The organism is Haladaptatus sp. AB618 (assembly GCF_024136965.1).
Taxonomy (GTDB): Archaea; Halobacteriota; Halobacteria; order Halobacteriales; family Haladaptataceae; genus Haladaptatus.
This window is the reverse complement of the sequence record NZ_JAMYJX010000014.1, coordinates 1-57,671: the sequence shown is the minus strand read 5'-3', so window position 1 is coordinate 57,671 and position 57,671 is coordinate 1. Positions and strand designations below refer to the sequence as shown.

Sequence of the window (57,671 nt, the reverse complement as noted above, 5' to 3'; positions counted from 1 at the left end):
GGTCCCGTCGGGCGTCGATTGGAGCACCACGCTCCCGTGGGCCGCCACGCCGAGTGCGGCGGGCGTGACGCCCGTTTTCGCATCCGCTAGTTGTCCCGTCGAGGGTGAGCGCGTCACGTCGGCGTCGTCGAGCGAGACGCCGTCGATATCCAGATCAACGCCGACGGCGGGCCGTTCGATGACTTCGCCCAGCGCGTCGGGGAAATCATCGACGGTCGTCACCGTACACGGAACGTCGAGGTTCCGGAGCGACGATTCGAACGCCGTAGTCGATTCCGTTGGCATGCACGGACCTTGTGGAGATGTCCTAATAACCATTCTCCTGGCGGCGATATACTATCACCCGTCGATGAACGATGAAAAGGAAATCGAGGAGGCGTTTTATTCGTACACGTGCACGCTTCCGGTGGCGTTCGATTCGACGTAGTCCCAATCGTACTCCACGCCGAGTCCGGGGCCGTCCGGAACCGGAACCGTGCCGTCGTCATCGACGGCGTCTATCATGTCGGAGTACTCGCCCAGATACACCGGCGGTTGGGTGTTCTGGCATTTCGGATGGACGAGCGCCATCTCGTAGTAGTTCGAGTTCCGCGTCGCGGCGATGCAGTGTCGCTGTGCCGGACCGGGTGCGTGAAACTCCACGTCGAGTCCGAAGCTCTCGGCCATATGGGCGCGCTTCATCGCCCCCGTGATGCCGCCGTCGTACTCGGGGTCGGCGCGGACGAAGTCGGTCGCCTCGTTCGCGACGAAGTCGGCCGCTGGTTCGAGGCCGCGAACGTGTTCCGTCTGGAGTATCGGGGTATCGAGCGACTGTCGGAGCTTTCGGTGTGCGTGCTGTGAGATGCCACCGTCGCGGAAGGGGTCCTCGTACCAGAAGAACCCCTCCTCGTCGAGCGCGCGGCCGAGTTTGAGCGCGTCACCGAACGTTTCGAGTTCGCAGGCCGGGTCGTGCATCAGGTCCATCTCGTCGCCGACGCGCTCGCCAACCGCGTGAACCGCGTCGATTTCGCGGTCGAGGTCGCGGGAGATGTCGCCGCCGCCCCAACCGTGAATCTTGTAGCCAGGGAACCCGCGTTCCCGGCACTCCTCGGCGAAATCGGCGAACGCTTCGGGGGAGTCGAGGCCCCCGTTCTCGTCGCCGTGGTAGGTGGAAGCGTAGGCCGGAATGCGTTCGCGGTACGTCCCGAGGAGTTCGTGAATCGGGGCGTCGTAGTACTTGCCCGCGAAGTCCCACAGCGCGATGTCGATGGGTCCGATACCCATCCGATCGTACTTCCGCAGTGCACGCTTGACCTCGCTCCAATGTTTTTCCCGTTCGAGCGGGTTCTTGCCGACGAGATAGTCGGCGACGGTGTTGTACTGTGCGGCCCCCGGGGAGTTCCCGCCGATGTACTCACCCGAGATGCCGGTGTCCGTCTGAACCTCGATGGCGAACAGTTTCCGTTCCGTCGTCGCTCCCGGTTCGTAGACGAGGTTGAAGCCGTGTTCGTCGGTACCGACGTCCTCCAACGGGTACGCGAACTCCGTACTCACTATCTTCGTTATTTCTGGTCCCACAGTACCTGATTCCGGGAAGACCGTATAAAATCTTTTTCGTCGCTCTAGTAACGAATGGTGACGAACTCCCGTCCCGAAACAATCTGCGCGGGGACGGGACGGCTTGGCGACCGATTCCTCACCAACACGGCACGGCACGGTACGGAACGACATATTCGACGGTTACTGAACGGGTAGTCGGCAGTACGTACCCGATATCGTACGGACGAAATATCGTTCCGCGAGGGAAATATACTAATAGTTCCGAGAATATCGCTTCTATAGTTCCTACTCTATGCGAATATTTGGCAGATATCGTATGATTTCCGGGTGAGGGGTTGGTGTAAGATTCCCGTGGAGATCATCAGTTCCAGATCTACCGCTTAGTCGGGGGTTTATACCGCCTCCTACCGTCTCTCTCCTATGGCGTACGATTGTTCGTTTCTTACGGATCTCGCGTTGGAGGGAACCGTCTCGCAGAGCCGATCCGACCGGGGTAATCACGCTGGCGACTTCGGAACGCGTGAAGAGGACGAGATCGAACCGGACAGCGTCGTCTTTGCCGAATCGACCGCGGACGTCGCTTCGGTCGTCAAGGCGGCGAACCGGCACGGGGTTCCAGTCACGCCCTACGCTGCGGGAACCGGACTGGAACACAACGCCACGCCGGTTCATGGCGGTATCAGCCTCGATACCACGCGGATGGACGCCGTTCGGGAGATCCGTCCCGACGACCTCCAGATCGACGTCGAAGCGGGCGTCATCGGTGACGATATCAACGAAGCTCTCGAACGATACGGACTGTTCTTCCCACCGCTTCCCTCCTCGGGGGCCATTTCCACGATCGGCGGGATGATCGCCACCGATGCGTCCGGCCAACAGACGGTCAAATACGGGGAGATAGCCGATTGGGTACTCGAATTGGAAGTGGTGTTGTCGGACGGGTCCGTCATCGAGGCCGGAAGCAAGGCGGCCAAAACCTCCAGCGGGTACAACCTGAAGGAACTACTCATCGGAAGCGAGGGAACGTTGGGAATCATCACGCGAGCAACGCTCGAACTCGCCGGTCGGCCCGAGCAGGTGAAGGGTGGTCGTGCCATCTTCCCGACGTTGAACGACGCCACCGAGGCGATTTCCGATGCCGTGACTTCGGGAGTGGACGTGGCGAAGATCGAACTGATCGACGAGAAGACGGCGATGCTGGCGAACGATTACTCGGATACTGATCTGCCCGAGCGACCGATGGTGTTCGTCGAGTTCCATGCCAATCACGGCATCGAGGAGGAAATCGAGTTCTGTCGGAACGTCTTCGAAGCGCACGACCTCGAACGGATGGAAATCGCCTCGGGTGAGGAGATGGAGCGACTCTGGCAAGCCCGCAAGGACATCACCTATGCGGCAAAAGAGTACGATCCGGACCTCGACATCGGGCCGCCCGGCGACGTGACGGTCCCCATCAGCCGGTATCCGGAGATGATCTCCGAAGTCGTCTCCGTCGCCGAGGAGTACGACTTCCCGATTCCCTGCTTCGGTCACGCCGGGGACGGTAATCTCCACTACTTCGTACTGGCGAACTACGACGATCCGAAGGAATCCGCCCGTGCCGGTGAGGCGTACTCCGAACTCGTCGAACGTGCGATCATGCTCGATGGGACGGCGACCGGTGAACACGGCATCGGTGTTGGGAAACGGAAGTTCATGGAGTTGGAACACGGCGAAGCCTCGATCGGCGCGATGAGAGCTATCAAGGAGGCACTCGACCCGAACGGTATTCTGAATCCCGGAAAGATCATCCCGCCGTCCGACTCGTCCGAGTAGAGTGTGCGCTTCGCCCGTCCGTGTTCACTGGAGCTGCATTTGAGCGGCGTGGTCTACCGCGGCGTCCGCTATCTCGGCCGCGGTGGCATCGGAACGGTCCGCGAGCACTCGAAGTAACATCCCCAGTTGGACGGCGGTCATCTCCTGTAACGCTCCGTTTTCCTCGACATCGTTTCCGAAGTAGTACTCCTGTTCGCCACCGTGGTGAACGAGTCCGACGTAGACGGACCTGAGTTCCTCTCCAGTGACCGCTTCGGACGCGCGCTCCTGCAGTTCCTCGAATTCGGGGTTTTGCATCGTTCCATGGACGTAACGAAGCTCCGTTAAACCATGGGTACGTTCCATCCGTTCACAAGCGTTGAAATCGTCGAAGTCGCTTTTCACCGTTCACGAACCCGGTACGCCGAGGTTCGACCTCGGCCGAGTGCTCCAACTCGGACGGAGAGCATCATCGTCCGCCGGTACGGTTCGTCACACTTGTCGAACGGCCTCGAAGGGATGGCCGTTGCACCACGGATTGTATCGTGCAACCGGTGCAGATTACCTCGGACGGGGGCCGGTCACCGGTACCGTCGAACTCTCCATGGCGGCCATCCACTGTGGATACTCCTTCCGTTCCGTCCCGTCGAACGATGGATCGCCGGACATCGCCTTGATGGCACGGGCGTCGTCGAGATTCCAGACCGCGCCATCTTCGTGAAACAGGCCGTTCACCACTCCTTGACGCCGGAAATGGAGTTCCGATGCCGGTCGTAACATCAGCGACCAGAAGAAGTTCCCGACGTTCGCTTTATGGATGAGCGGGGCGAGCGACGCGTAGTCCGGATAGCGTGCCTCGCCGGTTACGTCCGCGAAAAATCCATCGCCCGGACGAACCCGTTGCCACTCGGAGAGCCACACTTGGCTTTCTTGCTGAACTTTCGTCAGTGCCGCCTGTTGGAGCACACGACGGAACAACGATGGCTTCTTGACGAAGTTGTAATGGAATTGAAGGATGTCCATCCCCCAGTCGAGATACTCGGCATTGTTCGCGAGGCTAGTGGAACCCATCGTGAGCGGAACCGAACCACGATAGAGCGTCAGCACCTTCGCCATCGCCTCGACGAACTTCCGGGACGACTTCCGCCAGCCCGGTTCGTTCGAGAGTTCGATGGCGAGCAACCGTTCGTCGCTCCCGTATCGGGTCATGAACCACCGGATGAACTCGCGAGGGGTATCCCAGAGTTGCTTGTCGAGCATCGTCCTCGTCGACGGAGAGAACGTTTGAACGCCGGTGAGAAGTCCCGTATCGTACAGGTTCTCGAAGGTGGGTTCCTCACCGATGCTATCGAACAATCCGAGAAGAACGCGGAGTCCGTACGCCTCCGCGGTTTCGAGGAAATGTTCCAACCGCTCTTCGTGTGCGTCACGGTCTTCCAACCAGAACTCGTAGCTCAACCACGTTCTGATGGCGTTGAGGTTCAGACTGGCGGCGTAACCGAGATCGCGTTCGATGACTGCGGGATCGTACTCTCGCCACATCTGGTACCGGTTGAACGCCCGTGACGGGATATAGATGGCTCCGCGAACGTCGACCGCATCCGGATTCGATGCCGATTCGTTCGAACTGGTTGTACTCCCTGATGCAGTTCGTTTCGTTCCATCGCCCTGCGAGGCAGCCCACGAATTACAGCCAGCAAGCCCGATGGAGGACGATGTTGCCCCTATTTGGAGGAAGCGGCGGCGGGAAATCTGGGGGTCCATTCGTAGGGGGCGATTGTCGAGTCGTATGATAAAGACTGTGCCCATGGGTTTTCGATGTGAAATGATACCACTACCCGTGGTTCGTAGAATAGACGATGAATTCGGACGATCATAACGCCCGGTATTCTCGTACGCGGTAATCCGTGTCGGGTGTCGGTCAAACGGCGTGTAGTCGCATGTGGACGGGCCGAGCCAATCGTTCCGATATGCCGCAGGAGAATTCCAGTCACCGCTACAAGGACTCCCCGTCACTCGGTCGGGGACACGGGTGAAGGGTGGTCGAATGCGGCGGGAAATGGGAATGGGGATGGGGGATAGTAACCGGAGCGGGGACGTGAATGTCGGGTTAGCGCTCCGAGTACCACGCCTGCTTTTTCTCGTCGTCCCCGGAACGTTCGTCTTTCGCGGCGCGCTCCTCCAACTCATTCACGCGCGTTTGGAGGTCGTCGATCTCCTCGCCGAGCGTATGAACCGTTTCGCTGAGAGCACCGATCACTTTCCGCGTATCGGGGTCGATACCGCGTGCCGCCTGCATCTCGTTCAACTGTTGTAGCAGTTCGTCGTGTGTGTCCGTCATACGCAGGGTATGGAATGGGACCACCACAAATCTTTGGCAAAATATTCGATACCTTCGATTATCAGGTGTGTTAGGGATGAAAACCGTCGGATAACTAGATGACCATCGAACGGCTTTCCGGATTTCCCTGATTTTCCGTCGCTTCCACAGGCGTTCGAGTCGGAGAGAAACGACAGGAATACACGGTCCGAACCACTCGGTACCGAAATATGCTTCGGGAATCTCTTCGCGATCTCCGACGCGGCCCGCTCTTCCCCCAGTTACGACGGTTCGTAGCCGTCGGAGCAGTCGCTGCGGGAGTGCAAATCGTTTTGCTTTGGATGTTCGTCGACAAGGCCGGTCTCAACTACTTGCTCGGCGCGGCGATCGCCATCGAGATCACGATCCTGTTTCAGTACTCGCTCAACAACGCCTGGACGTTCCGCGCGACTCGAAATTCGACCACGAGCGACTATCTCGCCGGGTTACTCAAAACGAACGTCGTCCGCGGATCGGCGATCCCCATTCAACTCGGGATCCTCTATTTGCTCGTCAACAGCGGCGAGATCCTCTATCTGCTGGCGAACGCCGTCGCGATCATGATCAGTGGCGTCTACCGCTACGTCCTCGATTCACGGTGGACGTGGGGGTGAACGATCCATCCAACATCGAAGGCCGGACCGCAATGGGTCGATCCGCGTCGGACAGGGCAACGGTCACCGACCGAGTTCGTTTAAGTAGTTGTCGCGATAACGGATATATACGAGGCGGATTTTCGATGACAACCGCTTTCCGGTGAGTCCGTACTATCCCAGTAGTAGATGGAGAGCGGACACTAGGAGTCGTTCGTTTTAGTATGCTCTCGGTCGCATAGCCATGTGAACGATGAGCGAGAACGATAGACGCCTCGTTGCTGGCTGGCACGGGCGATATTTCGATGATTTCACCGTGGGCGACGTGTACAAGCACCCGTTTGGACGAACGGTGACCGAAACGGATAACGTCTGGTTCACGAACGTCACGATGAACTGCAACCCGATGCATTTCAACGAAGCGTACGCCGCCGAGACGGAGTTCGGCGAACGACTCGTCGACGGGACGTTCGTCATCGCCCTCGCGGTCGGAATGAGCGTCATCGATATCTCCGTCAACGCGACGGCGAACCTCGGCTACGACGAAGTTCGCCATCACGCACCGGTCTTCCACGGCGACACCATCTTCGCGGAGAGCGAGATACTGGACAAACGCGAAAGCGAGTCGCGCGAACACGTCGGAATCGTCACGACGGAGCTCCGTGCGTTCAATCAGGACGGCGATTTAGTGCTCTCGCTCGAACGGACGCCGATGGTACTCAAGCGAGCGTTCGCGGAACCGAGCGCGGCGGTACCACCGGGATGGCCCGACGGCGTCGGGACACAACCGGACGATATCGATTCATCGTGATTCGCACTCGTTTCTATAGCCCTTACGATCTGTGAACGGAATAAACGATACACGATTTCTTCGAAGTACAATCACACCCGTTCTTTAACTTTATCCTGACCCTGTCTGTGATCGTTCCCACGCGATCATCGATAGCCCAACTTATTTCTCCTCGTGAGTTTCTGGGATAGCCCGCTCGCTACGGAGGGACTGGTTTCGTGATTCGATGAGGGCACCGTTCCGCTCGAAATCACTTCCGCTTATCAAATCAGGCAGAAGAGCAGCTTCATGATGAATAGAAATAGATACATTCATTACTTTTCTTAGTCCTTCGTAATTATACGTCGCGCTGAATCACGATGGTGTCTAGTTAGGATTCGATACTAAATCGATGGTTCCAGGTAGGATGTTCGCGAGACTTACCGCCCTCTGTAGTCCCAGAATCCAGGAGAGTCTCGGGGGTGGTCTACCCGCACCTGATTGATTAGGGTCTATTTGTCTCACTACCTCATGTTGCACTAAGCGGGTGTGGACACACCTGATCGCAAGTGGCGGACAGCAATTTTGAGAGCGGTTTGAAGTCGCCGTCCGCGTCTCGACTGCACCATATTTGTGGGTCACTTCCTCGGCAACAGCTGGGATCCTTCAGTATGAGCAACAGACCTCAAGTTGCTACGTACGCGACAATCGACACAGAGTTTGAATATCTGGGTTACAACAGCCTTATTTCCCTCCATCTGTGCGTATGACCCACGGAAACCACAACAAAGACTCAGCGTTTGTACCCCACTCAGCGAAGGGCCGCTTGAACCGGGGTCACCGGCCATGTAGGATTCTCTGGTTTTTCGCGTGGACCGTCACGCGGAACGCACAGAGTCACCAATCCCGCAACACAGGACAGAGACCAATGTCACACGCAACCACATCACCATCGCTCAACACCATGCTCGGCACACTGGGTAACTCATATCGCCGCCGTATTCTGATCGCAGTCCTGAATCAGAATCCGCGTGCTGAAGATGAGTTTACCTTAGACAAGAGTTCAACTGACGAGATGAATGATGCAGAGATAAAATCGATGAAAATACAACTCCACCACATACATCTCCCCAAATTAGCGGATGCAGGCTATATCGACTGGGACCCGGACACAGGAGCGATTCGTCGTGGGCCCAACATTGACGAGATTGCCCCACTGCTCACACTGATGCGCGATCATGCAGACGAGTTACCCGACGATTGGCCCTAATCTGCATGAATTCACGTCGAGTCTGGTAGAGATGACCTTGACACCTCTTTTCGTCTTCATGAGAACAACGACGGTCTAGCGAGACTGCTAGTGAACCGGGAGACGGTAGAATACTGACGCGTCGGTCGAAATATCGCCTAGTCCTCAGGTGAGTCCTCAGTGGCCTCTTCGCTGAAATGAAAATGGTTGAACGGTTGGGTGTGGCGCTTGCGCATCATTTCGGCCGATTCAACCGTGAGTCCCATCTCATGCAGCACGTCCGTGATGCGTGTGATATCTTTGGTACTCGTCCCAACTGCCTCAATGTGTATATTCTGGCGTCCAACCAGCATCTCACGAACGTCGATCACGCCCTGTATCTCGAGCACCTCCCTGACGTACTCGGCCCGCTCGGTTGGTGGGGCTGTGCAGACGAACTGGATTCGGAGGGGCAGGTTCGCCGCCTCGTAATCGATTTCGGGATGATACCCCTTAATGATCCCATCCTCTTCAAGCGCTTCGATGCGGTTGCGAACCGTACTCGCCGAGGTACCAACGGTTTCGGCGATCTCTTGGGTAGTTGTATTGCGTGCATCACGCTGGAGATGATACAGGATTCCGCGATCGACGTTGTCGAGTCCTCGACTCATACCTCAAGGTAGATCATGGAAGCCTAAAGAAGATGTGTGAGAATATGAGTGAATACTGGGACGCAATTGCTTCACCGTCGATTCACCTCCTCAAACGCCGGACAACCCGTACCAGGAGGTCTGTCTATGAGTAGTGCGGGCAAGAAACTGCCACGAATGTGGCAGCCTTGGTACGGAGCAGTGATTGGTTGGGACCCTAATCGATCTCCGTACCATTTCGAGGTACATGCTCGCCGCGTATAACCCTACTGTGATCATGTGAGTGAATGACACCTCAACAAATCAACACAACAGGTACAATACCGTCAGACTGAGACCCCATCAGATACTATTCAGAGAAGGTAGTTGTGTATTGAGTCACAAATCGATACGAACGAACCGCAAGAGTGTGATCCCCGGCGAGCCAGTATTAATTGCTATATTAGCAGATTTCATCCACTGTATTGCTCATTCAGGAAATCGATGCTGCGATTATGCGGGTGAATGGGTCCATATACTGTTTATTTATCAGTGTAGCAGTTTGGAGAGGGGTGTCTTTGATACGTCTGGAAGGAGAATGTATACTGATAATGCATTGCTCTGTCGAGGCCGTTCAGGGTGGCGAGACAAGAACTGACTTACGGCCAACGACAGAACGGTGTGAACAGCCCCAGAATAGCTGGGCAAATGGTTGGGACCATGAACGAACTATCTAATCAACAACGAGCGGTCGAATTGCTCCAACAACTCGGGCTCAAAGAGTACGAAGCACGCTGTCTTGTCGCGCTTTCTCGCGTGTCCAAAGCAACAGCCAAAGAGGTCAGCGAAATCTCGGACGTGCCGCGAACGCGCGTGTATGACGCGATCAAAGTGCTCGAAACCAAGGGCTTAGTTGAGGTACAAAACTCGAACCCACAACAATATCGTGCAGTACCTGTCGAAGAAGCGACCGAGACGCTACGGCACGAGTACGAGTCGCGAACGGCCACGCTTGCGGAGACACTGACTGCAATTGAGCCTGCCGAATCGAATGGGGGCGAAGAAGTCACCCACGACGTCTGGGCGTTATCGGGAACGCCTTCGATTGCAAATCGAACGAGACAGCTCATCGATGGCGCAACCGAAGAGATCGTCTTGATCATCGGGCGAGAGGAAATCCTCACTGATGGCCTGAGTCAGCAACTGCACGCAGCGAACGAGAGAGGAGTTGAGGTGGTGGTGGGGACACTCACCGAAGAACTCCGGGATCAGGTGATGACGGCAGTGCCCGACGCAACGGTGTTTCATTCTGGCTTGGAGTGGTTGGATAGTTCAGCACTCGATCTCGAGGACGAGACGATGATTACGCGATTACTGCTTGTGGATCGGGCTACGATCCTCGTCAGTACCGCGCACAAGAGTGCAATAGATGGGATCGAATCCGAGCAGGCCGTCTTTGGTCGAGGATTCAACAACGGGTTAGTGGTGATCAGCCGGCGATTGATGGCGACGGGATTGCGGCCGACAGAAGATCCTGGTATTGCAGACGAATAGTTCCAGTAGTGAGACTGTGAACTGGCTCTGCAAGAGAAGGCGGTTGCATGACGGACCCATTAGCAAGAGAGATGTGGTGTAAGGTTGGAGTGTGTGCTAGGCGGGGGCAACGCGAACGGAACCAGTACTGTCGACAGTGACGGTATAGTTAGTGTAGGCAAAGGAGATCGAGGTAGCCGAGTTGCGGTCTCGTGTCGAGTGTCCATCGAAGACCGCATCAAGAGCCTCGGGATCAATACACGTGTAGAGTGAATCGATTTCCCATGGTTCACAGTTCATTGCCTGGGCAATGGTCTTGGCAATGGCGGTGCTTGGTTCGGTCGCGGACCAGTCATAGTGATTGGAAATCCCATCGGATTCGGTCTCATCGTTAGAGTTTGGGGGATTCTCCTTACTCATCGTAGGGGACTATTGTCGTGATCAATAATAGACCCTTTGACAATCTGGGTGACAAGATACACGCACCTGCTTTTTGAAGCGAGACTGTGGCAGGCTCTACACCCGTCCTATGTGAGTAAACAGTCGATCAGGAGAATCTGGGTGGTGTCCACTGCCGCTTATACTGCCCACAGGAAGTCAATCACCGAAATCGAGTGAATTCGGAGAATCAACTTCGCTGCCGTCCCACGTTCTACTTTGGTTATAGAATCAATCAGTCGTTTAGAAATGTGCTCAAATATCATATCCCCGATAATTTATTGCGTTTTTCGGAATGTGACCATATCACTATTATCGAATAAGAGACTATCAAGGAAAATAGAGAGCATGTACTCAGCAATATTGGGAAAGCACTTACCGAAAGCGCGAAGTGGAACATACATGAGACGTCGACAAGTCCTTCTCGGAACACCAACTGTAGTAACTGGGTTGGCCGGTTGTTCAATGCTATCGTCCTCATCATCGATGCTCACAATCGCTGTATTCAGTCACGCTAATAGTCCCTACACGATTGAGATGAGCCTCTTCAGAAGTGGTGCCAATAAATCCCGGAGTGAAGCGAGGGTATACGACACAAGCATCAACATTAAACCACAGGGGCAAGCACGACGGAAGAACGTTGCTGAGGCTCAACCGTACCTCGTCGAGTATAGCGTGTACGAGAACAACAATAGACTAACCGATGAAGATCACGTCCACTACTTTCCTCCCGACAACGGAAACAATGATAGCTTAGCATTTGATATTGATTCGACGGGAACTCTCACTCGACGATGAGCAGTTTACACCACGGATTGCACACAGATCGATTCGAGGGTACCGGGGTGTGTTCACTTCCGCTTATGGTTCTAAGCGGAAGTTCGAATGTCGGAGAGAGGATTACAGATATCGGTCACCTCAGACCTACTACTGCTCAAAACCGACCATCTACGACATTGATAAAGTCTATTATGCTATATCAAATTTTGTCCGTCTCGACGTAGAGTTCGGGAAGGAGATTTCGACGGGATACACGTGATGGGATGTCGATCGACGCCTACGGGTTACGATATTCGATCATGGCCACACAGTTTCAATTGTCCATTACACCATTAGTACTGTAAAGCACCTACGAGACGGTTACCGCTGACAAGCATGAGCCACGTGATCTCACTTTTTGAATCCGCAACTCGAACCGAACACGACGTCCAACAGTGTTGGACAACGGCAGGAAAAGGGAACCATGGTTCGAAGTCTTTGTCATCGACGCCCCGGACGTTCGACAGTGAAAAGCGACCGCGCGAGTATTCAACAGAATCACTACGAGTAGGTGAGGTTGATTCCGATTATGTTGGCCGTATTCTGGACCAAGTTCGGTAGGTCCTCGCGGAACCGTTGACCGGTCATTCGACCGCGGGGACCCGAGACGCTGACGGCACCGATGACTTGGCCGTTGTCCAATATCGGTGCAGCAACACAACGGAGACCTTGTCTGAGTTCACCCTCGTTGGTCGCGTACTTGCGTTCACGAATCCGTTCCAGTTCGTTCCACAACACGGAGCGGTCGGTGATCGTTTTCTCGGTTCGTGCGGGCAGTCCATGCTTCTCGATAATCTCCTCGACGTGGCGACTCGAGAGATGGGCGAGTATCGCCTTTCCCGCGGAGCGACAGTGCAGATGGACCCTGCTTCCCGGGTAGTTGTGAACGGGAATCGAGTTCTCCCCCTTCGCTCGGTATAGGTACACTCCTTTCCCATTTTCGAGGACGGTGAGACTCACTAGCTCACCCGTCTCCCTCGCTAGGTCGTTGATTTCGGGATACCCGACCTCGTAGACCTGCCGTTGGTTGCGAACCGTCTCCCCCACGTCGAGAAATCGAAGTCCGACGTAGTACCGATGATCTCGATTCACCACGTATCCGATATCCTCCAAGGTACTGAGGTAGATGTGCGCCGTACTTTTCGGGAGACCGAGTTCGTTTGCGACCTCGGTTACGCCAGCACCATCCGTCTGTTTGAGGTGTTCGATTATCTCGAAAGCTTGTTGTAGCGATTTGAGTGATTTCGTCGTTCCCTGTGACATTGAAACACTGCTTTTCGTAGAATCATAATAAATCTTCCTCCAAAATTACCCTCGATTCCACTCACTTACGAGTTCGTTCTCTCACCCCGTCGACGGGGTGTCCAATATAGTTGGACACCGGTTCTCGGTGGTTGCGACGACGTTCGAAACGACCGTCTCGGTCACTCGTCACTCGCTCTACGACCGTCACCGCCGCTCGGTTGCTGGAGATCCTCCCAAAGCGCGGTGAGGATTCGATCGGTCGTTTCAGCGACGACAGTCTCCATGAACTCCGGATCCGAGTTTCGGGGGTCACCGCGTCCGCCCTGAACGGCCAAATCGGTGTACCACCGATACTGGCGTGCATTGTAGCTGGCCTTCCGCTCCTGTTTTTCCTTCCGTTCCGTCCTGACGAGATCCGGATGGAAGAGTTCGACGGCACTGGTCTCGTGCTCGCCTGCGTGGCTCCAATCCTCCCCGAATCGCTCGTTGAGTAGGTCTCGTGCGTACGACGTCCAATTGACGATGTACACCTCGATTCCGGTGTCGCGTTCGAGGCGGTCGGCCGCGAGTTTCAACGGGGACAGATTTCCGCCGTGGCAGTTGACGATGAGTAATCTGCTCGCCCCGTGTTCGGCGATCGACGAGCCGAGTTCCCGAATCACGGTCTGGTACGTGTCCGGCATCAGGGTCATCGTTCCTGCCCGTGTCATGTGGTGTTCGGAGTAGCCGTACGGAAGCGTCGGAAGCCGAAGCATGTTGAAATCGTGTTCCGGTGCACGTTCCACGAGAACTCGCGTGAGGTTTTCCGCCCGGAGGGTATCGACCGACACGGGAAGGTGTAACGAATGCTGTTCGATACTACCGGTGGGGAGGACCACGAAATCGGCCGCCAAAATCGATTCCTCGGCTTCCTCCCACGTGAGACCGCCCAAGTCGTAGTTCTCGTAATCCAATGAAACCGTCATTTGTTTCGATACCCTCGTGTTCCGCTCGTCGTCGTTTCCGAACGCACGTGAGTACTGAACGCTCTACTCTCCCGAATACGTGTTCTTGCCATTTCTGGATCGATCTTAGCATCTGGGCCCCCTCTATAAATAAATTTGCATACGAGGAACTTATTCTCGGGATTTCCGTGTTAGTCTTCTCCACAACCGATTCGTCGTTTTTAGCACGCATATTGACACGAATAATCGCTCAATAGCAAAAATATATATGTAGTTGATTCGATGTCCGAATGTCACGCGACACCAGACCACAGACTATGACAGGGAAGATCATCGAATACGACATCGATAGACGTGAGTTTCTCGGAATTGCCGGGGCCCTCACCGGAGTATCGCTCGCTGGGTGTACAGGAAACGGTTCTACAAACGGCGATACGAACGGGAACGGAAGCGGCGGAGGCGGCGGAACGGGTTCGAACGCGACGGTTCGGCTCAACGTTGGTATGCCCGCTGAACCGTGGAACTTCGACCCGGCACTCTGGTCGGATACGTCCTCGAGTATCATCGGCCGATTGATCTACGACGAAGTGATCGAGCTATCGACGAACACGAAGTTGCAACCCGGACTCGCGAAATCAGTCCCGAAATCCAAAAGCGGGGGAAAGGCGTTCGAGTACACGCTCCGGGACGGGCTTACGTTTCATAACGGCGACGAGGTCACCGTCGAGGACTTCAAATATTCCGTCGACTGGATTTTGAATCCCGACAACAACTCCCCCGTTCGACGGCGTATCCCGTTCGCGAGTGGGACGAAAATCGTCGACGACCGGACGCTTCGTCTCGAACTTTCCAAGCCGTTCACGACGATCAATTGGTGGCTCACCCGCGGTCTCGAAGGAATCGTTCCGAAGGGGTCGCGCGGGTCGACGTCGAAGGGGAAAGGTCCGTCCGGATTTTCGACGAACCTCACGCGGGACCCGTCCGGTGCCGGAACCGGCCCGTTCGAATTCGTGGAGTGGAAAAGCGGCTCTCACGTGCTCCTGAAGAAGAACGATGACTACTGGAAGGACGGCCTCCCGAAGGTCGACGAGATCAAATTCCTGTTCATTTCGGAGGATGCGACCCGTCTCTCGAAGCTTCGGTCGGGGAACCTCGACCTGACGAGCGCGATACCGGCCAAGGACTACAAATCGATGACGAATCGACCGAATCTCGACGGAAAGACGACCGCGGGTAACACGACCGAGGTCCTCTATCCGAACCTGATGGATACCGGGAACAATCCGATGGCGAACGTGCACAACCGGCGCGCGGTCCTCTTCGGAATCGATGCACAGGAGATACTGAAGGAAATCTTCTACGGCAACGGCGTGGTACAGAAAGGGCTGTGGTATCCGGACAGCGAATGGACGTCCCCCAATCTCAAGAAGAAGAAGCTGTACGACCCGGAGAAAGCCAGAGCCGAACTCAAAAAGGCGGGTAATCCCGACGGGTTTTCCCTCAAACTCATCACCACGAAGGGCGGTCACTTCAAGGACGAAGCCGTCATCATTCAGAATCAACTCGGCAATATCGGCATCGACGTCGAGATCAGCGTCCTCGAAAAGTCCGCGCTCTTCGATCAGGTGTACGACACGAAGGACTGGCAGATCGCGCTCGAAAACTGGACGAACGCGGTCCCCGTCGTCACGTATTGGCTCAGGTCCGGTTTCGCCGACAACAACCACAACCACGTCAACTGGCACCACGAAAGCCCGGACCTGGACGACAAGTACAAGCCGACTGGCCCGGCGGCACCGTCGGACGCGAAGGGGAACTTCTCGAACGGCCACGAGTGGTTCGTGAAGACGCTCGAAAAGGCGCAAGCGTTGGACGACCAGGGGAAACAGAAGAAGATCGTCTGGAAACTCGAGGAGTATCTCGTCGAGAACGCCATTCAGATCGACATCGCGTACAGCAACCGGTATGCGGTGTGGAACTCCGACGTTACGGGCTTCAAGATGGGCAAATTCACCTCGGATATGAGAGGAGCCAGCAAGAAATGATTCAGCCGTCGTGGTACCCACTCGTACGAGAGTAACAGATCAGGACGACCAGTATTCGCACAGAGATATATATGGAAATCAGCAACGATACGGCCGACACGCATCGACCAATGGAGAATCGATCATGACTATCGCCCGGTACGTCCTCAAGCGGGGACTGCTCGCCATTCCGGTATTATTCGGGGTGAGCATCGTGGTGTTCGGAATGGTTCACATCGCCCCCGGCGGTCCGGTTCGACTCCTGCTCGGCCCGTTGCAGGACGAGGCACTCGTCGCGAAGATACGACAGAACCTCGGCTTGGACCAGCCCATGTACGTCCAATACTGGTTGTGGATTACCAAGGTGGTGCAAGGGAATCTAGGCACGTCGTTGACGATACAGCCGGGAACGCCCGTAACGAAACTCATCGCCGACCGCCTCCCGCTCACGATCGAGCTTGCGGTCTTCGGACAGCTTCTGGCCGTCCTCATCGGCATCCCGGCAGGGATCATCGGCGCGCTCCGTCAGAACAAACCGACGGACCACGTCGCACGCATCGGCGCGCTCGCCGGTATCTCCATTCCCGACTTCTGGCTCGGCGTCGTCCTCATCATGGTGTTCGGCGTCTTCTTCCAGTTCAAATGGGCGACCGGCGGGTGGGTCCCGCTATGGCAGGACCCCGTCTCGAACCTGAAGCACATCTTGCTACCGACCATCGCCCTCGGAACCGCTCACGCGGCGATCATTCAACGGATGACGCGTTCGGAAATGCTTGAGACGATCAACCAGGACTACATCCGAACCGCGAGAGCGATGGGAATCAAGAAATACGAGATCATATTCAAAGACGCCACGAGGAACGCGCTCATCCCCGTCGTCACCGTCATCGGTACCGGATTCGGCGGATTGATGAACGGGGCCGTTTTGACCGAGTCCGTGTTCAGCTTACCGGGCGTTGGACGCCTCCTCATCCTCGCGATCAGCCGACGGGATTACCGGGTCATACAGGCGCTCGTCCTCTTCATAGCGATCGTCTTCGTGTTCATGAACCTCGCCGTCGACGTTCTGTATGCGTATCTCGACCCGCGAATCCGTCAGGAGGGGCAGAACTGACATGGCGACCGAAGACGCCACTCGGTCCGAGCGAATCGGACCACACCGAACGCAGTTGCAGCAGTTCTGGCACGACTTCCGGCGGAACCGACTCTCCTTGGTCGGTGGCGCGATCATCGGAATCGCCGTCTTCGCCGCGATTCTCGCACCGGTACTCGCGCCACATCCACCCGCCGCGCAGTACGACGCTCCGGGGATGTCACACAATCCACTCCCACCTGGCTCAACCGTCATGATAAAGAACGAGAACGGACAGGTCGTCGGATCGACTACCGTATTGCTCGGGACCGATAACCACGGGCGGGATATCCTGTCGCGAATACTGTTCGGGCTCCGAACGTTGCTCACGGTATCGCTCGGTGTCGTGATCTTCTCGATGATCGTCGGCGTGGCCGCGGGCGGAGTTGCCGGTTACTACCGCAACTCGTGGGTCGACGAGGGGATCATGCGATTCATGGATATCCTCTTTTCGTTCCCCAGTCTGATCCTCGCCATCGCTGTGGTGGGGGTGCTCGGCGTGGGAACGACGAAATTCGGTTCGTTCGTGATACCGAACATCCTGAAGATAGTGATCGTCATCGGCATCGGATACATCCCGAACTTCGCTCGGGTGATGCGCGGGGCGGTTCTCAGGGAGATGGAGGAGAACTACATCAACGCCGCGAAGTCCATCGGAGCGGGGGATATCCAAATCCTCACCCAAGAGGTCGCGATCAACACCATCCCGGTCATCATCGTTCAAGCGACGCTCTACATGGCGACCGCGATTCTCGCCAGCGCGGGACTCTCGTTCCTGGGGCTCGGGTTGCAGCCACCGACGTCCAGCCTCGGATTGATGCTTTCGAACGCCAGGAGCTACATTTACAGCGGTCAATGGTGGTTCCCGGTGTTCCCCGGAATCGGGATCATGCTGATCATCCTCGGGTTCAACCTGCTCGGCGACGGTCTACGTGATGCGCTCGATCCGCGGTACACCGAGGAGGGTCGAGAATGACGGCCGAAGCGGTTCTCCGGGTCGAGGACCTCGTGACGCGTTTCTACACGGAAGAAGGCGTGGTCAAAGCCGTCGATGGAAACTCGATCACGCTACACGAGGGAGAGATACTCGGAATCGTGGGCGAGTCCGGATCGGGGAAGAGCGTCAGCGCCCTGTCGATCATGGGCCTGATCGATTCCCCCGGACGAATCGAATCGGGGACGATTCGATACCGCGGTGAAGACCTGCTGGAGAAGACGGACGAGGAGATGAGACGACTCCGCGGTGACAAGATTTCGATGGTGTTCCAGGACCCGATGAGTTCGCTGAATCCCGTCTACACCGTTGGGAGTCAAATCGCACGGGTCGTCCGGGAGCACCGAGGTGTTTCGAAGCGGGATGCTCGGGAACGAACCATCGAACTGATGCGGGAAGTCGGTATTCCCGAACCCGAAGCGCGCGTGGACAACTATCCGCACGAGTTTTCGGGCGGGATGCTGCAGCGTGCGCTCCTGGCGATGGCGATTTCCTGTGACCCGGATGTGCTCATCGCCGACGAACCGACGACGGCGCTCGACGTGACCATCGAAGCGCAAATCTTCGAGGTACTCGACGACCTGCAAGAGAAGTACGGGATGAGCATCATCCTCATCACGCACGACCTCGGCGTCGTCGCCGGTACCTGTGACCGCGTCGCGGTCGCATACGCGGGCCGTATCGTCGAACGAGCCACCGTCGATGCGCTGTTCGAGAACCCACGCCATCCCTACACTCGCGGATTGATGCGCTCGATCCCGCGCGTTCGCGGGGGTCGAAGCCGACTGACGCCCATCGAGGGACAGGTTCCGAACCTCACCGCACTTCCGTCGGGGTGTTCGTTCTCCCCCCGCTGCGTCCACGCGACCGAGGAATGTCGGACGTACGACCCGGAGCTACGAACGGTGGAACCCGGACGGGAAGCGGCGTGCATCCATGCCCGAGGATACGGCGCACACGACGTAATCGCTTCGCGCGAGGAGGTGGCCGATGACTGACGACACCGAGGAATCGTTCCTCCGAGTGGCGGATCTTCGAAAGGAGTTCGTTCAGAACGACGGCGTCATCGACAGACTGCTCGGGTCGACCCGGGAGGTAAAAGCGGTACGTGACGTTTCGTTCGATATCCAGCAGGGAGAGACGCTCGGCCTGGTCGGGGAGTCCGGTTCGGGGAAATCGACGACGGCACGGAGTCTACTCAGACTGATCGAACCGACCGCAGGCACTGTCACGTTCGACGGAACGGACATCACTTCCCTTTCCGAACGGGAGTTGAAGCGATTCCGAAAGCGGATGCAGATCGTGTTCCAAGACCCCGCATCCAGTCTCAACCGTCGAAAGACGGTCGATCAGATCATCCGTCAGCCGATGAAGATCCACGGATTGTACGCCGGGGAACGAACGCAACGGGTTCGAGAACTGATGGAACAAGTGGGACTCCCATCGGGGTACTCCAACCGATACCCGCACGAGTTCTCCGGCGGGCAACGCCAACGGATCGGGATCGCACGAGCGCTGGCAGTCGAGCCGGATTTCCTCGTCTGTGACGAACCTGTCTCCGCACTAGACGTCTCGATTCAGGCGCAGATATTGAACCTTCTCACGGATCTTCAGGACGAGTACGACCTCACGATACTGTTCATCGCACACGATCTGTCCGTTATTCGTCATGTGTGTGACCGGGTCGCGGTGATGTATCTCGGTGAGATAGTGGAGGTCAGCGACACGGAGTCGTTGTTCAGGAGCCCACAACATCCCTACACGAAGTCGCTCATTCGTGCGATTCCCGAACCGGATCCGACGCTCGCCCGGAAGCGGGAAGCGCTGTCTGGAGAGGTTCCGTCCCCGATAGACCCCCCATCCGGGTGTTCGTTTCACCCGCGTTGTCCCATGGCAACGCCGGAATGTCAATCACGAGACCCATCCCTCGAACAAGTATCGGGAGCGAAGGCATCACATGAGGTGTCGTGCATTCACGTCGATAAGTTCGAAGAAGGGTCGGATATCCGAGTCGATGATCGGTCGGTGGATCGATACGCGCCGGAAGCGTTCGATCACGAGTCCGAAGCGACGCCGATATACGAGGAGGAACAGCGATGAATCTGCGGACGGACGACGTGCTGATGCCCGTGATCCACCTCGGGTTGACGTTCGTGATCGTGGCAGCGTATCACTGGTTGCTCCCCCTGTCCGGGATGGTCGGGTTCGTCGTTCTGATCGCCCTCTCGATCACGACGTGGGTGATCGTCCAGTTGCTGTTTCTTCGTCGGAACGGACCCCAGCATCGGAACGTGGAATTCCGGTAACACTCCGATCCGGATGGGAGTCGAACTGCAAACGTTCGATTCTGCGGGTGCGAATTCGACGGGTGCTACGCGCTGTCGTTTCGTAGACGTCTCGTAACCTCGTTGCATAACCGACGAACCGCCGAGGTAGAGTGCGGAACGTCTCGGCCACCGATCCTCGAAGGAGTTTGAAGATTTCATAAACTCGATGTCGCAATACAGATTCGAGGCGACTGGAAGGCACGCACCGAAGGATCGGGTCGGATCGAGATCCCCTAGCACCCTTCGGGAAAGAATCGACGTTTTACTGACGGTGCGCTCGATGCAAATGGCATCAGCTACTGGCTCGATTATTGGTTGATGCAAATGATCAGTTCATCGATGACGATGCGGTCGTAAACTCGAAAGGAGATGCGATCACTGCTGGATTCGTCCCCTAATCACGGACGAGCAGTATGTCGAAATCGGCACCACTACGCTTTTTGACGACCGGATAGTATGTCTCTGATGAGACCGCTTACGATACACCGACGACGAGCGGTCCACGGGGGGACATGGATGTACGCAACAAGCACGAACGACGGAAAGGGGGAGACGACGGTTCTCACGCAAACCGTCGATGGAGTATGAAACGAAGAACGTTCATCGCCGGTCTCGGTACCGGAGCGGCCGGGGCGACTGGAACCGTCGCCGCCCAGGATTCCGGCGATTCGGGGTCGGGAAACGGTGCCAATCCTCGGCGAGGAAGCGGAAGCAAATCCGACCCGTACGTCGTGGATATGGTGACGAGCGGATCGAGCTACTACTTCGACCCCGTCGGATTGTACGTCGAGAAGGGCAGTTACGTCCGCTGGGTGATCGAGTCGGGAGGCCACTCGACGACGTCGTACTCCAAGAACAATCCCAACTCGTCGTCGTCACTGATTCCCGACGGAGCGAAGTCGTGGGACAGCGGCGTCATCAACCAAGGACATTTCGACTACCAGTTCACCACCGAAGGGACGTACGACTACTACTGCATTCCGCACAAGACCCTCGGCATGGTTGGCCGCATCGTCTGCGGAAGCCCTGGCGGTCCGGCGGAGAAAACGCAGATTCCGGACGACGTCGGTTCCGGCATCATGCCGGACGGGAAGACCATCGTGAAGAAACAGTCGCTCTCGTACCCGTACGTTCCGACCACGGGCCACGGTGGGCCGCCAGCGTTGTTCTGGGCAGGGGCAGGCATATTCGGAGCCGTGAGTCTTTACCTGTTCCACATCTACGACGTGAAAACGGGGCGGTACGACGAGGACCACTCCGAATACCCGAAAACGAAGTAGGCGTTCAACCGTGACCGCGAAAGCCGAGTCGCATTTCCCACGCGGATCGGGTCACTTCGACCACCCGAGTCTTTATCGAAACGGATGAGCAATCACGGGGCATGTCTCCGACGGTCGAATACTGCCTGAGAAACGTCGAGGAGGACGTACGATGCCGGTTACGGGAAGTCGGCGCGGACGAACATCCTTGCCTGGAACACTGCGGTATCTGTTATGCGCGGCCGTTTCTGGTGGTCGATGGAACCCTCAGGGACGGCGACGACCACGAGGAACTGCTCGACGGTAGTAGACGTGAGACGGAGGACCGATGAACGTTCTCTTCGTCTCCATCGACAGTCTCCGCCGCGATTTCCTCGGTGCATACAGCAAGAAACCGGCCGTCGTCGGGTACGACGTCGAGACGGACAACCTCGACCGATTCGCGGAGAAAGCGGCCGTCTTCGACACGCACTACGCCGGGAGTCTCCCGTGCATGCCCACCCGGCGGGAGTGGCAGACGGGGACACAGGAGTTTCTCTGGCGGCCCTGGGGACCCATAGAGCCGTTCGACGCGACGCTTCCCCAACTGCTCCGGAAGAACGGCACCCTGACCGAACTGATAACCGACCATTACCACTATTTCCAACACGGGAGCCACGGCTACTACGAGGACTATAACGGTTTTTCGTTCGTTCGAGGGCAGGAGATAGACGCGTGGCGAACCGTTCCGAAGGAACCGGACGACCGGATGCGCGGACGACTCGCCGGAGCGGCCAGCACCCACCCCGACTCGCTCCGGTTTCGAAACCGAAACCAGTACGCTCGAAACGTCGATGAGTTCGAGTCGGTGGACGACTTCTTCGCGCCGCGGGTGTTCTCGTCGGTCACCGACTGGCTGGAACGGAATCAGGAGTGGGAATCGTGGTACTGTAACGTGGACAGCTTCGACGTGCACGAACCGTTCCACTGTCCGGAGCCGTACGCGTCGATGTACACGGACGAGGACCCCCGCGACGGCGACTTGCCCATTTGGCCCCACTACGGGAGAGTCGACAGCGGGCAGAGCGAACTGACCGAGCGACAACTCGACTTCCTTCGGTCGCAGTTCGCCGGGAAGGTGACGATGGTCGACCACCAGTTCGGGGACGTGCTCGACGCGCTCGATGAGCAGAACTTGTGGGACGAGACGATGGTCGTCGTCACGTCGGACCACGGATTCCTCCTCGGCGACCACGGCTGGATCGGGAAAAACGACGGGCCGGTGTACGACGTTCTCGCCAGAACCCCGCTGATGATTTGGCACCCGGACAGTCCGCGAATGGGCGAGCGGGTGTCGGAACTCACGTCGGCCGTCGACCTGTACGCGACGGTGCTCGACGCGCTCGATGTGGAGATACCGGGGCAGACTCACAGTCGGAGCCTGTACCCGCTCCTGATGGGCGAGACGGAGCGACACCGGGACTGGGCACTGTACGGCTACTGGGGGTCGTCGGTAAACGTCACGGACGGCGAACACACCTACCTCCATCCGTGCGACGGGGACGTTCCCACGGACTGTTACTCGACGACGATGATGAACCCCCGTTCGTGGTTCACCCCCGTCACACCGAAACACGATGCCGACGCCGGTGAGTTCCTCCCGTACAGCGAGTCTCCCGTATGGCGTTACGCCGGAAAGTCGTACGAACAGCACGATCGACCCATGCTGTTCGACGTTCGGACCGACCCCCGACAGCGAACGAACCTCGCCGGGGACGCGACCGACGTCGAAGGCGAACTGCGCGACGTCCTCCGCGATGCCATGGCGGAACTCGGCGCGCCGGAGACGCAGTTCGAGCGCCTCGGTCTCGCCGAATGAGCTTCCCGAGGGGAAATCGACGCCGCTTCCGGTCGGTACTCGGACGGGTCCGAGGGTTCTCACCCGCTCCGAGAACCAATTGGTAACACATATGCAATACATTGATGCGAGCGACGGCGACATCCTCCGTATGGACCATCACGAATACATCGAGGAGAATCGCGATCACTGGGACGAACTCGCGGAACACCATCCGGAAACCGACTTCTACGACGTCGAGGCGTTCCTCGACGGTGAGTCGTCGCTTCGGCGACTCGAACGGGAGGAGTTGGATATCGCCGACAGGAGGCTGTTACATCTCCAATGTCACTTCGGGATGGACACCCTCTCGTGGGTGCGGAACGAGGGTGTGGCCCACGCGACGGGCGTCGATTTTTCGCCGACCGCCATCGAGACCGCACGCGAGTTGCGGGACGAAATCGGCCTCACGCCGGAACGGGCGCGGTTCGTCGAGAGCGACGTCTACGAACTGCCGTCGAATCTGGACGGGACCTTCGAGGTGGTGTTCACCTCCTACGGCACCATTTACTGGCTTCCCGATTTGGGACGATGGGCGGACGTCGTCGCCACCCACCTCAAACCCGGCGGGACGTTCTACATCGCGGACGGACATCCGCTGACGAACCCTTTCGCGTACGAAAGCACCGCCGAGAGCTTGCAGGTCGCACATCCCTACTTCAACACCGAGGCGGTCACCGAGGAGTTCGACGGTAGCTACGCCGGGTGGGACTTCGGCCTGGAAAATCAGCGCTCGCACGGATTCTCGCACTCGATGGAGGACATCGTCACCGCGCTGATCGATGCGGGCCTCAGAATCGAGTTCCTCCACGAACACCCGTGGGCCACGTTCGGTCGGTTCGAAGCCATGGAACCGGACGACGACGACCGATGGCGACTTCCCGATATAGAATACGAGCTACCGTTCACGTTTTCGCTAAAGGCGACGAATCCCGCCTGACTATCGCTCCGGGTCGCGCCGTCGCTCGATGATGAGTTCGACGATCCGTTCCGGCTCCTCGGCCGCGAGCGAGAGGACGGCGTCGTGAATCTCACGCTTTTCCTCGTCGCGGATACCCTCCCGACGGAGTTCGGGGACGACGGAGATGCCGATCGCGTCCTCGAACTCGTCCCACGTCTCGCCGCGCGCATAGAGGGGGCGCTGGCGAACTTCGGAATAGTCGAACGACGGCCCCGAGACGGGGGCGGACGACTCCTCCGTTCGGTCCGACCCCTGGTCCGACGATGACTCCGGCGAGGTGGGGGCGTCCGTGGATTCGACGACGGGTTCGTTCGAACCCTCGACCGTGTCGTCCGAGTCGTCCTCGACCGCTCCCAAATCGTCGAACGGGTTCGCATCGGTCATCGTTCGACACCTCCGTTGGCGACGATGGTGGCCAACTCGTCGAAGTTTTCGAGTTGGCTGTTGTCGGGGTCGTAATCCATCAGTGGCTGCTGTGCTTTCAACGATTTCGAAAGCGCTGCGCTGTATCGGATTCCGGGTTTCGGGGGTTTCATCTCTCCATTATCGATGGCATCGAACTGGTCGGCCGTGATACGCGCGAAGTTCGGGACTTTTCCCTCCGTCGCGTCGGCGGTGTTGAGGTTTTCGAGCAGTTCGCGGTCTTCCGTTCGGTGATCGATCCGTTCGCGGAGTTTGTTCGGGACCAACGCGAGCACGTCGATGTCGATATACTCTCGGGAAGGGGTGATGAGTCGCTCCATCGTGCGTTTGTATCCGCCGATGGAACTGGATCCGGGTTCGAGCGGGATGATGACGTTGCCCGAGGCGACCAACGCGTTGTTGTTGAGCATGCCGGGGTAGGCCGGACAGTCGAACACGATGTAGTCGTACCGCTCGCCGAGCAGTGGGTCGACGATCTTCGTCTTCACCCGTGCGGAGCCCTGCAATGCCCCCGCGAGGTCCTTTTCCACGTCTTCGAGCGAATCCGACGACGGAAGGAGATCGAACCCGAACTCCGTCTCCTGGATCAGGTCGGAGACGGTCGCGTCCCCGTTGTCGAGGATAACGTCCCCGAGGTTCGTCTCCCCCCGATAGACGGTCCCGAAGCCGAGACCGTTGGTCGCGTGGCCGTTCGGATCGAGGTCCGCGAACAGGACGCGACCGCGTTCGGAAAGCTGTCGCGCGAGGTTCATCGAAATCGTTGATTTGCCGACGCCGCCCTTCAGGATGACCACGCTTACGGCGCGTGGAGTGTCTATGCTAGCTCCCATTTTGTTTTACCCAGCCGTCGCGATTTTTGGTAGGTAGCTCAGGTACAACAGCCACCTATTATGACTCGTACGCTCGTTTCGACGGTTAAAAGAGCCATCCTACCGAGAGGATATAAAGTTGCCGTAAGTAGATGCCTGAGCTACAATAGGTAGCTCAGATTCAATAGCTTAGTTACCTATTGTAGAAAATTGGGGCGTCACACCCGTGAAATCCGTAGCGGAATACGAACAGCGCACGAATACGGGTCGAACACGACGAACATCGATAGAGAGATGGTGGTAGAGTCACACATCCATAGAAATACGCTACATTTTTATTTTAGTAATTTGGAAGTAATAATCCAGAAAACGTTGACTTATAGGAAATTGTAGAAACGGTAGGGAAGTGTTCCGTCGTACTATCCGGTTTTATCGAATTATCCGTCCCCTTTCGTAAGTTCTGATATTCGAATTATTCCTGTGTTTCTACGACAATCGATGATTGTGGTGCTTCGTCGATGCGAGTGGCTACGTTACCCCAATCGAACCCCCTTCATCGTCGTCGTAATCGGACGATCACCCTTCCGGAATCCGCGTTCCGGACTTCGGTCTCGGTTCGATGTTCAACCGCGTCTAACGCCGTCAACTATCCGCGGAACCGTTGACCGAGGTCAACGTAGTGTTCGTGCGTGTTCGATATTTCTTCCAACTGTTCGTCCGTGAGCGGTTTGATCTCGGCGGGCGTTCCGTACGCCAGATGGCCTTCCGGAACGACTTGGTCCTGCAACACGACGGCGTTCGCCGCGACGATGCAGTTCGATTCGACGGTCGCACCGCCGAGAACGGCGCTCTGCATCCCGACGAGCGAGTGGTCCTCGACGGTCGCAAAATCGACGACAGCGCCGTGTCCGACCGTCACCTCGTCGCCCAACGTGGCCCCGTGCAACATCGTGAACTCCTGGACGTTCGTCTCCGCGCCGACGCGGACGGGACCGCGGTCCCCCCGCAAGCAGACGAACGGCCAGAGACTGGACCGTTCCCCGACGGTGACGTCGCCGACGAGGTACGCCATCTTCGAAACGAACGCGCTTTCGGCGGTCATAGGAGACCTCCCCTCGAATTTCTCCTGCATGGTCGACCGTATGAACGTCCGCCGACCTAATTTCGTCGATCGTTCGATAATCGTCCATCGAGCGAAAAGTGTCACACGCCAACGTACAACATTTTTCTACATCCCTCACGATTTAAAACTATGTTCGGCCAGAAGCCTTGGCAGTCATCTAGCCAACGGACTTGGAAACGGGAGGAAGACCAAGGGCAAGCAAAGACGATTCACGACGCTGAAACGGGTTCGTTCGAGACGATTCCGGTGTTGCGATTCCTGTTCGCGTTCTGCCTCGGCGTGTTCTTCTTCCTCGTTCCCGTTTCGTGGGAGGGCCAGATCACCGTCCCGTTCGACATCGCCGCCGGATTCATCACGGGAGCGTTTCCCACCCTCACCAGCGTCGCCGGGCTAGCGTTGATAACTGCCGGAGGTGCCCTCTCGCTCGTCGCGGAACTCCAGGACCGGGGAACCGTCGCGTTGGACGACCGAACCGTCGAACGATTCGACCTCGACTACTGGAAGACGACGCCCCTCTTCTGGCTCCTCCGGATTCTCGGCATCTTCGTGGCGTTCCTCCTGTTTTTCGACGTCGGTCCGGATATGTTGCACACCGACCTCGTCGGTGGTCTCGTCTGGGGGAAAATCGTCATGAGCATCGTCGTCATCATCCCGCTCGGGGCGGTGTTCGTGAACCTGCTCGTCGAACTCGGCGGCCTCGAATTCGTCGGCACGCTGGCGCGACCCGTCATGCGACCGGCGTTTCGACTGCCGGGACGTGCCGCACTCGACTCGCTCGCCTCCTGGATCGGCGCGTTCACGGTCGGCTACTACGTGACGTACAACGTCTTTCACCGCGGCGGCTACCACAAGCGCGACGTGTTCGTCATCGCCACCTGCTTCGCGCCGGTGAGTATCGGGTTCGTCGGCGTCGTCGTCTCGACGGTCGGTCTCCTGCAGATATTCCCGCTCATTCTGGTGTCGTGGGGCATCGCCGTACTACTCTGCGGGGTCATCCTTGTCCGCGTGCCGCCTCTCAGCAACATTCCCAAGGAGTACATCGCCGAGCCTTCGCCGGAACCCTCGTTCACCGGCACCCCGACCGACTACGGTCGGTTCGCCGTGGGGAAGGCCTTGGACGAAGCGGAGAACGGTCGCATCCTCTCCACGGCGGTTACCGGACTGATCGACGGGTTGAAAGTGACGGCGATAACGCTCGGAACGGTCGTCGCCATCAGCACGGTGACGCTCCTCGTCATCTCCCAAACCGACGTGTTTCGGGTGGTCTCCGCACCGCTCGGCGTCGTCATCGCCGGTCTCGGCATTCCACAATCGAATCAGGTCGCGTCCGCGATACTCATCAGCGGTATCGAGCAGGTGTCGGCGGCGGCCGTCGTCGCGAAGACGAGCGCGATGGCCCGCTTTTTCGTCACCATCGTGTCCATCTCCCAGATCATCTTCTTCGCCGCGTCGGCCCCGATGATGATGGACATGTTCAACGACATCCCGGTTCGATTCCGCGACCTCATCGTCATCTTCGCGCTTCGCACGGCGATTCTGATTCCGACCGCGGCGATCCTCGCACACGTCGCGAACTATCTGGGACTCCTGCCGTAGTCACGTCGAAAAAATCGATTCCCGACTCGACTCAGTGGTCGAGAACTCGTCGAATACCCTCCTCGATGCGGGGCGGATTCGGAAGGTAGTAGTCCTCCATCGAGAGCAACGGGACGGGAACGTCGAACCCGGTAACGCGCTCGACGGGCGCTTCGAGGTGGTACAGCGCGTCGTCGTTGATACGAGCGACGAGTTCGGAACCGAACCCGCCCGTCCGGGCCGCTTCGTGCACCACCAGCGCTCGGCCGGTCTTTTTCACCGACTCCACGACCGTCTCGTGGTCGAGCGGCGAAATCGTTCTGAGGTCGATAATCTCGGCATCGACGCCGAGGTTCGCCACGGCCTCCATCGTCGGTCGCATCATCGCGCCCCACGAGATGACGGTCAGTTCCGACCCTTCGCGCCGCACGGCGGCCGTTCCGAGCGGTTCTTCGTAGGATTCCTCGGGTATCTCCCCGCGGAACGACCGATAGACGTGTTTCGGTTCCATGAACAACACGGGGTCCGGGTCGCGTATCGCGGCGATGAGGAGTCCCTTGGCATCGCGCGGCGTGCTCGGAACGACGACCTTCAAACCGGGGACGTGACCGTACGCGCCTTCCAGGCTCTCCGAGTGATGTTCGAGCGCCTTGACCCCCGCGCCGTACGGCGTCCGAACGACGAGCGGCGCGGTCCATTCGCCGCGAGTTCGCCACCGCATTCGGCTTGCCTGCGTGACGAGTTGGTCGAACGCCGGGGTGAGAAAGCCCGAAAACTGTATCTCGGCGACGGGGCGGAAGCCGTACGCCGCGAGTCCGACAGCACCGCCCACGATGGCGATTTCCGAGAGCGGCGTGTCGACGACCCGTTCGCCGCCGAATCGGTCCTTCAGTCCGTCGGTGGCGCGAAAGACGCCGCCGCTCTCCGCGACGTCCTCGCCGAAGACCAACACGCGGTCGTCGTCCGCCATTTCGCCGTGTAACGCGTCGTTGATTGCGCCGACGATGGTTTCTTGCATGTTCGGTCACCCCTTGGGCCGCTGTTCGATGTGATCGTCGGCGTCCGGTCGCGCTTCGAGGAACGCCTCGAACTCGGCCAGTTGCCGCCGAAGAGACGGCGGCAGTTCGGCGTACAGATACTCGAACATCTCGCGGACGCTCCGCTCCTCGTACTCGTCCGCGGCGGCCAGCGCGGCGTCGAACTCGTCGTCGATGTCGTCCACGAGTGCTTCCCGGTCGATATCCCCCCACAGCCCTTCCGAGCGCAGAAACGACTCGTACCGCGTGAGCGGGTCTCGCTCCTCCCACTGGTCCACCTCGGACTGGTCGCGGTATCGACTCGGGTCGTCGCTGGTCGTGTGCGCGTCGAGACGGTACGTCACCGATTCCACCAGCGTCGGGTTCCCGTTGCGGGCGGCGTCGCGCGCTTCGGAGACCGCCTCGTACACGGCCAGCACGTCGTTTCCGTCGACGCGAATGCCGTCGATTCCGTACCCGACCGCTCGTTGTGCGAGTGAGCGGGCGTTCGTCTGCTTCTCGAACGGCGTCGAGATGGCGTACTGGTTGTTCTGACAGAAGAACACCGCCGGGGCGTCGAGCACGCCCGCGAAGTTCACCGCCTCGTGGACCGCACCGGTGCTGCTCGCTCCATCGCCGAAGTACGCCGCGACGACGGAGTCGCTGTCGGAGAGTTTCATTCCCCACGCGGCACCGGTGACGACAGGGAGGTGTCCGCCGATGGAGATGGCTATCATCTGGTCGTGTTTCGCCAGTTCCCGGTTCGCGTCCGCGACGCCACGCCAGAACAGGATCAGGTCCCGCATCGGTAGCCCTTGGAGCAACATCGCGCCCGCTTCGCGTCCCATCCCGAGCAACCAATCGTCGCGTTCGAGCGCGTATCCGGACCCGATGATGCTCGCCTCCTGTCCGCGGCCCGAACCGAACGTCCCGACCTGTCCGCGCCGCTGGAGCTTTACCATCCGTTCATCGAACGTCCGCTCGACGAGCATCCATCGGTACAGGTCGCAGAACGCTTCGTCGTCGAGGCTCGGAACCTCGTCGGAATCGTACGAACCGTCGGGAGCGAGGATTCGAAAGCGTCCGACGTCGAGATCCTCCTGTGAGACCCGCCCTCGGTTCGGTCCGGTCGACACCGTTGCGCTACTGTCGTTGGCCATGGCTTCTTACCACCGTTGTTTCGAACACGCACGGTCGAGAGATAAATCCATCGGGGACGTGTCATGGTGACAAGCCATACAAGAGACGTGGGCGAACGTCACTCCAACTCTCGGAGTTCGTATCGCAGTATCTTGCCACTCGGGTTGCGGGGGAGTTCGTCGACGAACGCGTACTCGCGGGGACGCTTGAAGTCCGCGAGGTCGTCGTTTCGCAGGCACCAGTCGTCCAACTCCGCCGCCGACAACCCGTCGTCCGCGACGACGTACGCCTTCACGATTTCGCCCCAGTTGTCGTGCGGTGCGCCGATGACGCCGACGTCCCGGATTTTCGGGTGGGAGACGAGGACATCTTCCACGTTCTCGGGGTGGATGTTCTCCCCGCCGCTGATGAGCATATCGTCGGCGCGGCCGGTGAGGACGATGTTTCCGTCCTCGGTCCGACGGGCCGCGTCGCCGGTGAAGAACCAGCCGTCGCGGACGGCCTCGGCGGTTCGCTCCGGCTTGTTCAGGTAGCCGTCGAACGCGAGCGGGGAGTCGGTGTTGACGATGAGTTCACCTTCCGTCCCGCGTTCGACCACATCGTCCGGTGTCCCGTCCAGTTCGACGATTCGCACCTCGTAGAAGAGATTCGCCGGGCCGGTCATCGCCGGGTTATCGTCGCCGTCCAACGCGGCGTGTGCGGTCGTTCCGAACGCCTCCGTCGTGCCGTACTGGTTCGTGATGTGCTCCGGGTCGAAGACATCCACGACGCGGTCGAAGAGGTTCGAACTCATCGGCGCGCCCGAATACCCCACGGCCCGCACGCTACTGACGTCCGCCTCGTCTATCGCGTCGGTTTCGAGGTACTGGTTGAATATCGTCGGCGCTTCGTGGAGGGCACTGACGTTCCACTCGGGAATCGACCGAACGCAGCGTTCGGGGTCGAATTCCGGCATACAGAGGTAGGTTCCGGAGACGCTCAACGCGGCGCACAGGACGCCGTGCAGTCCGACGGTGTGGTACAGCGGCATGACGCCGATGAGCGTCTCGCCGAGGTAGTACCGCTGGCCCATCGCGTTGACGAGCGTTCGCCCGGTCGTCGCTCGATGGTCGAGGAGGATTCCCTTCGGGTCGCCGGTCGTCCCCGAACTGTACAGGATGACGCTCGGGTCCTCGCTCGACGGGACGATTTCCGGTTCGTCCGCCGACGCGTCCAGCAGCGAATCGAACGCCGTCGTTCCCGACGGCGGGTCGTCTCCGACGTAGATTCGGCCGGAATCGAGCGAGTCGACGGCCGCTTCCACCGCCTCCCGCGACAAGTCGTCGTACAGTAGCACGTCCGCGTCCGAATCGGCGACGTGATATTCGACGCCGCCGGGAGCCACCCGGAAGTTGAACGGGACGGCGACGGCCCCGACGAACTGCGTCGCGAGGAACACCATCGCGTTCTCCGGTCGATTTCCCATGCAGACGGCGACCCTGTCCCCACATCCGATGCCGCGCTCGCGCAGTCCATTGGCGAGCGAATAAACCTGGTCTGCCAGTTCTCGGTACGTGAACTCCCGTCCGGACTGGAGGTTCACGATGGCAACGGTGTCCGGCGTCCGCGCCACCGATTGCCTGAACAGTTGCGGAAATAGCATACCCGCCTATTGAGAACATACCACAAATAATGTTCGGGGTACCGGGAGGTGCAAGCCTCGACCAAGAACCTTGACAGCGATCATACTTCTAGCAGTCAGTTCTGGCCGCCCTTCTGAACGTCCACGTCCTCGAATCGAACGTCGCTGCCTGTGACGTCGACGCTCATCGAACCGACGTTCTCGATTTCGGCGTCCACGGTGTCGCCGTCTTCGAGTGCGCTCACGCCCTCGGGCGTTCCCGTCGTGATAACGTCGCCCGCCTCGACAGTCGACCCGATGGACGCGTACTGGACGATGTCGGCGCAGGTGTACACCATGTCGCCGGTGTTCTCCTGCTGGCGCGTCTCGCCGTTGAGTCGGAGTTCCATTTCGAGGTCCTGCGGGTCGCCGATTTCGTCCGGCGTCACGACGCAGGGGCCGATGACGGTGAACGTGTCGTAGGATTTCCGGTTCGACCGGTCCTGGTCGCCGCGAATTGAGATGTCCAACAGGATGGTGTAGCCGAAGATGTGGTCCCACGCGTCGTCCGCGTGAACGTCCTTGACGTCGTCGTCCATCACGAACGCGAGTTCGATTTCGTGGTCGGTGCGTCGGTCAGCGAACGGCAACTCGATACCGTGGTCCGGGCCGACGACGCTCGACGGAGCCTTCAGAAAGTAGCCCTTGTCCTCGATGGTAAACCACTCCTCGGTGGTGATATCGCGGTCGGCTAACGCCTCCTCGATGTGGTTTTCGTAGTTCAGCGGGGCGGCGATGACCTTGCCGGGTCGCTGGACGGGTGAGTTGAGTTCGACGTCGTCCCGGTCGTGGTCGGGGGATGCGTCCGCGTACTCGCTGGCGTCGTACTCGCCGCGGATGTATTCGAGCAGCGGGTCACGCGACTCGATGCCCAATCGCTCGGTCAGGTCGATGATACCGGTCCCGTCGTCGGTGAGCAGTCCCAGTCGGTCGCCGTCGAAGTGGACGAATCGCATGGAACCATATCCGTTCAGCGTACACATAAAAGATTGCGTTGGAAATCCGAATATAACGCGCAGTCGTTGGATGTGAGAGTCTCCGACAAGGAAACTAACTAATAGGGCGAATCCGTCGTTAGGTGTAGAATGGGTTCCGACGAAAGTGGCAGTGAGTCTTCAGTAATCGTCACCGGTGCCGGTCCGACCGGGATGACCGCCGCACTCGCGTTGCACGCTCGTGGCGTTCCGGTTACGATCCTCGAAGCAGATCCGCAGGACCGAGAACGACCCGGTAGCCGGGCGATATACATCCACGGCGCGACGCTTCACACCCTCGAACAGAACAGTCCGGGGTTGGGCAAAAAGCTCGCCGATGAGGGAATCGTCTGGCCGACGAGACGGACGCTCTGGCGCGGCAAACAAGTGTTCGAACGGACGTATTCGAATCCCGGTGGCTCCGGCGAACTACCGCACTTCACCAGTCTCCCACAGGTGTGGACGGAGGATTACATGCTCGAAGCGCTCGAAGACGCGGGCGTCGAAGTTCACTGGGATTCTCCCGTCGAAACGGTCGAGTCGTCCCTCGACGGCGTCCGCGTCGAGACGGAGGACGGCGACGAATGGGAGGCGTCCTATCTCGTCGGTGCCGACGGTGCCGGTTCGACCGTTCGCAAGCAAATCGGGGCCGAGTTCGACGGCGAGGAGTCGAAGAACTCGTTCGTCATCGCCGACGTGGAGGAGGACCCCGAAAATCCGAGACGACTTGAGCGGGTGTTCCACTACGACCACCCGACCGTTGACGGCCGAAACGTCCTGCTAGTCCCGTTTCAGGGCGGTTGGCGGGTCGATATCCAGTGCAAGGAGACCGACGACCCCGAGCGTCTCGCCAACGACGACGTCATTAGCAACCTCGTGGCGACGACGCTCGGCGAACGCTACCGCGACCGCGTCTCGTGGGTATCGACCTACCAGTTCCTCCAAGTTACCGCGGACAGGTTCATCGACGACCACCGTCGCGTCCTGCTCGCGGGCGAGGCGGCACACCTGTTCGCCCCGTTCGGCGCGCGGGGGATGAACTCCGGTATCGCGGACGCCGACGCGGCGGCATCCGCCATCACGGTCGCATTGCAGTCGAACGTCGATTCGGTCAGACGGGCCGAAGTCGAGCAGTACGCCGCGCTACGCGAGCGGTCCGCAGCCTGGAACAAGGATGCCGCCGGGCAGGCGCTCGAATACCTCCAAGGGGACAGTCCGGTCACCAAGGCGAAAAAGCGCCTCGCGGCGGCCGCCTCCGACCACTGGGAGCGCGCCGGAGAGTGGCTCGACGACGCACCTTACGGCCCGCACGGCAGTCCGCCGACCTCAGTCGGCCAGTACTGAACGAGAAAACGAGGTCTTTTTTACATCTACGAGGGCTGTGCCTCGGCGTAGAAGTTGAACGCCTCGAACACCGGTCGGTCGGTCATGCCGAGGAGAATCGCCTCGTCGTCGGGTTCGTGGTGGTGAGTCGCGTCCGGCGGCACCACGAAGATGTCCCACTTGCCCCACTCCAGCGCCTCGTCGTCCACGTGGGTCGCACCCTCGCCCTCGATGACGAAGTACACCTCCGTCGCGTTGTGGAAGTGCGGGTCCGTCGGCCCTTCGTTCACCAACTGCGCGCGAAAGGACATCGTCGGGAACAGCGGTTGGTCCCCCGTCGCTGGATTGACGTACGCGAGACTGTACCCGTCATGCGGGTCGGGTTCGTCGTTGTCGGACCGCTGGCGGAGCGTCTCCAGCATCTCGTCCCACCCGAAGCGGTACGGCGGCGTCGCCTCGCGGACGCCCTCGAACGGTCCCGGAATGGAACCGTCGGACTGCTGATCGGCGGGGCGGCCGCGACCGTATTGGGAGTCCCAGTAGCCCTGCGTTTTGGTCACGGGTTGGCGTTCGAGTTCGTGATTCTCGAACACCTGTCGCTTGTTCAGCGAGTCCAAGAAGAGGGGGAGGTCGAGGACGTCCAGCCATGCGGCTGTCTCGTCAGAGTCGTTGACGTGGTCGTGCCACTCCCACTGCGGCGTCGTGACGAGGTCGTTGTCGCGCATCGGGAACTCCTCGCCCGCGACGACCGTCTTCATCTCCTCGTTACCGTCGATGGTGAACCGCAGGGCGTTCGCCGAGTGGCGGTGCGACGGGGCGGTCTCCCCCGGCGAAACCGTCTGCACCCCGACGTAGATAGTGTTCGAGATGGCGTTGCCGAGCGCGGTGTTGATCGGAACCGCGACCCGCCGCTGGAATCCCGGCGGCAGGTCGGCGATGGGCACGTCATCCTCGATGCTGTCGATGGCGGTCTGGATGTCCTCCCACTTCCAGATGTCCGGTTCGAGGTCGTCCATGACGTTCCCGAAGTCGTCCTCGACCTCCCAGAGCGGGCGGAGGCCGTGTTCCTCCAGAATGCTTCGCGTACCGGAACTCAGCTCTAAGAGTTCCTCCGGGTCCTTCTGAGCCATAGTCACACATTCGCACAGATTCATCATAAGTCTAGTGGACACGGCCATCTGGTGGTGGTCGGAGACGAGCGACGACGGGGATTTGGTTCGCTTCGAAGAGGCGTGTTTGCGTGGTGTAGAGTTACGGTTGCTGCGAAGCAGACCACCCCTGTCCGCTCGTTACGCAGAGATTTGGTTGGCCTTTCTTGGATTACAACTACCGAGCGGCAATGAAACCGCAACCGCACCGCCGCCGCATTGCACCACATTCCCTGTGCGAGACCGACCAATCGACACGGCGCGCGAGGTCCTCGTGAACGGAGTGAACGAGTGGCTCGTCAGAGCTCCGCTCTGACGGTGGATGACGACCAAGGAGCGAAGCGACGATGGGAGTTCTCGTGAGCGACAGGGGAGCGAACGAGCGGGGGGTTTCGGGGTCTGCCTTCCAGTAACTGCAATCACACACCAATCAAACACGTCTCGTTGTCGCGAACCAGAGAGAACGTTCGAAATCTGCCGCTCGGTGGTCCGATCACATCAAACCCAGAATCACCACGAAAAGACGAATCGTACACCGCGTATCGTCACTCCGCCTGCGCATCGAAAACTTCGTCGGAAGGGAAGACTGACCGGCAGTCTTCACAGACCATCTGGCCCTGAATGGCGTACTCCCAGAGCTTTCCGCCACAGCTCAGACAGTCGAAGTGCGCCTGCACGAACGGACTCTCCTCGGCGTAGATGTTGTCGAACTCGGCCATGGTAGTACATGACGATGGGAATCCCAAAAGCGTATCGTCCGCGACGAACTGCTCGAAGTTCGAGACCCGACTCAGTCGGCATAGGGTTCCAACGCTTCGCGGAGGTCGTCGGGCAGTTCCATCGAACCCTCACTGCCGGTGCGGGCGCAGACGCGTTGTTCGTACCCCGAGAACGCCACTTCGCCGTCGCAGCGCGCGACGTACTCGAACCGAACGCTTCGATTGCCGAGCGACGGCGTGAGTCCGACGGTAACTTTATCGCCCGCCTCCACGGGATTCTCGAACTCGAAGTTCACCTCGACAATGGGCAGACCGTACCCGTGGTCCTGTGAAATCTCCCAGAACGGAAAACCGATATCCTCCATGAAGATGTCGGAGGTCTCGTGGACGGCCTCGATGATACGCGGGTAGTAGGCGATACCGAACGGGTCGGCGTCGGAAAACCGCACCGTCCAGATGCGCTCGTACATTTCAGTTCACCTCGTCTCCGCTGTTTCCCGTCGTCCGGGACATCGAAACCCGCGATAGCGTCCGGAACGTACCAGTATCCACGATAGCGTCCGATTCGAACATTCGTTTGAAACTCACAGGGTGGCAATAGAGAGAGAACCGTGATATACGTTTTCCCGATCCAGCGGTATTCACACTCCGGTCCGAGTCGGCGTCAACTGAAGTGGCGCTCAACGAGACGCTCTCGCTGTATCGTTCCCGTGTCGGTTCGCGGCAGGGAGTCGGTGACAATGGCGTACCGTCGCGGGCGTTTGAAATCGGCGAGCGAGTCGAGGTTCCTGCAGAACGCGTCGAGTTCCTCCGCATCGAGTGACCCCCCATCGAGCGACTCCTCGGTGACCACGACGCTCGTGACTACCTCCCCCCAGTGATCGTCGTCCACCCCGAACACGCAGACTTCCCGTACCGCCTCGTGTTCCTCCAGCGCGCGTTCGATTTCGCGAGGATAGACGTTCTCCCCGCCGCTGACGATCATATTGTCGACGCGGTCGACGACGTAGAGGAATCCGTCGTCGTCCACCCGTGCCACGTCGCCCGTTCTGACCCACCCGTCGAAGTATGACTTCCGTTCGGCTCGTTCGTTATCGATATACCCGGTCGACATTCCGGGACCGCGGGCGATGATTTCGCCGCGTTCGCCCGCATCAACGACCGCCGTCGGGTCCGGATGCTCGGTCGGCGTCGCGGCTTCGACCACGCGCAACTCCCAGACGAACGACTCTTTGCCGATGGTTCCGGGATGCTCCGCTTGAACGGACGGGTGGGCGAACGCGAGATTCGGTCCGCCTTCGGTCAACCCGTAGGTGTTGTAGACGTTTTCGGTGAGCAGTGTCGCGGTCCGTTCGATCAGGCTCTCGGTCACTATCGAACCGCCGGTCCGGATGTACGACAGCGATTCGACACCATAGTTCGCGTCGGCCTGCGCGTCGTTCAGCGCGTTCAGTTGCGTCGGGACGGCGAGCATCCCCGTCACGTCGTGTTCCTCGATGAGTTCGAGCGCCTCGTCCGGATGGAATTGCGAGTGCAGGACGAGCGTGGCCCCCGCGAGCAGGTGAGGGTACAGCCACGCGTCGGTCGTCACCATGTGATACCATGGCGTCGTCACGAGTGCGACGTCGGTCTCGTCGATGCCGTGTTCCATGACGACCTGCGTCGCGCCGAGCCACATTTGTTCCTGATCGAACCGGACCGCCTTCGGTTGGCTCGTCGTCCCGCTGGTGTAGAACACGGCGCACTCGTCTCCGTCGGGCAATGCCTCCTCGCGATCGGATGGAGCAACCGAGAGCACGGTCCCGTATGACTCCACGTCGGGACGGTCGAGGCTCCGTGTTCCGACGTGAATCGCGGTCTCGAACGCCCCGCCGTCGAGCATCGAAAGCGCGGCCTCCGCGTTCGCGTCGTCGAATATCAGGCCCGCCGCGTCCGCCGTCTCGGCCATCGAAACTAGCTCCCTCGAACTCCCCCGAAACGGAAGTTGGACAGTGGCCGCGCCGCGCTTCTGTCCCGCGATCATCGATGCGACGGTGGCGGACCCATTGCGCGTGAGGACCGCACATCGCTCGGACGGGATTCGCGCTTCGAGAGCGTTCGCCAGTTCGGTGCTTCGTCGGTCGAGTTCCTCGTAGGTGAACTCGGTACCATCGTCGGTGACGATAGCGGTATCTGTCGTGTGCACTCGGGCGGTTCGGTCGAACGCCTCTAAGTAGTTCATAGTGTATCTGCGGTATGGTACAGCATACCGACAGTGACTATTAATTGTTGTGATTAGCGAGGTATCTGCACTCGTGTCGGAGGACGATTACGGGAGGATTTTTGTACGCCTTCGAGCAACGATACCCATGCTCGCCGAAACCGCCCGTTCACAGGGCCGCGGACTCCTCTCGTACCTCCACCCCGCGTTCATGGGTCCCGCCGTGGGGATGTCGCTGTTCGGGGGGCTTCTCGCCCGGGAGTTCGCCGCCGTTCCGGGTACGGTCCACGCTTTCGCGGTCGGACTCGCGCTCTACACGGCTCACCTGAAGGACGGCTACGTCGACGGCCACCTGCGCGGCGAGGAGACGCCAGCCCTGTCCGCCATAACGAACCGACAGTCGATTTGGGTCGCCAGCACCGGATTCGCCGTCGTTCTGGGTGCGCTGTGGCTGACAGTCGGGTTCGTCTCCGTACTGTGGGTCGTCCCGCTGTGGATACTCGCGATGCTCCACGCACCCTATCTCGATAAGAATCCCCTCGGCGGAACCGTCGGCTATCCGGTCGGTATCGCGTTGGCTATCGGCGGCGGGTTTTTCGTTCAAGCACACCGTCTCCCGGTTCGAATCATCGGAGTTTCGCTCGTGTTCCTCGTGCTCCTCTCGGCCGTCAAGATTTCGACCGACAGGGAGGATTACGAGTTCGACCGTTCGATCGAGAAACGAACCGTCCCGGTCGCGCTCGGTACGGACACGGCGAACGAGATCAGCATCGGGGTGTTCCTCCTCGCTTCAGCACTCGTCGTAGGATTGATTGCCGTCGGGACGTTTCCCCCACTGACGACCATCGCGGCGGTCTTCCCGCTTTGTGCGGCGTGTGTCTCCGCTTTCGTATCGAGGGACAGGTCGATTCGTCTCCAGATGCTGCTGATGTACCCGTTCGCCGCTACGCTCTTTCTAACGCTTCGATGAATCGAACGCTGTCGAGCGTTACACTACGGAACCCACAACCCACGAAGGTCTACTACGGAATCGACCATCGAGCGTTCCTCCTCCGGAACTCCCTATCGAGTGCTCACCCTCCACCACCGAATGTCCACCCTCGCTACCAATCAGCCGACCGCTATACACTCGCGATTCGATCGACGACATGTGTTCGATGCCAACGAACGATTGCATTCGGAAGAGAGTGAGGTCGAGGACGACAAAATGACCACGAGGGGACAACAAGAGCGGTTTATCGGCCATTTTCGGCCGTCTAAGAGCTCACAGTAGTATGACGCTGCTATGATTGTAACGTTGAACGCGAACGGCAGATACCGAAAATCGAACTGTGATTTCGGCGTTCGTTCGATGATAGCGAACTACGGGTGACGGTCCTGCCGTCCACTACTTTTTCGATGCGTTCGATTCGAAGACTCGCGGTAACCCGTAGAGACGGAGAACGTCGTGATTCCAGCCATGCCGAGAATCGGTTCGAGCGAGGGCACTGGCTGCCAAGATTTAAATATAAATCGTGATGTTTATCAACTATGGGCGCAGGCATCGATGGCACGGGGCGAATAAAATCCGACGAAACGCTATTCGCTATCATAGAACAGTTGCAGGAACGGGACGGGGCGGGCGTTTCGGAACTCGCCCGCGAGTTGGACATGGCCAAGAGTTCCATCCACAAGCATCTGAGCACCATGTCCGAGCACGGATACGTGGTGAAACGAAACGGCACCTATCACGTCGGACTCCAATTTCTGAACGTCGGCGAGTACGCTCGGGATAGCTACGAACTATATCATGCCGCGAAGTCACAAATCCACGACCTCGCGGCGGAGACCGGCGAGATGGTTTGGTTGATTGTCCCCGAAAACGGCCTCAGTTGGTTTCTATACGGTGCGAAGGGGAACACCGAAATCAGCGAGGAATCGATCATCGGATCACGGGCGTACCTCCACCACAACTCCGGCGGCAAGGCGATTATGGCACACCTTCACTCGGACGAAGTCGAGCGAATCATCGACCGGCACGGACTCCCGGCAAAAACCGAAAACACCATCACCGACCGGGAATCGCTGCGAACACAACTCGAAACCATCCGGGAACGCGGCTACGCGGTCAATCACGGGGAGGACATCGCGGGTATTCACGCCATCGGCGTCCCGCTGATTTTCGAAGGGGAAGTTCGCGGCGCGCTATCGGTCGCTGGCGCCGCACGGCGAGTTACCAGAAACGAGCGCGAAAGCGAACTAGTGGAACGACTCCTCGCCGCCGCGGACGACGTGGAGGTCAACTTGGCGTATCAGTAGCCCTGACGGCCCCCGATAGCCCCGTTTCGCGTCCCTGCCGTCCGACCGAAACGGAGCGTCGAATCGTTCGCTCACAGCGAACGATTGGAGTAATTAGGGTGCGACGATGGCCCATATGGCATTCGGTTACACGGACCACAATGTTGAAACGTATGCTCGCAGATATCCTGAGTGATGCTATCGGAGTCAATAGACCGCGTCACCGTTCTCGGTGCCGGAAGCATGGGGCACGGAATTGCGGAAGTGGCGGCTATAGCCGGATATCAAGTAGTGTTGCGTGACATCGAGCAGGAGTTCGTCCGGGACGGCTACGAGGAAATCGAGTGGTCGCTCGGGAAACTCGAAAAGAAGGGACGACTCGACGAGGATGCCGAGGCGGTCCTCGGCAGGGTCTCGACGGCGATTGACCTCGAAGAATCGGTCGCCGACGCCGACCTCGTCGTCGAGGCCATTCCGGAACAGATGGCGTTGAAACGGGAGACGTTTGCGACCATCGACGAGGCGGCACCCGACCGAGCCATCCTCGCTACGAACACGTCCAGTCTCAGTATCACCGAAATCGCTTCCGCAACCGAGCGCCCCGAACGGGTCGTCGGGACGCACTTTTTCAACCCGCCCGTGAAGATGGACCTCGTGGAAGTCATCGAGGGTGAGGTGACGAGCGACGAAACGGTCGATGCGGCGTTCGACTTCGTCGAGGCGCTCGAAAAGACGCCGATTCACGTCCGGAAGGACGTTCACGGCTTCGTGGTGAACAACGTGCTCCTCCCGTTCATGGAGGAACCCGCGCGGATGCTCGCCGCCGACGAGACGACGGTTCGGAAGGCCGACGCGGCGATGGTGTACGAACGAGGATACCCGATGGGGCCGTTCGAACTCCTCGATTACACCGGTATCGACATCGCCTACCACTTCCGCGAGGAGGCCGGGCAGAAACCGCCCGACCCTATCGCCGAACGAGTCGAGCGCGACGACCTCGGAACGAAATCCGGAGCGGGGTTCTACCAGTACGAGGACGGGGACGGTGCGACGTACGAACCCGACGACGGCGAAGGATTCGATACGCTCCGCGTCGAAGCGCTGATGGTCAACGAAGCGGCGAAACTCCTCGGGAACGACGTGACGACTCCGGAGGAGATCGACATCGGAATGCGACTGGGTGCGGGCCTTCCCGAAGGTACCTGCTTGACGGGGGACAAACTCGGTCTCGATACCGTCCTCGACAAACTTCGAACGCTCCACGACGAGACGGGCGAAAGCCGATTCGTCCCGGCGGATTACCTCGTCGAACTCGTCGAGTCCGGAAAAACAGGCGCGGACGCGGGCGAAGGGTTCTACCAACACGGCGAGGGTAGTCCGTTCCACTACGTCAGTTACGACCTCTCCGAGGACGGCGTTCTCACGGTTACGCTCGATAGGGCCGAGCGTCTCAACGCCTTCTGTCCCGAGATGTTCGAGGAAGTCGACCGACTGCTGTCGCGGGAAATCGACGGCGACGACGTGGTCTGTGTCGTCTTCGAGGGGGCAGGCGACCGAGCGTTCTCTGCGGGGGCGGACATCACGGGCTTTACGACGTCCTCGCCGACGGAGATGATGGACGTGGACGACGTGTTTCGGACGGTGTACCGGTACGACCGCCCGACGATCGCGAAGATAGACGGCTTCTGTCTCGGCGCTGGGTTCGAACTCGCACTCGCATGCGACCTCCGCGTCGCGACCGATTCGGCGCGGTTCGCGAGTCCCGAAATCGATCTCGGTCTCATCCCCGGCGGCGGCGCGACCCAGCGCCTCGTCCGTCTCGTCGGCGAGACGCGGACGAAAGAACTACTGTTCACCGGCGACCAGATCGACGCCGAGCGCGCACGAGACTGGGGAATCGTCAATCGAGTCGTACCGGAGGACGAGTTGAACTCGGCCGTGGACGAGTTCGTCCAAAACTTCGTCGGCGGGCCGACGACGGCACTGAAAATCGCAAAGCAGGTCGTTCACGAGGGACAGGACGCCAGCCTCGACACCGCGCTGGCACTCGAAAGCAAAAGCTTCGGACTCCTGACCAGCACCGACGACATGCTGGAGGGCGTCACCGCCTTCCGACAGGGACGCGACCCTGAGTTCGGTGGTGGAGATGACGCGTAACGTCGGCATCGTTGGCGGCGGCCACACGTCGTGGGGGCGGCGACAGGCGACGTGGAAAGATTTGGCGCAGGAGGCCGGGAAGGCGACGTTCGACGCGGTTCCTGGCATCGGTCCGGAAGATGTTGAAGGGCTGTTCGTCGGTGCCGTCCAACCGGAACGGTTCGCGTTCCAATCGCACGTCGCGCCGCTCGTCGCCGAGTTATTGGGAATCGACGTGGATTCGATGATCGCCCGCACCGAACTCGCCTGTGCGAGCGGGCAGGCGGCGCTGCGGTACGCGTGGCTCGCCATCGCAGCGGGGCAACTCGACGTGGCGCTCGTCCTCGGCGTCGAGAAGATGAACCTCCCGAAATCTGCGAGCGAGGAAGCGCAGGCGAGCATGACGAACGTCCTCGACCGGGAGTTCGACGGCGTCAACGGGTTGAACGCGCCGCCCTACTTCGCCATGATCGCCCAGCGACACATGCACGAATATGGAACGACCCGCGAGCAACTCGCGCAGGTCAGCGCGAAGAACAAGAGCCATGCCGCCCACACCGACTACGCGCAGTTTCGGAAGGAAGTGAGCGTGGACGACGTACTGGAGTCGTTTCCCCTCTCCCCGCCGCTGTGTCTGTACGATTGCAGCGGCGTCACGGACGGCGCGGCGGGACTGCTTCTCGTGAGCGAGGAAAAGGCCCGCGAGGTGACCGACGAGGCGACGTGGATAACCGGGAGCGGACAGTCGTGTATGGCGAGTAACTCCATCAACAACCTCCCGTCGCTGTCGGCGTGGCCGCAGGCGACCGTCGCCGCCGAAAACGCGTACGAGCAGGCCGGGATCGACGATCCACTCCGCGACCTCGACGTGGCGGAGATTCACGACTGCTTTTCCATCAGCGAAATCGTCGAGTACGAGGACCTGGGCTGGGTCGAGAAGGGTGACGGCGGGCAGTTCATCGAGGACGGACGGAGCGAACTCGACGGCGACATCGCGGTCAACCCGCGCGGCGGCCTGTTGGGATGCGGACACCCGCTCGGCGCGACGGGCGTCTCGCAGGCGCTCGAAATCCACTCGCAGTTCACGGGCGACGTGCCGTCGGAACGACGCGTCCCCGATCCCGAAACCGGAATGATACACAACTTGAGCGGGAGCGGTTCCGTCCACAGCATCATGATTCTGGAGCGTGAGCGACCATGACCGACGAAGGGAACGAAACGCGGAGGAATGAGGATCGGACGAACGGGAAACGGATGAACGGCGAGAGCGACCGGCGGACGACGGTCGAACTCCCGGAAACCATCGAACTCCCGCGACTGCTCGACTTCTACGAGCTACAGACCGACGAACACACGCGAATCCACGAGTTCTACGACAATCTCCGCGCCGGGGTGCTCTCGACGACGCGCTGTCGGAACTGCGGCGAGCGACACTATCCGCCGCGAGTCGTCTGCCCGGAGTGTACGAGCGACGAACTGGAGTACGTTGCCCTCCCAGACGAGGGCAAATTGTACGCGTTCACGGCCGTTCGGGGCGGCGCACCGCTCGGAATGGGCGACGACGTACCGTTCACCGTCGGCGTCGTCGAACTCGACGGCGTCCGGTTGTCCGCACGTATCGACGACGCGGACGTGGACGACCTCGAAATCGGCGACCCGGTGGCCTTGAAAGTCGTCGAAATCGACGACCCCGCCGACCACGAGCGTGTTTTCTACCGGTTCGAACCGAAGCGGCGCGGAGCTGACCGACCATGAGCGAGTACGAACTCACCATAACGAAGTGCCTGCAACGGGCGAACGACCTGTACGACCACAAGGAAATCGTGACGAAACTCCCCGACGGAGGGATTCATCGCTACACGTACGGCGACGCGTACGAGCGGATTTGCCGACTGGCGAACGCGCTAGACGAGTTCGGTCTCGAAACGGGGGACCGGGTCTCGGTGATGGCGATGAACAACTACCGACACTACGAACTGTACTACGGGCCGAGTTGTAGTGGGCGGAGCATCCACACTACCAACCATCGACTCCCCGAGGAACACCTCATCGAGATCATCAACGAGGCCGAGGATCGCATTCTCTTCGTTGATCCAGCGTTCGTCGAGACGGTCGAGTCCATCGCCGACCGAATCGACACCGTCGAGCAGTACGTGGTCAACGCAGCCCCCGAGGAAGTTCCGGAGACGTCGCTCGATCCGGTCACGTCCTACGAAGCGTTCATCGAGGGACAACCGACGAGCTATGACTGGCCCGAACTCGACGAGAATACCGAGGCAGGGCTGTGTTACACGTCGGGGACGACCGGTCTCCCGAAGGGCGTCCAGTACACCCACCGCAAACTGTATCTCCACGCGATGATGCACGGGATAGTCGACACCTTCGGAATCGGCGAGAACGACGCCATCCTGCCGGTCGTTCCGATGTTCCACGTCAACGGCTGGGGATTCCCGTACTCGGGGACGCTCTACGGGTCGAAGCTCGTGCTTCCCGGCCACTACACGGACTCCGATGCCGTCCTCGAACTCATCGACGCCGAGGACGTGACCATCGGCACGGCGGTTCCGACGGTGTGGATAGAGATAGACGGCTACCTCCGAGACCACTCGGACCGCACCGTCGAGTCGCTGGAGAAGGTCATCATAGGCGGGGGATCCCCACCGGAGTGGCTCATCGAGCGGTTCGACGAGGTGTACGACGCGCCGGTTTACCAAGGGTACGGGATGACCGAGGCGGCACCGCATCTGGTGAACACGTTCGATACGACGGAAGTACAGTCGCTCCCGCAGGAGCGCCAGTACGAGTTCCGGATGAAAGCGGGAATCCCAGCGCCCGGCGTCCGACTCCGCCTCCGAACCGTGGACGGCGAACCGGTTCCGCACGACGGCGAATCCGAGGGCGAGATTCAGGCACGAGCGCCGTGGCTTATCGACCGCTACTACGACCGCCCGGCGAAAACCGAGTCGTCGTTCTCCGACGATGGGTGGTTCAAGACCGGCGACGTCGGCACCATCGACGAATTCGGCTACCTCACGGTCGTGGACCGACTCGACGACATCATCAAGAGCGGCGGCGAGTGGATATCCTCGCTCGAACTGGAGAACGAACTGATGGGTCACGAACGGGTCGAGGAGGCGGCCGTCATCGGCGTCGCCCACGAAAAGTGGCAGGAGCGACCGGTCGCCTACGTCACAGCGGACGGCGTTGCCGAGGGCGATCTCGAAGAACACCTCCTGAAACGATTCCCGAAGTGGTGGCTCCCCGACGAAATCGTCTTCGTCGATGCGGTTCCGAAGACGACCACCGGGAAGTTCAACAAGAAGGAATTACTCGAGGAGTTCGAGACAGAACACGGGTCGCTTCCGCTCGAAACGGAGTAACGACCCCGTCTCTCCTGACGTTGCCGTCCTCTCCGCGACTTCGGTGACGACGTCCGAGTACGAATCGACTCCGCGAGCAGGGTTTCGTACGAAACGATCCGACGCGGTCGGGGAGCCACTTTCTCGCGGATCGATAAATCGGTGCGGCAGTCGCTTTGCCCGACGACGACACCCTGTTGTTCAACGCTCTTCACCGCAGTTCGTTACGAACAGGCGAGTGGAACGGAGATGGTCGCTCCGATCGTCCGAAATAACCGAACGATTATGGGAGCGTACACTGTTCGCATCGGTATGGAACGAACATCTGCCCCCCTCCAAACGGTCGTCCGCGCATTCGAAATCATCGAACTACTGTGGGAAGGAAACGTAACCGGGCCATCCGACGTTTCGAAACAAATGGGAATGCCACGAAGCACCGCACACGATTACCTTAAGACGTTGCAAGCGACCGGCTACGTCGTTCGACGGGACGGTCAGTATCAGGTCGGATACCGATTTCTGGCCATGGGGAGTCGGTTGAAGCATCGGAGCCGTCTCTTTCACGCCGCGAAGCCGGTAGCAACGGAATTGGCCGCCGAGACGGGAGAACTCGTGACCGTCAGCGTCGAAGAACGGGGACGGTGGGTCGTTCTCCACAACGAAGGCGGGACGCGTGCGCTCAATCTGGGGACGTATCCCGGACGGCGAACACCGCTCCATTCGCACGCCGCCGGGAAGGTTCTGCTCGCGCATCACACCGACGAGTACGTCGAGGGGGTGTTCGAAACGCACGGCTTGGATCCGGTGACGGAACAAACGATAACCGACGCGGACGTGTTGTGGAGCGAATTGCGAACGATTCGAGACGACGGGTACGCGGTGGACTGCAACCAACAGATACCGGGGATGTGCGTGGTGGCAGCGCCGGTGTGCGCCGAGACGGATCTACTCGGCGTGCTTTCGATCGCGTGCCCGGTGGACAGATTACAGGATTCGACGTACCGCTCCGAACTGGTCCGGCACGTCCGGCAGAGTGCAACGGTTATCGGCGAACAGTACTAAAACCGACGGTGGGGACGTACACGGGATACAACCAGAAAACGACGGAAGATGGAGGCGTGGGTGAAATCGATGGAAGGACTCACATCAGGACGTACGACGTCCCTCGTACCCGTCGAGGTGCGTTCGGATATTTCGGACGGCGTACCGACGAGGTCGTAAAAAACGACGTCACAGCGGGTGACGATTTTTATTCGCTACCGGAAATTTCCCAGATGTTAATATCCATAGTAATTTCATTGGCAACCACCAATATATGAATAATTCTATTCGTTTGCACCGGATAGTTTCAGTGAGTACGAGACGAAAATGGAGAATCCAACCGGCGAACTCCCGCAAGCGCGGCGGAGAAAAATCCCTCAAATATCGACTCCTGAAACATCCGACGAAAGGATAGAGAGCCCCGCTACCATTACAGAAATAGTACTGTAATTTTCTCGCACAGAAAATGAACCATTTATATTGGAGGAAGCACAACGAGTTCCTATGGAACTATCGGACAAAGCCTTGAACCAGGTGGATCTAAGCGTCCAAAACATCGGCGGCATCGACCAAACGGAAGTCAGCTTTTCCCCCGGAGTGACCGCCCTCACCGGTCGCAACGCGACGAACAGAACCTCCTTGCTACAGGCGATAATGGCGGCACTCGGTAGCGACCAATCCTCGCTGAAAGGGGACGCAGAGGAGGGTACCGTCGAGATGACTATCGGCGACAAATCGTACACGCGAACGTTGACACGCCAGAACGGGACGGTCGTGACCAGCGGCGACCCGTATCTCGCCGACCCGGAACTCGCGGACCTCTTCGCGTTCCTGCTCGAATCGAACGAAGCGCGCCGCGCGGTCGCACGCGGGGACGACCTGCGCGACCTCATCATGCGCCCCATCGACACCGATGCGATCCAAGCCGAGATCGAACAACTGCGGGACGAGAAACGGCGACTCGACGACGAGCTCGACGAACTCGATTCGCTCAAGGAGGAACTACCGGGGCTCGAAGAGAAACGAACCAAACTGCGAACCGAGATCGAGGAGAAACAGGACGAACTGGCCGAGAAGGAAGCCGAGTTGGAGGACGCCGATGCGGACGTCGGCGAGTCGAAATCCGAGAAGGCCGCACTCGAAGAGAAACTCGATGAACTGAGCGACACGCGCTCACGGTTAGAGGATATCCGATACAACATCTCGACCGAGGAGGAAAGCATCGAGGCGCTTCGGGACGAAGTTGCGTCTCTCGAAGACGAGCAGGCGGACGATTCGGATGCGTCGGAGACGGACGTATCGATGATCACGGAGCAAATCCAGCAACGGCGGGACGAAAAACAACGGCTGGATTCGACGATGGCCGAGCTCCAGACCATCATTCAGTTCAACGAGGAGATGTTGGAGGGAACGAGCCCCGAACTGCTCTCGGCGCTTCGAGATGGAGAGCACGGAGGGCACACGGAGTCGAACGAGTCCCTCACCGACCAACTCGTCTCCGACACGGAAACGGTCGTCTGTTGGACGTGCGGAACGGAGGTCGAAAAATCGTCGATCGAGGGGACGGTCGAACGGCTTCACGAGCTTCGACGGGAGAAACACGCCGAGCGCTCGTCGCTCGAATCCGAGATATCCGAACTTCGGGACGAAAAACAGGAACTAGAGGAGGCACAGCGACAGCGGGAACGCACGGAACAGCGCCTCGACCAACTCGAATCGGAACTCGAAGACCGAGAAGCCCGGTTGGACGACCTGCGCGGGACGCGGACGGAGTTGACCGACGAGATCGAAGACCTCGAGGGACGGGTCGAGGAACTCGAACAGGAGGAGTACAGCGACGTGCTGGCGCTTCACAAGGAGGCGAATCAACTCGAATTCGAACTCGGGCGACTCGAATCCGACCTCGACGACGTCGAGGCCGAAATCGAGGAGATCGAATCGCAGGTCGGTGAACGCGAGCGGATCGAGGAACGGCGGGAGGACGTTCGGGAGGAACTGGCGGACCTCCGGACGCGGATCGACAGGACGGAGTCCGAGGCGGTCGAGCAGTTCAACGAGCACATGGAGACCGTGCTCGACTTGCTCGATTACGCCAACCTCGAACGAATCTGGATCGACCGAACCGAACAGGACGTTCGGGAGGGACGCCGCAAGGTCACCAAAAGCGTGTTCAACCTGCACGTGATCCGGAGCACGGAATCGGGGACCACGTACGAGGACACCATCGACCACCTCAGCGAAAGCGAGCGTGAGGTGACGGGACTCGTCTTCGCCCTCGCCGGGTATCTCGTGCACGAAGTGTACGAATACGTGCCGTTCATCCTGTTGGACTCGCTCGAAGCGATCGATTCGAACAGGATCGGCACGCTCATCGAGTACTTCAGCGAGTACGCCGGATATCTCGTCGCCGCGCTGCTGCCCGAGGACGCCGCCGCCGTCGACGAGCGACACGAACGCGTGACCGAGATCTGACGACGCGCTCACCGAGCGCGTTTACCGGTGCCGTACCGGTGGAACGGATCACCGTACCGAGGATGGAGAACGAGTGTCGGGAGAACCACTGTCGAATGGTTGTTGACATACGTTTTCAAATAGTCCAGAGTCGTCGAATATTATTCTAGATAGTAGTAAAGGAATATACAATAAGGCAGTATTTTGCCATATGGTTCGAGTATGACAGAAAATCCAGATATCGTTTTGTCGTTCCCTGATATGCACAACAGTGGACAGTTGGGTGGCCGTTCCTCGGTATAGTGACCGACCGTTCCATCGTATCGTTCGTGAACGAATATGAAAAATTAGTCCCAATACATTTTAAATAGTACTGCTCACTATTTGTTTCCCAACGGGTAGAAAACGGCGACACGCGGTTTTCTAGCCGGAGGTATACGAATGAGCAAGAACGATTCACGGAGTTCCGAGACGCAGAGCCGAACGGGGGCGACAAGACGAACGTTCCTACAGATGACGGGGGCGGGTGCGCTCGTCCCGCTGGCCACCACCGAGGTGAACCGAGCGGCGGCGGTCGAACCGTCCGCAACGGACACACCGGAGACGGAGGGGGGTGGCCCCGGACGGATAGGGAACTTGACCGACTACATCGAGGACCCGAGCGTGTTCGCACAGCACCGCGAACCCACGCACACCACGCCGACGATACCGTACGGGTCCGCCGAAACCGCCCGCCGCGCCGACGAACCGTTCTCGGCGTTCGAGGAGCGGTTCGCGGAATCGGCGTACTTCGAACTACTGAACGGCGACTGGGAGTTCGCGTTCTACGAGCGCCCCGACGAACGGCCGTCGACGCACGACGAAACGGAGTGGGAGGACATCACCGTCCCCCGACCGTGGCAAATCGAGGGGTACGGCCAGTACATCTACACGAACTGGCAGGAGACGTGGGTGAACTACGACCCGCCGCTCGAAGGGGACCTGGTACCTGCCGACGACGGCACCGTCGATATCCCCGACATCAACCCGACCGGCACGTATCGCCGGACGTTCGACGTCCCGGAGGACTGGGACGGGAGGGAAACGTTCCTCCACTTCGAGGGCGTCAAGCAGGCGTACTTCGTCTGGGTGGACGGCGAGTACGTCGGCTTCCAACAGGGGTCGATGACGCCGGGCGAGTTCGACATCACGGACCACGTCACGCCGGGCGAAGAACACCGACTGACGGTGCAGGTGTACCGCTTCTCGGATGGCGAGGCAATGGAGACCATCGACATGTTCCGGTACTCGGGCATCTACCGGAGCGTCTACCTGTTCTCGACGCCGAAAGTACACGTCAGGGATTTCGACGTCGAATCGGGACTGGACGACGAGTACGAGGACGGCCACCTCCGAGTCACCGCCGAACTCGCGAACTACGGCGATGCCCGCGGCAGGTACGAAGTTCGCGGAACCCTGCACGAACCCGAGGATGACGACGAAGGGAGCGCTACCGTGGACTGTGGCGACGGAAGAGGACCGAAGAAAGTCGAGCTATCGGGCGCGACGGCGGTCGATTCCGACGGCGGGGTGGTGACGCTGGAAACCGACGTGGACGCCCCGAAACAGTGGTCCGCCGAACACCCGAACCTCTACACGCTCGTGCTCGAACTGGTGGCCGAGAACGGGCGGACGACGGAGGTCGTGCTCGACAAGGTCGGGTTCCGGACCTACGAGGTGAACCGCGGCGGTCCCGGCGCACAGGTGCTGGTCAACGGCGAACCGGTCAACCTCGGCGGGACGAACCGCCACGAGACCGACCCCGATTCGGGGCGGACGCTCCCCGTCGAGACGATGCGGGCGGACTTCGAGCGGATGAAACAGTTCAACGTCAACTCCGTCCGGACCTCCCACTACCCGAACGATCCGACGTATCTCCGACTCGCCGACGAGTACGGAATTTACGTGATGAGCGAGGTGTGCTGTGAGACCCACTGGTGGGAGGGAATTCTGGCCCAGACGACCGCCTTCCACGAGCAGACGGTCGAGCGCTTCCGGCGGATGCTCCTCCGGGACCGCAACCACGCGTCCATCTTCGCGTGGTCCACGGGCAACGAAGCGGGGACCGGGGCCGAACACATCAACATGGCCGCGCTGGCGGTCGGGTCCGACGACCCGCACGTTCCGGACAGCACGGCGGACGCGGCACGCCTCGCACCCGAACCGGCCGAATCGTTCGACGGGGACGGCATCGAGGCGCTCGCGCCCGACAGACTCCTGTACCACCAGCCAAACCACGGCGGTTGGGACATCGAGTACGCGGACATGCTGGGTCCGCGCTACATCGATCTCGACACGCTTCTCGACCTCGCGGCAGGGAACGACGTGAGCGACAGTCCGCGGTTCGGCGACAAGACGGCGGGCGACGGGTCGCCCGGCGACGGCAAGCGTCCGGTCGTGATGGGCGAGTACAACCACGCTATGGGAACCAGCCTCGGCCTGGTCCATCGGATGTGGTCGGAGTACATCCAGCCGACGGTCAGGAAGGCACGCGACGGGAGTGGGAGCGGAAACGACGGCGTGCTGGTCGGGTCGCCGACGGTCGGCGTCGGGCGAACGGGCGGAAGCGTCACGTTCCGCGACGGCGATTACATCGACTTCCCGACCGACGCGTCGGATTTCGCGTCCGGCGATTTCACGGTCGCACTGACGTTCGAGGGCGTCGAACCGGGAACGGGAACCGACCTCGTTTCGATGGGTGACCGAACGGTGCTCGCTCTCGGCGAGGACGGTCGGATCAAATTCGGTGGAAAAGTCGCCACTGGCGGCGGCTCCGTGGCGGCCACGGCCGCGGACAGCGACGAGTGGCACACGCTCGTCCTCGTCCGCGACGGCGGTCGGTTGCGGTTGTACCTCGACGGTGAGCGCGTGGCCGAGTTCGGCCACGCGCTGGGGTCCTTCGACGCGAAGACGAAGTCGAAGTCGGTTCGCGTCGGCCCCGCGCCCGGTAACGGAAACCGGAAGAACGGTTTCGACGTGACGGTCGACTCCATCCACGCCATCGACCGTGCCCTCTCCGGGGACGAGGTGGACGACGTGGGCGATATCGCGGCCGACGAGGGCGTCCTGAGCTACACCTTCGCGGGACTGCTCCGCGACAAGAGTCTCCAAGGCGGGTACATCTGGGACTGGGTCAACCAGGACGTGACGCGGACGACGACGGTGGACGGCGAGAGCGTGGAGTACGCCTTCTACGACGGCAACCCGTTCTGCATCAACGGGATGGTCTGGTCCGACCGCGAGCCACAACCGGAACTCTGGCAGCTCAAGCACAGCCAACAGCCCGTAAAAGCCGCACCGGCGGACCTGAGAGACGGTGAGCTGTACGTCACCAATCACTACAACTTCACGAACACGGCTGCGGTGGACTACCGATGGGAACTCGTCGCCGACGACAAGACGGTGCAGTCGGGCGAACTGAATCTGGACATCGAACCCGGCGAGACGCGGGTGGTTCGGGTTCCGTTCGAGGAACCGCGCGAACCGACCCCCGGAACCGAATACTGGCTGAACGTTTCGTTCAGAAACCCGGAGGCGTCGGCGTACGCCGAGGCCGACTACGAGGTGTCCCGGGAGCAATTCGAACTGCCGTTCGAAGCGGAAGTGAAACGGTCGCCGTCGCTCGATAGCCTTCCGTCGCTCGACGCTTCCGAAACGGACGCCGGGGTGGTCGTCACGGGCGACGGGTTCGAGTACCGGTTCGACACCGACGTCGGGACTATCACCTCGATGCGGTACGAGGGGACGGAACTGCTCGAACGCGGGCCGCTGTTCAACGCGTGGCGCGCACCCATCATGAACGAGGTGCAGGCGTGGGGAAGCGAACAGGCCACGAGTTGGCAGACGGCCGGGTTGGATTCGCTCGAAAACGTCGTCGATTCCGTGTCGGTCGAGCGACCGGACGATTCGCTGGTCGAAATCGACGTGAAGAGCTTCGCGAAGGGCAAGAAGGCGAAGTCGGGAGGAAAAGCCGCTGGATTCGAGACGACCTACAGGTTCCACGTCTTCGGGAACGGCGCGGTTACCGTCAGCGTCGATGCCACGCCGAACACGGAGTTGCGGGACATCGTCACCGATTACCTCCCGAAAGTGGGCCTGCAGGTCGAAGCGCCGAGCAGTTTCGGCCGGTTCGAATGGTACGGCCGCGGACCGCAGGAGACGTATCCAGACCGAAAGACGGGCGTCGATATCGGACGGTACTCTGGAACGGTCGCCGACCAGTACGTCCCGTACATCCCGCCGACGGACAACGGGAACAAGGCGGATACCCGCTGGGCGACCCTCTCGGGCGACGACGGGGCCGGACTGCTCGCCGCCGCGACGGACGAGCCCATGAACGTGAGCCTGAATCGCTTCTCGAACCTCGCGGAAGCCGAATACGAGTACGAACTCGAAGACCGCGGGTCGGTGGCGTTCAACCTCGACCACCGCGTTTCCGGCGTCGGCGGAACGCCGGTCGAACCCTACGACGAGTTCCAAGTCCAACCGGAAGAAACGTCTTTCGAGTACCTCCTCCGCCCGTTCACGGTCGGGGAGGACGACCCGATGGCGCTCGCTCGGACGGGGTTCGACGGGGACGCCTGAAAAAAGACGGAGACTACTCCCCGTCGTTGGACCGAACCGGAACCGTCACTTCCTTTTTCGCGCTGTTGTCCGTCTCGTCGCGTTCGCGCAGTCGCCGCGCCGGGTCTACGACGACGCGGAGTTGGCGGGGGCCGTCGGGGATACAGGAGGTGTCCCACTCGATGGTCGCCTCGAACGATCCGTACGACGGGATGGCATCGACCGGAGCCTCGCCGATGGTCGAGGGATGATCATCGGTCACGTCGATGACGCGGACGGCCGTCGGCGGGGTCTCGCTTCGACTCGCGTTTCGGACGACGACGGACACGGTGTGCGTGGCTTCCCCCGTTCGCTCGACTTGCACGTCGGTCGGGTGGACGGACACGTCGCGTTCGACCACCGGCGTCACGTCGTTCGTCCGGTCGCCGTCGGTGAGCGTTCGGTTCGGATCGATGACGGCCCAAACGTGTCCGATTTCGGGGAGGGCGTCGGTCGCCGCCTCGACCGTCGCGTCGAACGCCTCGCCCGGTTGAATCGACGGGATTCGCCGTTCGGCTATCGTCGGCCGGTCGGAGTCGCTCACGTCCACGAATCGAAGTCTCGTCGGGGACGACCGCGCGGTCCCGTCGTTCCGAACCGGTACCTCGATTCGGGTCGTCTCCCACGTCTCGGTGATGGAGATCGACTTTGGATCCAAGGTCAAATCCGGCAGTTCGACCGGTTTGGCCTCGAAAACGAGTTCCTCTCCAGCACGCGTGTCCACCTCGACGACCTGCGGGCCGATTCGGTCGAGGGATTCGTCGCAGTCCGTGTTCGATGCGGGGTCCAACTGAACTCCGAAGGTACGGAGACGACAGCGGTTGCCCGCCGACGAGCGGACGACGGCACGCCGGAGGCGGCCGTCGTCCCATTCGAGATCGACCTCGAACCCGCCAGCGGCTTTGAGGCCGGACACGCGTCCGGATTCCCACGCGTCGGGGAGCGCGGGGAGTAGTCGGAGTACGTCGTCGTGGTCCTGTAGGAACATCTCCGCGATTCCCGCGGTGCCGCCGAAGTTGCCGTCGATCTGGAACGGCGGGTGCATGTCGAAGAGGTTCGAAATCGTGGACTGCTCGAACAACTTCCGGAGGTGTTCGTGCGCCAGGTTACCCTCCTCGAACCGCGCCCACTGGTTTATCGTCCACGCCCTGCTCCAACCCGTCCACCCACCGCCGTAGGTCAATCGGCGTTCGAGCGCGTTCCGGGCCGCGTTCGACAGGATCGGCGTTCCCCGGAGCGTGATGTCGCTTCCCGGGTGGTTCGCATACAGGTGGGAGATGTGTCGGTGTCCCGGGTTCGACTCCTCGTAGTCCTCCAGCCACTCCTGCAGGGTTCCGTTCGCGCCGATTTGGAGCGGCGGCAGTCGGGCGACCGATTCGGAAAGCTCGTCCCGGAGCGACGGGTCGGCGTCGAGGATTTTCGCGGCTTCGATGGTATTGTCGAACAGGTCGCGGATCAGTTCGATGTCCATCGTCGGCGCGACGGCGTACAACGCCTCGTACCCGTCCGAGTCCACGAACCAGTTCTCCGGCGAATTCGAGGGAACGGTGACGAGTCGGCCCTCGTCGTCCTCGATGAGATAGTCGAGTAGAAACCGCGCGGCGTCCTTCATCACCGGGTACGCGACGGATTCGAGGTACTCCGCGTCCCGGTTCACGTCGTAGTGCTCCCAGAGTCGCCGACACATCCACGCCGCGCCCATCGGCCAGACGCCGCCGAACCACGTCGGTTCGGTGCTCCCCCACGGGTCCGAGGAGATGTGGTTCACGAAGCCGTCCGCGTCGTAGTGGACCGCCGCGGTCTCCGCACCGGGGCCGCGGAGGAAGTCCATGTACTCGACCATCGGTGCGGCACAGTCCGAAAGGTTACAACGCTCGGCGGGCCAGTAGTTCATCTGGAGGTTAATGTCCTTGTGGTAGTCGGCCTGCCAAGGCGGCGTCATGGACGTGCTCCAGATTCCCTGGAGGTTGGCCGGTAATCTGCTCGGCGGTCGGGAGCTTCCCATCAACAGGTAGCGTCCGTACTGGAAGTACAGTTCCGTGAGATGCGGGTCGTCCGCACCGTTTTGCACCGCTTCCAACCGCTCGTCGGTCGGTATCGGCGGACCGTCGTTTCCGCCCAGTGCGAGTTCGACCCTCCGGAACAGTTCGCGGTGGGCCTCGACGTGCCGCCGCCGCAGTCGGCCGTAGGGAGGTTCGAGGGAATCCAGTCCCTCGGAGACGGCCGCGGTCGGGTCCTCGTCCGTGCGGTAATCCGTCGCGGCGTCGAAGGTGAGCGTCAGGGCGTCGGCGTCGCGCACGCGAAGCGTCCCGTCTTCCGCCGAGACGGTCCCCGAATCCCCCTCGGGGAACGCCCGAACCCTCCCTTCGAAGGTGACGCCAGGGGCTGGGTTTTGGACCGTCCCGCGAAGGACGAGTTCGTCCCCCTCGGTCGCGGTCCGTGCGTCCTGTTCCCGCGTCATCGCCACCGACGTCGATATCTTCCCGTCCGATTCGAGACGGACGACGAGCGCGTCGTCAGCGGCCGACACGAACACTTCGCGGGTGTATCGGGTCCCGTCCGCGACGTACCCCACGCGGACGATTCCCTCGTCCAGATCGAGTTCCCGACGGTAGTCGGTGACGTCGCCGTGGTCGAACGCCAGTTCGAGTTCGCCGAACGGCTGGTACGGCCTGATGAGGGTTCCGTACTCCGGTGGGTCGCCGAGCATGTCCGGGTCGATGAGCGCCTCGGCCGCCTCGTGTTCGCCCGCGAGGAGGAGTTCCCGAACCCGCGGGAGGACCGCCACCGCGTTCGGATTGTTCTTCGGCTCCTCGTCGAATCCCCCCGCCCAGATGGTCTCCTCGTTCAGCCGAATTCTCTCGGTCCGAGGGGTCCCGTACACCATCGCCCCGAGTCGGCCGTTGCCGAGCGGGAGCGCCTCCAACCACTCGCTGGCGGGTGATTCGTACCACAGGGACAGCGGTGATCTGTCCGCTCCGGTTTCGGTCGGGTCGTCGTCGGCAGTCGCGGTTCCCGCCGTTCCCGCGACGACCGAACCGATGCCGGTTGCCCCTGCCATCCGAATGACGTTTCGGCGGGTGTATCCCGCTGACGGATGTCCTGTGGCCGCGTCGGACGTCGGTCCCGATTTTGGTCCCGATGTCGATTCCGTTCCTTCCGATGTCGATTCCGTTCCTTCCGATGTCGATTC

At 60.0% G+C, this 57,671-nt stretch carries 47 protein-coding genes (1 of these 47 running past the window's edge); 26 read left to right on the top strand and 21 right to left on the bottom strand.

Features of this window, described 5'->3' with window-relative positions; all coding sequences use genetic code 11:
- A protein-coding gene (locus NKF26_RS23175; protein WP_253234946.1) for an LUD domain-containing protein crosses the window boundary here: on the bottom strand, positions 1 to 285 show its 5' portion. 225 nt of this gene lie to the left of the window's left edge; the window shows 285 of its 510 coding nt (coding positions 1-285); the start codon lies at positions 283 to 285; the stop codon falls past the left edge of the window.
- Between the two features lie 96 nt (positions 286 to 381).
- Complete coding sequence (locus NKF26_RS23170; RefSeq protein WP_253225968.1) at positions 382 to 1,557, bottom strand: mandelate racemase family protein; 1,176 nt, start codon at positions 1,555 to 1,557, stop codon at positions 382 to 384.
- A 402-nt stretch (positions 1,558 to 1,959) separates the two neighbouring features.
- Here NKF26_RS23170 and NKF26_RS23165 point away from each other — a divergent pair, with 402 nt between their 5' ends.
- Positions 1,960 to 3,354 (top strand): FAD-binding oxidoreductase, encoded by a 1,395-nt coding sequence (locus NKF26_RS23165; protein ID WP_253234945.1) that lies wholly within the window; start codon positions 1,960 to 1,962, stop codon positions 3,352 to 3,354.
- A 24-nt stretch (positions 3,355 to 3,378) separates the two neighbouring features.
- On the opposite strand, the gene NKF26_RS23160 is transcribed toward NKF26_RS23165, so the two are convergent.
- The 3 genes from NKF26_RS23160 to NKF26_RS23150 all read right to left on the bottom strand — a co-directional run bounded on the left by NKF26_RS23160 (position 3,379) and on the right by NKF26_RS23150 (position 5,674).
- Positions 3,379 to 3,651, bottom strand: coding sequence for a hypothetical protein (locus tag NKF26_RS23160; RefSeq protein WP_253225966.1), 273 nt, complete (start codon positions 3,649 to 3,651; stop codon positions 3,379 to 3,381).
- A 243-nt stretch (positions 3,652 to 3,894) separates the two neighbouring features.
- Entirely contained in the window at positions 3,895 to 5,097 is a 1,203-nt protein-coding gene (locus NKF26_RS23155) for a glycoside hydrolase (RefSeq protein ID WP_253234944.1), read from the bottom strand.
- Between the two features lie 346 nt (positions 5,098 to 5,443).
- The gene (locus tag NKF26_RS23150) at positions 5,444 to 5,674 is read right to left on the bottom strand and encodes a hypothetical protein (protein WP_253225964.1); all 231 of its coding nucleotides are present in this window, start codon (positions 5,672 to 5,674) and stop codon (positions 5,444 to 5,446) included.
- A gap of 209 nt (positions 5,675 to 5,883) precedes the next feature.
- Here NKF26_RS23150 and NKF26_RS23145 point away from each other — a divergent pair, with 209 nt between their 5' ends.
- The 3 genes from NKF26_RS23145 (at position 5,884) to NKF26_RS23135 (ending at position 8,324) form a co-directional block, all read left to right on the top strand.
- Positions 5,884 to 6,306, top strand: a complete 423-nt coding sequence (locus NKF26_RS23145) for a GtrA family protein (protein WP_253225963.1) — start codon at positions 5,884 to 5,886, stop codon at positions 6,304 to 6,306.
- Between the two features lie 232 nt (positions 6,307 to 6,538).
- A complete protein-coding gene (locus NKF26_RS23140) occupies positions 6,539 to 7,096 on the top strand; it encodes a MaoC family dehydratase (RefSeq protein WP_253225962.1) in 558 nt (185 codons plus the stop codon).
- 886 nt (positions 7,097 to 7,982) lie between these two features.
- The gene (locus NKF26_RS23135; RefSeq protein ID WP_253234943.1) at positions 7,983 to 8,324 is read left to right on the top strand and encodes an ArsR family transcriptional regulator; all 342 of its coding nucleotides are present in this window, start codon (positions 7,983 to 7,985) and stop codon (positions 8,322 to 8,324) included.
- Positions 8,325 to 8,461: 137 nt separating this feature from the next.
- Here the strand turns inward: NKF26_RS23135 and NKF26_RS23130 are convergent, their stop codons facing one another.
- Positions 8,462 to 8,953, bottom strand: a complete 492-nt coding sequence (locus NKF26_RS23130) for an Lrp/AsnC family transcriptional regulator (protein ID WP_253234942.1) — start codon at positions 8,951 to 8,953, stop codon at positions 8,462 to 8,464.
- A 678-nt stretch (positions 8,954 to 9,631) separates the two neighbouring features.
- Between NKF26_RS23130 and NKF26_RS23125 the strand changes: the two genes are divergently transcribed.
- Complete coding sequence (locus NKF26_RS23125) at positions 9,632 to 10,465, top strand: TrmB family transcriptional regulator (protein WP_253234941.1); 834 nt, start codon at positions 9,632 to 9,634, stop codon at positions 10,463 to 10,465.
- Positions 10,466 to 10,561: 96 nt separating this feature from the next.
- Here the strand turns inward: NKF26_RS23125 and NKF26_RS24535 are convergent, their stop codons facing one another.
- The 3 genes from NKF26_RS24535 to NKF26_RS23115 all read right to left on the bottom strand — a co-directional run bounded on the left by NKF26_RS24535 (position 10,562) and on the right by NKF26_RS23115 (position 13,911).
- The gene (locus NKF26_RS24535) at positions 10,562 to 10,864 is read right to left on the bottom strand and encodes a HalOD1 output domain-containing protein (RefSeq protein ID WP_369682183.1); all 303 of its coding nucleotides are present in this window, start codon (positions 10,862 to 10,864) and stop codon (positions 10,562 to 10,564) included.
- Positions 10,865 to 12,202: 1,338 nt separating this feature from the next.
- A complete protein-coding gene (locus NKF26_RS23120; protein ID WP_253225960.1) occupies positions 12,203 to 12,964 on the bottom strand; it encodes an IclR family transcriptional regulator in 762 nt (253 codons plus the stop codon).
- A 161-nt stretch (positions 12,965 to 13,125) separates the two neighbouring features.
- Positions 13,126 to 13,911: a creatininase family protein gene (locus NKF26_RS23115; RefSeq protein WP_253225959.1), complete on the bottom strand. Its 786-nt coding sequence runs from the start codon at positions 13,909 to 13,911 to the stop codon at positions 13,126 to 13,128.
- 296 nt (positions 13,912 to 14,207) lie between these two features.
- On the opposite strand from NKF26_RS23115, the gene NKF26_RS23110 reads away from it, so the two are divergent.
- From NKF26_RS23110 to NKF26_RS23065, 10 genes are all read left to right on the top strand, one after another.
- A complete protein-coding gene (locus tag NKF26_RS23110; RefSeq protein WP_253225958.1) occupies positions 14,208 to 15,935 on the top strand; it encodes an ABC transporter substrate-binding protein in 1,728 nt (575 codons plus the stop codon).
- 130 nt (positions 15,936 to 16,065) lie between these two features.
- On the top strand, positions 16,066 to 17,028 hold the full coding sequence (locus NKF26_RS23105) for an ABC transporter permease (protein WP_190303818.1): 963 nt from the start codon (positions 16,066 to 16,068) through the stop codon (positions 17,026 to 17,028).
- Between the two features lies 1 nt (position 17,029).
- Positions 17,030 to 18,022, top strand: a complete 993-nt coding sequence (locus NKF26_RS23100; protein ID WP_253225957.1) for an ABC transporter permease — start codon at positions 17,030 to 17,032, stop codon at positions 18,020 to 18,022.
- On the top strand, positions 18,019 to 19,038 hold the full coding sequence (locus tag NKF26_RS23095; protein WP_253225956.1) for an ABC transporter ATP-binding protein: 1,020 nt from the start codon (positions 18,019 to 18,021) through the stop codon (positions 19,036 to 19,038). The genes NKF26_RS23100 and NKF26_RS23095 overlap by 4 nt, the downstream gene beginning before the upstream one ends.
- A complete protein-coding gene (locus tag NKF26_RS23090; protein WP_253225955.1) occupies positions 19,031 to 20,140 on the top strand; it encodes an ABC transporter ATP-binding protein in 1,110 nt (369 codons plus the stop codon). Before NKF26_RS23095 ends, NKF26_RS23090 begins: the two co-directional genes overlap by 8 nt.
- Positions 20,137 to 20,346: a hypothetical protein gene (locus NKF26_RS23085; RefSeq protein ID WP_253225954.1), complete on the top strand. Its 210-nt coding sequence runs from the start codon at positions 20,137 to 20,139 to the stop codon at positions 20,344 to 20,346. The genes NKF26_RS23090 and NKF26_RS23085 overlap by 4 nt, the downstream gene beginning before the upstream one ends.
- Before the next feature lie 605 nt (positions 20,347 to 20,951).
- Entirely contained in the window at positions 20,952 to 21,647 is a 696-nt protein-coding gene (locus NKF26_RS23080) for a plastocyanin/azurin family copper-binding protein (protein WP_253225953.1), read from the top strand.
- Positions 21,648 to 21,748: 101 nt separating this feature from the next.
- A complete protein-coding gene (locus tag NKF26_RS23075; RefSeq protein WP_253234940.1) occupies positions 21,749 to 21,958 on the top strand; it encodes a DUF1450 domain-containing protein in 210 nt (69 codons plus the stop codon).
- The gene (locus NKF26_RS23070; protein ID WP_253225951.1) at positions 21,955 to 23,484 is read left to right on the top strand and encodes a sulfatase-like hydrolase/transferase; all 1,530 of its coding nucleotides are present in this window, start codon (positions 21,955 to 21,957) and stop codon (positions 23,482 to 23,484) included. Before NKF26_RS23075 ends, NKF26_RS23070 begins: the two co-directional genes overlap by 4 nt.
- Before the next feature lie 91 nt (positions 23,485 to 23,575).
- A complete protein-coding gene (locus NKF26_RS23065; protein WP_253225950.1) occupies positions 23,576 to 24,442 on the top strand; it encodes a bifunctional 2-polyprenyl-6-hydroxyphenol methylase/3-demethylubiquinol 3-O-methyltransferase UbiG in 867 nt (288 codons plus the stop codon).
- Here the strand turns inward: NKF26_RS23065 and NKF26_RS23060 are convergent, their stop codons facing one another.
- The 3 genes from NKF26_RS23060 to NKF26_RS23050 all read right to left on the bottom strand — a co-directional run bounded on the left by NKF26_RS23060 (position 24,443) and on the right by NKF26_RS23050 (position 26,827).
- On the bottom strand, positions 24,443 to 24,847 hold the full coding sequence (locus NKF26_RS23060; protein WP_253225949.1) for a hypothetical protein: 405 nt from the start codon (positions 24,845 to 24,847) through the stop codon (positions 24,443 to 24,445).
- Positions 24,844 to 25,716: a ParA family protein gene (locus tag NKF26_RS23055; RefSeq protein ID WP_253225948.1), complete on the bottom strand. Its 873-nt coding sequence runs from the start codon at positions 25,714 to 25,716 to the stop codon at positions 24,844 to 24,846. Before NKF26_RS23055 ends, NKF26_RS23060 begins: the two co-directional genes overlap by 4 nt.
- A gap of 625 nt (positions 25,717 to 26,341) precedes the next feature.
- Positions 26,342 to 26,827 carry a gamma carbonic anhydrase family protein gene (locus tag NKF26_RS23050; RefSeq protein WP_369682182.1) on the bottom strand — a complete coding sequence of 162 codons (486 nt, stop codon included), beginning with the start codon at positions 26,825 to 26,827 and terminating at the stop codon, positions 26,342 to 26,344.
- A gap of 120 nt (positions 26,828 to 26,947) precedes the next feature.
- Between NKF26_RS23050 and NKF26_RS23045 the strand changes: the two genes are divergently transcribed.
- A complete protein-coding gene (locus NKF26_RS23045; protein ID WP_253225946.1) occupies positions 26,948 to 28,414 on the top strand; it encodes a YjiH family protein in 1,467 nt (488 codons plus the stop codon).
- A 31-nt stretch (positions 28,415 to 28,445) separates the two neighbouring features.
- On the opposite strand, the gene NKF26_RS23040 is transcribed toward NKF26_RS23045, so the two are convergent.
- From NKF26_RS23040 to NKF26_RS23025, 4 genes are all read right to left on the bottom strand, one after another.
- Positions 28,446 to 29,411, bottom strand: coding sequence for an alpha-ketoacid dehydrogenase subunit beta (locus NKF26_RS23040; RefSeq protein WP_253225945.1), 966 nt, complete (start codon positions 29,409 to 29,411; stop codon positions 28,446 to 28,448).
- A 6-nt stretch (positions 29,412 to 29,417) separates the two neighbouring features.
- Positions 29,418 to 30,569, bottom strand: a complete 1,152-nt coding sequence (locus tag NKF26_RS23035) for a thiamine pyrophosphate-dependent dehydrogenase E1 component subunit alpha (RefSeq protein ID WP_253225944.1) — start codon at positions 30,567 to 30,569, stop codon at positions 29,418 to 29,420.
- A 98-nt stretch (positions 30,570 to 30,667) separates the two neighbouring features.
- A complete protein-coding gene (locus NKF26_RS23030) occupies positions 30,668 to 32,191 on the bottom strand; it encodes a class I adenylate-forming enzyme family protein (protein ID WP_253234939.1) in 1,524 nt (507 codons plus the stop codon).
- A gap of 95 nt (positions 32,192 to 32,286) precedes the next feature.
- Complete coding sequence (locus NKF26_RS23025) at positions 32,287 to 33,165, bottom strand: fumarylacetoacetate hydrolase family protein (RefSeq protein WP_253234938.1); 879 nt, start codon at positions 33,163 to 33,165, stop codon at positions 32,287 to 32,289.
- A gap of 129 nt (positions 33,166 to 33,294) precedes the next feature.
- Between NKF26_RS23025 and NKF26_RS23020 the strand changes: the two genes are divergently transcribed.
- Positions 33,295 to 34,527, top strand: coding sequence for an FAD-dependent monooxygenase (locus NKF26_RS23020; protein ID WP_253234937.1), 1,233 nt, complete (start codon positions 33,295 to 33,297; stop codon positions 34,525 to 34,527).
- A 26-nt stretch (positions 34,528 to 34,553) separates the two neighbouring features.
- On the opposite strand, the gene NKF26_RS23015 is transcribed toward NKF26_RS23020, so the two are convergent.
- The 4 genes from NKF26_RS23015 to NKF26_RS23000 all read right to left on the bottom strand — a co-directional run bounded on the left by NKF26_RS23015 (position 34,554) and on the right by NKF26_RS23000 (position 38,594).
- Positions 34,554 to 35,636 (bottom strand): cupin domain-containing protein, encoded by a 1,083-nt coding sequence (locus NKF26_RS23015; protein WP_253225940.1) that lies wholly within the window; start codon positions 35,634 to 35,636, stop codon positions 34,554 to 34,556.
- Positions 35,637 to 36,199: 563 nt separating this feature from the next.
- A complete protein-coding gene (locus NKF26_RS23010; protein WP_253225939.1) occupies positions 36,200 to 36,373 on the bottom strand; it encodes a hypothetical protein in 174 nt (57 codons plus the stop codon).
- Between the two features lie 71 nt (positions 36,374 to 36,444).
- Positions 36,445 to 36,843, bottom strand: coding sequence for a thioesterase family protein (locus NKF26_RS23005; RefSeq protein ID WP_253225938.1), 399 nt, complete (start codon positions 36,841 to 36,843; stop codon positions 36,445 to 36,447).
- Between the two features lie 194 nt (positions 36,844 to 37,037).
- Positions 37,038 to 38,594 carry a class I adenylate-forming enzyme family protein gene (locus NKF26_RS23000; protein WP_253225937.1) on the bottom strand — a complete coding sequence of 519 codons (1,557 nt, stop codon included), beginning with the start codon at positions 38,592 to 38,594 and terminating at the stop codon, positions 37,038 to 37,040.
- A 127-nt stretch (positions 38,595 to 38,721) separates the two neighbouring features.
- On the opposite strand from NKF26_RS23000, the gene NKF26_RS22995 reads away from it, so the two are divergent.
- From NKF26_RS22995 to NKF26_RS22955, 9 genes are all read left to right on the top strand, one after another.
- A complete protein-coding gene (locus NKF26_RS22995; protein ID WP_253225936.1) occupies positions 38,722 to 39,543 on the top strand; it encodes a UbiA family prenyltransferase in 822 nt (273 codons plus the stop codon).
- Positions 39,544 to 40,103: 560 nt separating this feature from the next.
- Positions 40,104 to 40,871, top strand: a complete 768-nt coding sequence (locus NKF26_RS22990; protein ID WP_253225935.1) for an IclR family transcriptional regulator — start codon at positions 40,104 to 40,106, stop codon at positions 40,869 to 40,871.
- A 174-nt stretch (positions 40,872 to 41,045) separates the two neighbouring features.
- Positions 41,046 to 43,007: a 3-hydroxyacyl-CoA dehydrogenase/enoyl-CoA hydratase family protein gene (locus tag NKF26_RS22985; RefSeq protein WP_253234936.1), complete on the top strand. Its 1,962-nt coding sequence runs from the start codon at positions 41,046 to 41,048 to the stop codon at positions 43,005 to 43,007.
- Positions 42,997 to 44,187 (top strand): beta-ketoacyl synthase N-terminal-like domain-containing protein, encoded by a 1,191-nt coding sequence (locus NKF26_RS22980; protein WP_253225933.1) that lies wholly within the window; start codon positions 42,997 to 42,999, stop codon positions 44,185 to 44,187. The genes NKF26_RS22985 and NKF26_RS22980 overlap by 11 nt, the downstream gene beginning before the upstream one ends.
- Before the next feature lie 53 nt (positions 44,188 to 44,240).
- A complete protein-coding gene (locus NKF26_RS22975) occupies positions 44,241 to 44,741 on the top strand; it encodes a Zn-ribbon domain-containing OB-fold protein (protein WP_369682184.1) in 501 nt (166 codons plus the stop codon).
- A complete protein-coding gene (locus tag NKF26_RS22970; protein ID WP_253234934.1) occupies positions 44,738 to 46,366 on the top strand; it encodes a long-chain fatty acid--CoA ligase in 1,629 nt (542 codons plus the stop codon). The genes NKF26_RS22975 and NKF26_RS22970 overlap by 4 nt, the downstream gene beginning before the upstream one ends.
- A 291-nt stretch (positions 46,367 to 46,657) precedes the next feature.
- Complete coding sequence (locus NKF26_RS22965) at positions 46,658 to 47,407, top strand: IclR family transcriptional regulator (RefSeq protein ID WP_253225930.1); 750 nt, start codon at positions 46,658 to 46,660, stop codon at positions 47,405 to 47,407.
- Positions 47,408 to 47,890: 483 nt separating this feature from the next.
- Entirely contained in the window at positions 47,891 to 49,858 is a 1,968-nt protein-coding gene (locus tag NKF26_RS22960; protein ID WP_253225929.1) for an archaea-specific SMC-related protein, read from the top strand.
- 420 nt (positions 49,859 to 50,278) lie between these two features.
- Entirely contained in the window at positions 50,279 to 54,460 is a 4,182-nt protein-coding gene (locus NKF26_RS22955) for a glycoside hydrolase family 2 TIM barrel-domain containing protein (protein ID WP_253234933.1), read from the top strand.
- Between the two features lie 13 nt (positions 54,461 to 54,473).
- On the opposite strand, the gene NKF26_RS22950 is transcribed toward NKF26_RS22955, so the two are convergent.
- On the bottom strand, positions 54,474 to 57,671 hold a 3,198-nt coding region (locus tag NKF26_RS22950; RefSeq protein WP_253234932.1), incomplete at its 5' end, for a glycoside hydrolase N-terminal domain-containing protein.

Excerpts from the sequence above, each read along its gene's own strand:
- NKF26_RS23165 (WP_253234945.1), top strand. The coding sequence starts at position 1,960 with ATGGCGTACGATTGTTCGTTTCTTACGGATCTCGCGTTGGAGGGAACC.
- NKF26_RS23160 (WP_253225966.1), bottom strand. The coding sequence starts at position 3,651 with ATGCAAAACCCCGAATTCGAGGAACTGCAGGAGCGCGCGTCCGAAGCG.
- NKF26_RS23155 (WP_253234944.1), bottom strand. The coding sequence starts at position 5,097 with ATGGACCCCCAGATTTCCCGCCGCCGCTTCCTCCAAATAGGGGCAACA.
- NKF26_RS23150 (WP_253225964.1), bottom strand. The coding sequence starts at position 5,674 with ATGACGGACACACACGACGAACTGCTACAACAGTTGAACGAGATGCAG.
- NKF26_RS23145 (WP_253225963.1), top strand. The coding sequence starts at position 5,884 with ATGCTTCGGGAATCTCTTCGCGATCTCCGACGCGGCCCGCTCTTCCCC.
- NKF26_RS23140 (WP_253225962.1), top strand. The coding sequence starts at position 6,539 with ATGAGCGAGAACGATAGACGCCTCGTTGCTGGCTGGCACGGGCGATAT.
- NKF26_RS23135 (WP_253234943.1), top strand. The coding sequence starts at position 7,983 with ATGTCACACGCAACCACATCACCATCGCTCAACACCATGCTCGGCACA.
- NKF26_RS23130 (WP_253234942.1), bottom strand. The coding sequence starts at position 8,953 with ATGAGTCGAGGACTCGACAACGTCGATCGCGGAATCCTGTATCATCTC.
- NKF26_RS23125 (WP_253234941.1), top strand. The coding sequence starts at position 9,632 with ATGAACGAACTATCTAATCAACAACGAGCGGTCGAATTGCTCCAACAA.
- NKF26_RS24535 (WP_369682183.1), bottom strand. The coding sequence starts at position 10,864 with ATGAGTAAGGAGAATCCCCCAAACTCTAACGATGAGACCGAATCCGAT.
- NKF26_RS23120 (WP_253225960.1), bottom strand. The coding sequence starts at position 12,964 with ATGTCACAGGGAACGACGAAATCACTCAAATCGCTACAACAAGCTTTC.
- NKF26_RS23115 (WP_253225959.1), bottom strand. The coding sequence starts at position 13,911 with ATGACGGTTTCATTGGATTACGAGAACTACGACTTGGGCGGTCTCACG.
- NKF26_RS23110 (WP_253225958.1), top strand. The coding sequence starts at position 14,208 with ATGACAGGGAAGATCATCGAATACGACATCGATAGACGTGAGTTTCTC.
- NKF26_RS23100 (WP_253225957.1), top strand. The coding sequence starts at position 17,030 with ATGGCGACCGAAGACGCCACTCGGTCCGAGCGAATCGGACCACACCGA.
- NKF26_RS23095 (WP_253225956.1), top strand. The coding sequence starts at position 18,019 with ATGACGGCCGAAGCGGTTCTCCGGGTCGAGGACCTCGTGACGCGTTTC.
- NKF26_RS23090 (WP_253225955.1), top strand. The coding sequence starts at position 19,031 with ATGACTGACGACACCGAGGAATCGTTCCTCCGAGTGGCGGATCTTCGA.
- NKF26_RS23085 (WP_253225954.1), top strand. The coding sequence starts at position 20,137 with ATGAATCTGCGGACGGACGACGTGCTGATGCCCGTGATCCACCTCGGG.
- NKF26_RS23080 (WP_253225953.1), top strand. The coding sequence starts at position 20,952 with ATGAAACGAAGAACGTTCATCGCCGGTCTCGGTACCGGAGCGGCCGGG.
- NKF26_RS23075 (WP_253234940.1), top strand. The coding sequence starts at position 21,749 with ATGTCTCCGACGGTCGAATACTGCCTGAGAAACGTCGAGGAGGACGTA.
- NKF26_RS23070 (WP_253225951.1), top strand. The coding sequence starts at position 21,955 with ATGAACGTTCTCTTCGTCTCCATCGACAGTCTCCGCCGCGATTTCCTC.
- NKF26_RS23065 (WP_253225950.1), top strand. The coding sequence starts at position 23,576 with ATGCAATACATTGATGCGAGCGACGGCGACATCCTCCGTATGGACCAT.
- NKF26_RS23060 (WP_253225949.1), bottom strand. The coding sequence starts at position 24,847 with ATGACCGATGCGAACCCGTTCGACGATTTGGGAGCGGTCGAGGACGAC.
- NKF26_RS23055 (WP_253225948.1), bottom strand. The coding sequence starts at position 25,716 with ATGGGAGCTAGCATAGACACTCCACGCGCCGTAAGCGTGGTCATCCTG.
- NKF26_RS23050 (WP_369682182.1), bottom strand. The coding sequence starts at position 26,827 with ATGCAGGAGAAATTCGAGGGGAGGTCTCCTATGACCGCCGAAAGCGCG.
- NKF26_RS23045 (WP_253225946.1), top strand. The coding sequence starts at position 26,948 with ATGTTCGGCCAGAAGCCTTGGCAGTCATCTAGCCAACGGACTTGGAAA.
- NKF26_RS23040 (WP_253225945.1), bottom strand. The coding sequence starts at position 29,411 with ATGCAAGAAACCATCGTCGGCGCAATCAACGACGCGTTACACGGCGAA.
- NKF26_RS23035 (WP_253225944.1), bottom strand. The coding sequence starts at position 30,569 with ATGGCCAACGACAGTAGCGCAACGGTGTCGACCGGACCGAACCGAGGG.
- NKF26_RS23030 (WP_253234939.1), bottom strand. The coding sequence starts at position 32,191 with ATGCTATTTCCGCAACTGTTCAGGCAATCGGTGGCGCGGACGCCGGAC.
- NKF26_RS23025 (WP_253234938.1), bottom strand. The coding sequence starts at position 33,165 with ATGCGATTCGTCCACTTCGACGGCGACCGACTGGGACTGCTCACCGAC.
- NKF26_RS23020 (WP_253234937.1), top strand. The coding sequence starts at position 33,295 with ATGGGTTCCGACGAAAGTGGCAGTGAGTCTTCAGTAATCGTCACCGGT.
- NKF26_RS23015 (WP_253225940.1), bottom strand. The coding sequence starts at position 35,636 with ATGGCTCAGAAGGACCCGGAGGAACTCTTAGAGCTGAGTTCCGGTACG.
- NKF26_RS23010 (WP_253225939.1), bottom strand. The coding sequence starts at position 36,373 with ATGGCCGAGTTCGACAACATCTACGCCGAGGAGAGTCCGTTCGTGCAG.
- NKF26_RS23005 (WP_253225938.1), bottom strand. The coding sequence starts at position 36,843 with ATGTACGAGCGCATCTGGACGGTGCGGTTTTCCGACGCCGACCCGTTC.
- NKF26_RS23000 (WP_253225937.1), bottom strand. The coding sequence starts at position 38,594 with ATGAACTACTTAGAGGCGTTCGACCGAACCGCCCGAGTGCACACGACA.
- NKF26_RS22995 (WP_253225936.1), top strand. The coding sequence starts at position 38,722 with ATGCTCGCCGAAACCGCCCGTTCACAGGGCCGCGGACTCCTCTCGTAC.
- NKF26_RS22990 (WP_253225935.1), top strand. The coding sequence starts at position 40,104 with ATGGGCGCAGGCATCGATGGCACGGGGCGAATAAAATCCGACGAAACG.
- NKF26_RS22985 (WP_253234936.1), top strand. The coding sequence starts at position 41,046 with ATGCTATCGGAGTCAATAGACCGCGTCACCGTTCTCGGTGCCGGAAGC.
- NKF26_RS22980 (WP_253225933.1), top strand. The coding sequence starts at position 42,997 with ATGACGCGTAACGTCGGCATCGTTGGCGGCGGCCACACGTCGTGGGGG.
- NKF26_RS22975 (WP_369682184.1), top strand. The coding sequence starts at position 44,241 with ATGAACGGCGAGAGCGACCGGCGGACGACGGTCGAACTCCCGGAAACC.
- NKF26_RS22970 (WP_253234934.1), top strand. The coding sequence starts at position 44,738 with ATGAGCGAGTACGAACTCACCATAACGAAGTGCCTGCAACGGGCGAAC.
- NKF26_RS22965 (WP_253225930.1), top strand. The coding sequence starts at position 46,658 with ATGGAACGAACATCTGCCCCCCTCCAAACGGTCGTCCGCGCATTCGAA.
- NKF26_RS22960 (WP_253225929.1), top strand. The coding sequence starts at position 47,891 with ATGGAACTATCGGACAAAGCCTTGAACCAGGTGGATCTAAGCGTCCAA.
- NKF26_RS22955 (WP_253234933.1), top strand. The coding sequence starts at position 50,279 with ATGAGCAAGAACGATTCACGGAGTTCCGAGACGCAGAGCCGAACGGGG.